This is a genomic window from Sorangium sp. So ce124 (genome assembly GCF_051525235.1).
GTDB classification, from domain to species: domain Bacteria; phylum Myxococcota_A; class Polyangia; order Polyangiales; family Polyangiaceae; genus Sorangium; species Sorangium atrum.
In genome coordinates this window covers 230,686-288,356 of the sequence record NZ_CP150312.1, presented here as the reverse complement: position 1 = coordinate 288,356, position 57,671 = coordinate 230,686, and the positions used below count along the sequence as shown (strand labels likewise).

Here is a 57,671-nt window from a genome sequence, read left to right as displayed (position 1 = left end):
TGCGCGCCGAGAGTCGTTGGAGCCGTGGCTTCGGAGCTTCGTCGCCGACAACGGGGGTATCGCTGGCACGGTGCACCTCGTCGAGGGCGATGCGCTCGCGCTGGCCGCCGCCGTGAACATCCCCGAGAAGGTGCAGGAGATCACGCGCCGCGTCCCGCGGGGCAAGGGGATGGCCGGGCTCGCCTGGGAGCGCGACCAGCCCGTGCAGACGTGCAACCTGCAGACGGACACGTCCGGCGACGTGCGGCCCGGGGCCAGGGCGGTCGCGGCGCAGGCGGCGGTGGCGCTGCCCGTGCGCGACGCCTCGGCGAGCGTGCGCGCCGTCGTGGGGATCGCGTTCGCCGGCGAGCGCGAGCTCGATCAGGACGAGCTCGATCGGCTCGCGCAGGGCGCCGGCGCGCTGCCGGCCTGACAAGAGCGCTCCCGCGCCGGGCCACCTCGCTGCCCGCCGCAGCGCCGCTGCATCGCCACGCCACCGCACCACAAGGCCCTTGTTTTTCGCGGCTGCGATGCTAGCGATGCCGGATCTCCCATGGAGACGAACGGACGCAGCGCCCCGAAAGCCGCGATCGACGCTCCGCTCGACGCGCGCGATCCGGACGCCCGCCCGCACGTCCGCGTGGAGGACCTCGTGCGCGGCGCCGCGAACGAGCCCGCGTGCGAGCGCGCCGCGGCCGGGCCTGGCGAGGGCGGCGCCACGGGCGAGCCCCTCACGGCGAAGCTCGCCCGCCGCACCGTGCCCGGCGCGCTCTACGAGCCCGGTCCCGAGGAGGGGTATCTCCGGTGCACCGCGTGCGCGCACCGCTGCGTCCTCGCGCCGGGGCGCGCGGGCGCGTGCGGGATCCGCTTCGAAAAGGACGGCGAGCTGCGCGTCCCTTTCGGCTACGTCGCGCGCCATTACGTGCGTTCGGTCGAGACGAACACGATCTTCCATGTGCGCCCCGGCGCGAGGTCCCTCACCTTCGGGATGTTCGGGTGCGACCTGCGCTGTCCTTATTGCCAGAACTGGAAGGTCTCCCAGGCCCTCCGCGAGCCGGAGGGCGACGGCGAGCCAATCGACATCAGCGCTGCGGATCTCGTCGAGGTGGCCGTCGCGGCGGGCTGCGGGGTCCTCGCGAGCGCCTACAACGAGCCGATGATCACCGCCGAGTGGGCGCGCGCCGTCTTCGCCGAGGCGCAGCGGCGGGGGCTCGTCACGGCGCTCATCTCGGATGGCAACACGACGCCCGAGGCGCTCGCGTACATGCGCCCGGTCGCCGACGTGTTCCGCGTCGACCTGAAGGGGTGGAGCGCGGATCAATACCGGACGCTCGGCGGCCGCGTCGAGCCGGTGCTCGCGGCGATCGGCGAGGCCCGGCGCCTCGGCTACTGGGTCGAGGTCGTGACGCTCGTCGTCCCCGGCTTCAACGACAAGGCGGCCGGACTCCGCGTCCTCGGCGCCGAGATCGCCGGCGTCGACCCCGACATCCCCTGGCACCTCAACGCCTTCTATCCGCGTTACAAGATGCGCGATCGCATGACGACCGACCCGGCGTTCCTCGTGGACGTGGCGGGCGTCGCCTATGCGCGGGGGATGAAGTACGTTTACGTCAGCAACGTGGCCGACCGCGTCCGTGAGCTCTCGCATACACGCTGCCCCGCCTGCCACGAGGTCGTCGTGCGGCGGTTCAACTACGAGACGCAGGAGGTCCTCCTCTCCGGCGGCGCGTGCCCATCCTGCGGGACGCGCGTGCCCGGGCTGTGGGGACCGGCAGCGCCGTAGCGCCGCACAGGCGGGCGCCCCGCTCCTGCCGAACCCGCGCGCGCGTCGCCGGCCGTGAGCCGACTGGGCCTGTTGTCGCGAGGTTTCTGTCTCATTTCACCAGACGCCCTGTCCGGTGCTCCTCGCATCCCGGAAGAGCCAACTTGCGTCCCGACCGAACTCCCCCGATCGCAGGAGCATCGCTGATACGCACCGCTGGGACGCACATGGGCTCACCACCCGTCGCTCGGGTGCGCGCGCCGGTGAGATGCGCGCGTCGCCATTCACTACTTGCCTCATGACGCGCCGCACCCCTGAAAAGGGTCATGATCGTGGGGCGGTGTACGATGCGCGCCGCGCGCATTTCAACATTGAAATATAAATACTCTTTCCTGGATCCCCAAAGAGCGTGTCCGTGTTAGTTGTTCAATGACCATCTGATCCCGGATCGCTGCCGAAGTCGCTTTCTCGAGGAGGTCCCATGAAGTCACCGTTCGCCCTGCGAAGGGTCGCTGGCGGTCTTTTGTCCGCCGCGACGTCCTCTCTTGTCCTCGCGGCCAGCGCCCCCGCCCTGGCCGAGTCGTCTTATACGCTCTTCGAGAGCGGGCAGGTGCGCCCGCTCGCGCTCTCTCCCAGCGGAAACCTGCTCTTCGCGCTCAACACGCCGGATGGCCGCCTCGAGGTCTTCCGCGTCCATCACGGCGCGCTGGTCCACCGGACCTCGATACCGGTCGGGCTGGATCCGGTCGCCGTGGCGGCGCGGAGCGACACCGAGGTGTGGGTCGTGAATCACCTGTCCGACAGCGTCAGCGTCGTCGAGCTGTCCCCTGGCGGATACGGCGGCCGCGTCGAGCGCACGCTGCTCGTGGGCGATGAGCCGAGAGACATCGTGTTTGCCGGCCCCGGGCGGCGCCGCGCCTTCATCACGGCGGCGCACCGCGGCCAGAACAACCCGAACGATCCGCAGCTCACCACGCCGGGCGTGGGCCGGGCCGACGTCTGGGTGTTCGACGCGAACCACCTGGGCTCATCGCTCGGCGGCGAGCCGCTCGCGATCCTCACCCTCTTCGCCGACACGCCGCGCGCCCTCGCCGCCACGCCCGACGGCGCGCGCGTCTACGCCGCCGGCTTCCACTCGGGCAACCGGAGCACCGTCGTCACCGAGCTGCTCGTGCCCGACGGCGGCGCGGCGAACGGCGGCTCGCCGGGCCCGATGACCAACGCCTTCGGCGACCCGGCGCCCGAGGTCAGCCTCATCGTGAAGTTCGACGGCGCGCACTGGGTCGACGAGCTCGGCCGCACCTGGGACGAGAAGGTGCGGCTCTCGCTGCCCGACAAGGACGTGTTCGCCATCAACGCGATGGCGAACCCCCCGAGGCCGATCGCCGGGCCCTCGGGCCATTTCGCCGGCGTCGGGACGATCCTCTTCAACATGGTCGTCAACCCGGTGAACGGGAAGGTCTACGTCTCCAACACCGACGCGCGGAACGAGCAGCGGTTCGAGGGCCCCGGCGCCTTCGCCGGGCAGAGCCTGCGGGGCCACCTCCACGAGAGCCGGATCACCGTGCTCCGCCCCGGCAACGCCCCCCCGCGCGTCGCGCCGCGGCACCTCAACAAGCACATCGACTACTCGGTCTGCTGCGCCCCGACGCCGAACGCCGAGAGCGAGGCGAGCCTGGCCCAGCCGGTCGACATGGCCGTCACGAGCGACGGCGCGACGCTCTACGTGGCCGCGCTCGGGTCGAGCAAGGTCGGCGTGCTCGGCACGGCCGCGCTCGAGGGCGACACGTTCGTGCCCGACGCGGCCGACCACATCGAGGTGAGCGGCGGCGGCCCGTCGGGGCTCGCGCTCGACGAGGCGCGAGGCCAGCTGTTCGTGCTGACCCGCTTCGACAACTCCATCTCGATCGTCGACACCGCGACCCGGGCCGAGACGGCGCACGTCGCGATGTACAGCCCCGAGCCGCCGAGCGTCACGCTCGGGCGGCGCTTCCTCTACGACGCGCGATCGAGCTCGGCGCACGGCGACTCCTCGTGCGCGAGCTGCCATATCTTCGGCGACTTCGACAGCCTCGGGTGGGATCTCGGCAATCCGGACGAGCCGGTCACGACCAACCCGGGCCCCTTCGTCGGACCGCTGCTCAACCTCTTCACGCAGCAGCCGATGCCCCGGCAGTTCCACCCGATGAAGGGCCCGACAACGACCCAGAGCCTGCGCGGCATGGCCAACCACGGCCCCATGCACTGGCGCGGCGATCGCACGGGCGGCAACGACGCGCCCACCGCGCAGCCGGACAGCGGCTCGTTCGACGAGCGCGCCGCGTTCATGAAGTTCCAGGCCGGCTTCACCGACCTCCTCGGCCGGAGCGGCCCGATCCCGGCCGCCTCCATGGAGGCGTTCGCGGACTTCATCCTGCAGGTGACCTATCCGCCCAACCCGATCCGCCGTCTCGACAACTCACTCACGCCGGATCAGCAGGCCGGGCGCGACACCTTCGTGAGCAGCAACCTGGACGGCACCGCCATCTGCAATGGCTGTCACGTCCTCGACCCGGAGGGCAATCCCGGCGTCGACAAGCCAGGCTTCTTTGGAACGAACGGCAACATGACGTTCGACTTCCAGCCGCAGCTCATCAAGACGCCGCACCTGCGCAACATGTACCAGAAGGTCGGGATGTTCGGGATGGCCGCCCCGCTGTTCGGCATCCTGCCCGGCGACAACGACCCCAAGGGAGACCAGGTGCGGGGGTTCGGCTTCCTGCACGACGGGAGCTTCGACACGCTGTTCCGGTTCTTCCGCGGAATGGGCTTCTCGCCGTTCACCGGCTTCACCAACCAGTTCGGCACCTTCCCTGACAACCCGAACGGCCTGCCGGACTCGCCGGCGGGCGACGCGGTCCGCCGACAGCTCGAGTCGTTCCTGCTCGCCTTCGACTCGAACGTCGCGCCGATCGTCGGTCAGCAGGTCACGCTCACGCCCGGCAACCAGGCCGCCGCCGCTCCGCGGATCGATCTCCTGATCGCCAGGGCGGACGCCGGCGAGTGTGATCTCGTGGCGAAGAGCCACCTGACCTCGCAGGAGATCGGCTTTCTTCACACCGGAGCAGGGCAGTTCATCGCCGACCGGACGGCGCTGCCGCCGATCCCGGACGCGGTGCTCCGCCAGATCGCCCTCGCGACGGGGCGACCCCTGACCTACACGTGTACGCCGCCGGGCTCGGGCTACCGCATCGGCGTCGATCGGGACGAGGACGGCTTCCTCGACGGCGACGAGCGCAGCGCCGGCAGCGACCCGGCGGATCCGGCCGACACGCCCTGAGCTCCGCCTCGCAGAGCGGCGCGCGGCCGGCGCCCGCTGGCATTCACCTGTCCCGTCATCGCACCTGCACGCCGGCGCGGAGCGCGCAGTCCGGGTCGGGCGGTGACACGCAGGCGAGGGCGCACACCCCATCTGCACCGCAGTGGAGGTCGGCGCAATCGGGGTCGACGATCTCGGGGCCTACATCACACGACGGCTCGCAGAGGCCGTCCGCGCGGCACGGGTTGTCCGCTTCGAACTCGTCGATCGTCGGCTGGATGAAGCGAACTATCTGGTCGAGATCGGTGCGCGCCTGCACCCCGTCCAGCGTGCAAGGGTCGTCGCCGAACGAGGTCACGCCGGCGTGGCGCTCGACGCCCCCGCGCACGAGGAACGCCGGACCTCCGGAGTCGCCGGCGCACGTGTTCATGTCGGGAACCTGGTAATAGAACTGAGTCGCGTCGATCGTCCCCGGCGTCCCGCCGACCTGGGCCGGGCCGACCGCCAGGATGGGGAACGTCACGGCGCGGCGCATGCCGAACCCCGTCCCCGCGACGCCGTCGGAAACACCGTAACCGACAAAGGTGTAGTCCGGCCCGACGTACCAGGTGGTATTTTCCATCGATTCGCGAAGGAGCGGCGCGGGCTGCACGGGCGCGTCGCTCTCCAGCTGGATGAGGGTAAGGTCGTTCTCGAGGGTTGCGGGATTGAAGGCGGGGTGCCTCCTCGACGCCTCGATCCGCGCGCTCTCCGACCGCCGGCCGAGGGTCGGGCCGAAGAAGACGCGCGTGAGCGCGCCGTGGCAGTGTCCCGCCGTGATCACGGTGCGCCGCGAGATCACGGTCCCGCTGCAGTACGCCCGGTTCCGATTGCCCACGCCCACGACATAGGCGTGCGTCGTGTCCACAGCGCCTCCAATGATGCGCTGTCGGGACGTGAGCAATGGCTGCTCGCCGTCGCCCCCGGGAGGTGCGTCCGCGCAGCCGAGCCCGCCGAGGCACAGGATCGCGATCGGGATGGCATTCTTCATACTGCAACCTTTCCGTCCAGAAATGGTGTCTAGAGCGGCGGATTGCGGAGGCGCCCGCGGTTCGGCGCCGCTCGGACCCGCGGGCGCGCGGGGGGCATAACAAGCGCAGTGCCAGCGCCATGCTCCGCGAGCGCGCGAGTCGGCCGCGGGGCGTGGCGGGGAGTCCTGGAATGGCGCGCGAGCGGGGGAATCTCGTCGGAGCGATCACCGCTGGAGGGACGGCGCGGACGTTCGCTCCGTTCCGGAGAGGGCATGGCGCCGCGGTCGCGGCCCTCGCACGCTCTCCCATGGAGACCCGCCGGCCCGGCGGCGTCTCAGGACGCCGGCGTCGCCCGGGCCGGCAAGGGCGAAGCGCTCTGCGGTGCTGTCGATGTAAGCGCGGTTGAGCTCGCGGCAGGCGGGCTCGTGGCATGGCGGTCCAGCAACGGGCGGAGAGGCTGCCCGGCCGCGGCATCGCACAGCATCACACGGCCAGTATAGCGGATGACCGCGGGCGTGGCAGCGGCCGTCGGGGAGCTCGCCCGCCGGTCGATCGGCGGCCGCCGCGCCGCCTTCGTCACGCGCCGGCTCGCCCAGGGGCGCCTCGCCGCCGCGCTCGCGATGCCGGCGCGTGACGAAGGCGGCGCGGCGGCGAGCGCCCACGCCCACGCCAGGACGAGCTACGTTGTACCCCGATCCGCGGCGGCGCCAGCGCTGGGCGCTTTCGCTCTCTCGAAAGGAGACCATGGAGACCGCCAGAGCAGAAGCCGCCCCCGCAGCGGGCGTGATCGATCTATCGACGCTGCCAGGACCGCGGAGGCTGCCGCTCCTCGGCAACCTTCTCGAGATCCGGCCGACCCAGTTCCACCTCACGCTCGAGGGCTGGAACCGCAAGTACGGTGACCTCTACACCTTCCGGCTCGGCCGCACGCCGGTCGTCGTCGTCGGCAGCGCCGAGCTCGTCCAGCGCATCCTGCGCGAGCGGCCGAAGGAGTTCCGTCGCTGGAGCCCGCTGCAGGAGCTCATCGACGAGATGGGCTTCGGCGGCGTCTTCTCGGCCGAGGGCGACCAGTGGACGCGGCAGCGGCGGCTCGTGATGAGCGCGTTCACCCCCGGGCAGCTGCGCGAGAGCCACGGCACGCTCTCCACGATCACCCGCCGGCTCCGGGAACGATGGCGCGCGTCGGCCGCGCGGGGCGCGCCGGTCGACGCGCGGCGAGACCTCGCCCGTTACACGGTGGATGTCACCACCGCCGTGGCGTTCGGCCTCGACATGAACCTCATCGAGCGCGGCACCGACCCCCTGTCGCACCAGCTCGAGACGGTCTTCGCGTCGCTCAACCGCCGCATCTTCGCGCCTTTTCCGTACTGGCGGCACGTCAAGCTGCCCGCGGATCGGGCGCTCGATCAGGCGCTCTCGGAGGTGCGCACGCGGATGCTGGACATCCTCCGGACGGCGCGCGCGGAGCTCGACAGGGATCCGGCGCGGGCCGCGGCGCCTCGCTCGCTGCTGGAGGCGTTGCTCGTCGCGCGCGACGCCGACGACCCGAAGGCGCGGCTGTCGGAGCAGGAGGTACTCGGCAACGTGCTCACGCTGCTGCTCGCCGGCGAGGACACGACGGCCGACACGATGGCCTGGATGCTCCACTTCATGGCCCTGCGCCCCGACGTGCAGGCGCGGATGCGGGCCGAGGTCGACGCCGAGCTGGGTGACGTGGACCTGCCCGAGAGCCCGGAGCACGCGCAGCGGCTGCGCACGATCGGCGCGGTCGTGCAGGAGACCCTGCGCCTGAAGTCCGCCGCGCCGATCCTGTTCATCGAGGCCTGTGCGGACACGGTGGTCGGCCCGCTGAGGCTCGCGGCGGGAGCGCGGATGATCCTGCTGACGCGGCAGATCGGCCTGAAGGAGGAGCACTTCCACGACGCGGCATCGTTCGTCCCTGAGCGTTGGCTGACCCCGCGGCCAGCGGGCGCCGGCAAGCACGACCCGCGCGCCGCCCTCGCCTTCGGCAGCGGCCCGCGGGTCTGCCCCGGGCGCGCGCTCTCGATGGTCGAGAGCGCGATGGTGGGCGCCATGGTCGCGCGCGACTTCGATGTATCGCTGGTCGACCCGGCGCGGCCCGTGAAGGAGCTCCTCGGGTTCACGATGAAGCCGGAAGGGCTGTTCGTCCGTTTCACTCCCCGCCGCCGCTGACGTCCCATCGAGCCTCGTTCCGGGGCAATGCTGGGGTGGATCCCACTGGCCGAGGCGCCCTGAGCCGATCCGGACAAGACGTGCATATCTCCTTCCAATCCGCAAGACTGCGCTACATCCTGGTCCTCGGCGTCGCCGTCGTCTCCTTTGCGCTCGGATGGTTCCTTAAGCCATCCGTCGGCGTCGCTGGCTTTCCGGAGATAGGGGAGCTGCAGCCGTTCACGAAGAGAGGCTGCACCAAGGTGGGAGTGCCATTGACGGAGCTCGGGGCGTTCTCGGAGGCCTCGCTCCGCTACTCGCCCGGCGACAGCGCGCGGCTCCAGGTGGTGGCCTTCCGCCGCGCAGGCCCGGATGCGGAGCTGCTGCAGCTCGACGCGGGCGAATACGATGACGAGTTCGACGCCAGCGGGGAGGTGTTCAACCTGCGCTGGGATGCCGCCAAGGGCTGGCAGGTCGGCGACTGTCACGTGAGCGTGAGGTACTGGCCTGGAAGGCCTTGAGCCGCGCGTCGCGCTCATCCCGCCCAGCCGAGCGGAAGTCCCACGCAACCTACAACGATTTGAACACGACTGGCTCTCCTTGCCGGTAAGCGCATGTCCTCTCCTGCTGCATTACGTGCACCGCTCTACTTTCGCAGCGCAAATCGTCGCCCTCCGATTCGCCCCTTCGCGCCGAACAAAGCTGGACATGCCGCGATGATGAATTAGAGTCGCGCGCCAATGCACAACCGCTCCGACCAGTTCACCAAGAGCTTGCTGCGGGACGGACTGAGCCTCGTCTCGGCGGCCGAGACCGAGGTCGAGGTGCTGGCGGCGACACAGAAGATCGATGTCTACAGCGTGCCTGATCCCGCGCGGGCGTCCGAGCGCGCCGCCATGGGCCTGCTCGGCGAGCTCTCGGCGGATCCGAGCCTGTTCGAGCCGTTCCACGGCACGCCGAGCCTTCGTCAGGTCCGGCAATGCCTGCGCAAGCAGCTCACGTGGCACCACGAGCTCGAGCGCCGCGCCCGCTCTGCAGCGCGCTCCGTCGCGCCGGACGAGGACACGGACACGCCACCGCAGCCGGCGGTCGCCTTCCCTGCGCTGGTCGTCATCGGCCCCGGGCGTCCTGAGACGGTGCTCGACGCCTACCGGTGCGAGCCGGTGCAAGCCGGCGTCTACCACGCCGTACCGGGCCTGGTGATGCGCGTGGTGGTGCTCGCGGAGCTGCCCCGGACGCGTACGACGCTGCTGCTGCGGCTGCTCGGCTCGGGCCGCCGCTTGCGCGAGGCGCTGACGGATCTGGCGGCACTGCCAGACGATACCTGGGAGAAGAGCGTCGCCACGCCGCTGCTGGTACACTTCCGGCACGGAATCCAGGAGCCGACGACCGACGAGGAGGACGATGTGAGCGCAGAGATCCGGGCGTGGTTCAAGGAGTACGAGCAGAAGCTCCGCGCCGAGGAGCGGAAGGAAGGTCGTGACGAGGGGCGCGCCCAGGGGCGCGCGGAGGAGGCGGCGCGTGCCGTGCTGACCGCGCTCCGGGTCCGCGGCATCGCCGTGCCGGACGCCGCGCGTGGGCGCATCCTGGCCGAGAAGGATCCTGAGATCCTGGAACGGTGGCATGAACGCGCCATCGTCGCGGCATCGATCGCCGATGTGCTCCCGGACCTGAGCTGAGCGATGGCAGCCGGCGGCAGACTGCCCAGCTGCTAGTCCCCCTTACCCCTTTCGGGGCCGTCCACCGAATCTCCATCGGCCTCCGCCGCCTCTCGAGCCATCCGTGCCCCACGCCGTCATCACCTCCCCCAGCGCCGCCGCCCGCCTCGATCGGGCCGTGGGCTGGCTGCGCCGCCGGCGCCCCGCCGAGCGCGTTCTCCTCGTCGGCGCCTCGGTCGAGGCCGTGAGCGAGCTCGCCCGCGCGTCGATCCGCGGTCGCCGCGCCACCTTCGGCTGGCACCGGCTCACCCTGGGGCGCCTCGCCGCCGCGCTCGCGATGCCGGCGCTCGCGGAGCGCGGCCTCGTCCCGGCCAGCGCGCTCGCCATCGAGGCCCTCTGCGCGCGCACCATCGACGGGCTCGCGCAGGACGGGTTGCTCGGCCGCTTCGCCCGCGTCGCGGATCGACCCGGGCTCCCGCGCGCCGTCGCGCGGACGCTCGAGGAGGTGCGGCTCTCCGGCGTCGCGGCGGACGCGCTCGCGCCGGCCGATCTCGACGGCATCGCCCACGCGTTCGACGCCGCCCTGGACGACGCGGGGCTCGCCGATCGCGCCATCGTCCTGCGACTCGCGACCGAGCGCGCTCGTGCCGCGGACGACGGCGACGCCCGCTCGCGCCACCCGCTGCTCGGGCTGCCGATGCTCCTGCTCGACCTGCCCGTGCGGTTCGCGCTGGAGCGCGAGCTCCTCGAGGCCGTCGCCGCGCGCTCGCCAGACGCGCTCGCCACCGTTCCGGCCGGCGACGCCGCGTCGCTGCGCCACCTGCAGGCGGCGCTCCGATCGCCGCCGCGGCGGGTCTCGCTGACCGCGGTCTCGGCAGCGCACGACGGCGCCGGCGCAGGCAATGGCGTGGACGACGGCGCCGACGACGGCGCGGGCGACGAGCTGCCGCCGGTGGCGCCAAGCACCTCGCTCGCGCGCCTGCAGGAGCACCTGTTCGATCCGCTGAACGACGAGGCCCCCGGGCTCGGTGACGAGGTCGAGATCCTCTCCGCGCCCGGCGAGAGCCGGGAGTGCGTGGAGCTCGCGCGCATCGCGCTGCGCGAGGCCGCCCGCGGCGTGCCGTTCGAGCGGATGGCGATCCTCCTGCGCGCGCCCGAGCAGTACCGCGCGCACCTCGTCGAGGCGCTGCGCCGGGCCGGGATCCCCGCGCATTTCGCGCAGGGCTCGGTGCAACCCGACCCGGCGGGCCGCGCATTGCTCGCGCTGCTCGCGTGCGCCGCCGAGCACCTGTCGGCGTCGCGCTTCGCCGAGTACCTCTCGCTCGGGCAGGTCCCCGACGCGACGCTCGCGGGCGAGCCGCCGCCCGCCGCGCCCGAGGCCGACCGCTGGGTGCCGCCTGACGACGACCTCTTCCCCGAGCTCCTGCGCGGCGGCTTCGACGATGCGCCTCCGGACGACGACATGGCGGGAGAAGATCTCGGGTTCGATCCGTCGGGAAAAAGCTTCAATCCGACGGCCCTCAACCCCGGTCCGACGGCCCTCAACCCCGGTCCGACCGCCCCCAACCCCGGTCCGACCGCCCCCAACCCCGGTCCGACCGCCCCCAACCCCGGTCCGACAGCCACAACCCCCGATCCGACAGCCCACCCCCCCGATCCGACAGCCCAGGGCCCCGACGCCCCCGTGCACGACGGCACCCTGCGCGCCCCGCGGCGCTGGGAGCGCATCCTCGTCGACGCGGCGGTGATCGGCGGGCTCGATCGGTGGGAGGCGCGGCTCTCCGGCTTCGAGCGAGAGCTCCGGCTGGAGCTCGCACGCGCCCCCGAGGATCGCGACGCCGCGCGCATCGCGCGGACGCTCGCGGACCTCTCGGCCCTCCGCGCCTTCGCGCTGCCGCTGCTCGCGGCGCTGCCCAGCCCGGGCGAGCGCGCGACCTTCGGCGAGTGGCAGCGCCGCCTCTCGGCCCTCGCGACGCGCGCGCTCCGGCGGCCCGAGCGCGTGCTCGCGGTGCTCGCCGAGCTCGCGCCGATGGCCCACGTCGGCCCGGTGGACCTCGGCGAGATCCGCCTCTGCCTCTCGCGCCGCCTCACCGACCTCGTGCTGCCACCGGCCGCCCGCCGCGACGGGCGCCTGTTCGTCTCGCCCATCGAGGGCGCCCGCGGGCGCTCGTTCGACGTGGTCTTCGTCCCCGGGCTCGCCGAGCGGATCTTCCCGCAGAAGGTCGTCGAGGACCCGATCCTCCGCGACGCCCTCCGACGGGCGATCGCCGGGGGCGACTCGGGCCTCGACACGAGCGACGACCGCGTGGCGCGCGAGCGCCTCGCGCTCCGGCTCGCGGTCGGCGCGGCCCGCCAGCGGCTCGTCGTGTCGTACCCGCGCGTGGACATGGATCAGTCCCGCCCTCGAGTGCCTTCGTTCTACGGCCTCGAGCTCCTGCGCGCGGCCGAGGGCAGGCTGCCCGGCTTCGGCGAGCTCGAGCGCCGCGCCGAGCAGGGCGGCGCCGCGCGCATCGGCTGGCCCGCGCCCGCGCGGCCCGAGGACGCCATCGACGCGGCCGAGCACGATCTCGCGCTGCTCGAGACGCTCTTCAGCCTGCCGGAGGCGCAGACGGTCGGCACCGCGCGCTACCTGCTCAACGCCAACCCCCACCTCGCGCGGGCGCTCCGGTTCCGCGCGCGGCGCTGGATCCCTGGCTGGACGACCGCCGACGGGCTGTTCAAGCCGATCGCGGAGGCGCGCGAGGCGCTCGCGAAGCACGCGTTCGAGCGCAGGTCGTTCTCGCCGACCGCCCTCCAGCACTTCGCCGCGTGCCCTTACCGCTTCTTCCTCTACGCCGTGCACAAGCTCGCCCCGCGCCCGGCGCCCGAGGCGATCGAGGAGCTCGACCCGCTCCAGCGCGGCCGGCTCGTGCACGACGTGCTGTACGAGGTGCTGGTCGCCCTGCGCGACGCGGGCAAGCTGCCGCTCGGCCTGCCCTCGCTCGACGAGGCGCGGGCCGAGCTCGATCGGGCGCTCGACCGCGTCGCCGCGCGCTACGCGGACGAGCTCGCGCCGGCGATCCGGCGCGTCTGGGACGACGGCATCGCGTCGGTGCGGGCCGACCTCCGGGAGTGGCTGCGGCGCGCCGCGGAGGACCGCGACTGGGAGCCGATCCATTTCGAGCTGTCGTTCGGGCTGCCGCGCCGCCTCGCCATCCGCGATCCGGGGAGCTCGGACGCGCCCGTGGAGCTCGACTGCGGCGTCCGGCTCCGTGGCTCGATCGACCTTGTCGAGCGGAGCGTGTGGGGCGCGATGCGGGCGACCGACTACAAGACGGGCAAGGCGCGGGCGCCGCGCGACGCGGTCGTGAGCGGCGGCGGCACGCTCCAGCCGGTCCTCTACGCGCTCGCGCTGGAGAAGCTCATGCCCCCGGGCACGCAGGTCGAGTCCGGGCGGCTCTATTACTGCACCTCCGCCGGCGGGTTCACGGAGGTGCCGATCTACCTGGACGCGCGGGCGCGCGACGCGGCCGCGCAGGTGGCAGGGATCATCGGGGACGCGATCGACAAGGCGGCCCTCCTGCCGATGCCGGCGGAGGGGGCATGCGCGCAGTGCGATTACCGGCCGGTGTGCGGGCCCTACGAGGAGCTCAGGACCGGGAAGATCAAGCGGCGCGACATCGAGCCGCGACGGCGTCTGGAGCAGCTCCGCCGGCTCGCGTGATCGCGCGTGTCGCACGGAAGCGTCGCCCCCAGGCGGCGGCCCCCGATCGCCGCGGGCGTCGCCGGGGATGTATACACTCCACCATGCACAGCAAGATCGCTTTGCCCTGCGCCCTGCTCGCGCTCGCGGCGGCGGGCACCGGTTGCAATCTCATTTTCGGCATCGAGCCTGGCACGGAGGGCGCGTCCTCCGCTTCCTCGACGACGAGCACCGGATCCGGGGACGGTGGCTCTGCCCAGACGACGTCGGGCGCCGGCGGTGACGGAGGTGATGGCACCGGCGGTGACGGCGGCGACGGCGCCGGCGGCAGCGCCGGGGGCACGCCCTCGTGTCCCCCGTCGAGCTGCGCCGTGGGGGAGTGCCCCGTGACGCGAATGCCAGGAGAGCTCGGCTCCAACGTGAAGGGGATGGCGGTCACGCGGGATCTCGTGCTCCTGGCCAACAACCAGGCCATCGTCGCCATCCCGAAGGACGGCGGGGCCGCGCGCACGCTCCCGGGCACCTACGGGTTCGGCGACACCGCCTGGGTCACCTACTCGGGCGGGCAGCTCTCGTGGATCAACTGGAGCAACGGAGACGTGCTGGGGATCTCCATCGAGCCGCCGAGCTCCAGCCCGATCCAGATCGCGCAGGTCCCCCTGCAGGAAGGCGAACCGGCGGCCACGGCCTTCGGCCGGATCGCCTCCTTCGGCGACAGCGTCTACTGGGCGACGCAGTCGCCCGCGGCCGTCTGGCGAGCCAAGGCCGACGGCAGCCAGGCTATCGCCGAGCTGGTCGCCTCCAGCGACCGCCCGATCGGCGTCGCCGTCGACGCGACGCACGTCTACTGGTCGGACTACCTGGCGCGCCAGATCCTGCGCAAGACGAAGGACCCGCTCGGCGCCGCCGCCGAGGTCTTCGCGGAGACGAACGGCAACCCGACCGAGCTGGTCCTCGCCAACGGCGTCGTGCACTGGGTGACCGACAACGCCGGCGCGATCCAGTCGAAGGCGACGGACGCGGCGCCGAGCGCCCCGCCCTTCACCACGACGGTCGACACGCAGGCCGTCGCCAAGTCGCTCACGGTGGATGACGAGTTCGTCTACTGGACCGTTTACATGAACAGCGAGGGGCAAGGCGAGGTGCGGAGGGCACACCTCGGCAAGGGCGACACGGTCACCCTCGCGACCGGGCAGCCGTACTTCTTCGAGATCGCCGTCGACTGCGGATCCATCTACTGGAACGTCAACGACCTAGAGGCCGAAGAGGAAGGCGTGGTGTTCCAGATGCCGAAGCCCTCGAACTGAGCACCTGGTCCCCCGCGTCTGCGAAGGATTGCACGCGTCCGAGCCGCCTGGCAGGCGCGGTGGCTACGCGGTGCCCTCCGCCTCTTCTTTTCTGGGCCACGTGAACCGGAACGTCGCGCCGCTCTTGCCGTCCGAGTCCACCCACGCCCGACCGCCGCGGCTCTCCACGATCTTTCGCACGATGGCGAGGCCGATCCCCGTGCTCTCCACCTTGTCCCTCGCCTGCAGCGTCTGGAACATCCCCCACACCTTCTCCTGGAACGCAGGCGCGATACCAGGCCCGTTGTCGGTCACAGAGACCTCGACCCTGTCGCCCTGCTCCCGGGCGGACACGGAGACCGCCGCGTCCTCGCGGCCCGCGTGCTTGAGGCCGTTGGTGATCAGGTTCATGAGCACCTGTTGCAAGGGCACCCTGTAGGTCCGCAGGGTCGCCGGCGGCACGTCGAGCGTCACCCGCGCGGGCGGCCTCGGGGCGATGAGCTCGACCACCTCCCTCGCCAGCCGCTCGAGGTCGACGCTCTCCGGCTTCTCGCGGAACCTCGTGGCGCGGGAGTAGGCCAGGATCCCCTCGATCAAGGCCTCCATGCGCCGCACGCGCCCGCGCAGGAGCTCCATCTGATGGCGCGTGTCCTCGGTGAGCTTGTCCGAGAGGTCCTCCTCGATCCACTGGGCGAGGCTCGCGATGCCCCGGAGCGGCGCCTTCAGATCGTGGCTCGTCACGTACGCGAACTGGTCGAGCTCGGCGTTGGTCCGCTCCAGCGCGCGGATGAGCGATTGCGCCTCCTGGAACCGCCTCGCGTTGTCGATCAGCAGGGCGACCCGGTTGGCGAGCTCCTCGGCGAGCGCGACGTCCGCCTCGCTGAAGCGACGTCCCGACTCCGCGTGGACCAGCGTCAGCGCGCCGATGGTCCGGTCGCGCCCCCGGAGCGGGACGACGACATACGACCTCAGCCCGAGCGACCGGATCAGGCGCAGGTGCTCGGGGCTCTGCGCGGCGGACTCGATGGCGGCGTCGGGGATGTCGGCCATCCACTCGGAGCGGCCGGCGCGGATCACCGCGGGCACGCCCGCCGGGGCGTCGGGCCGGGGCGGGTCCATCGCCCGGAGGCGCTCGGCGAGCTCGATCTTCGCGGGATCGCAGTGGTGGACGGCCACGCGCTCGATGGAATCGCCGTTCAGCATGTCGACCGCGCACCAGTCGGCCAGGGTGGGGACCGCCAGGTGGGTCAGCTGCGTGAGCCGCGACGCCACGTCGAGCGAGCCGGAGAGCGCGGCGCCCGCCTCGCTCAGGAGGCGGAGCGTCGCCTGCTGCCGCTCGAGCTCCGCCGCGAGCATCTCCGCGCGCGCCCGGGCCTCGCGCTCCCGCTCGAGGAGGCGCGCCCTGTCCAGCGCCGACGCGCACTGCGCCGCCACGCTGAGCAGGAACTCGCGCTCTTCGGGGCTCCACGCCCGCTCGTTCGCGAACGAGAACGCGAGCCCGCCCAGCAGCGCCGCGTGGGCGACGATCGGCAGGACGGCGAGCGCCTTCACGTCGTCGCGGACAGGCCGCAGGGCCGCGAGCTCGGGGTACGCGGCGTGCAGGCTTTGCGTCGTGTCCACCCAGATGGGGCGGCGCTCCCGGAGCGCCTCCGAGAGCGGCAGTCGGGCGTCGAGGTGCACCCGCGCGTAAGGGCTCGTGCGCTGCTCCTCGAGCCCCGAGTGGCCGACGAGCGTGGCGACGCCTGCCGCCTCGTCCGCCGTGTACATCATCGACGTCGAGGCGCCGAGCACCCGGTGGATGTCGCTCACGACGGCGGCGGACACCTGCTCGACCGTCACGACGCCGCTCAGCGCGGTGCTGACCGCGAGCAGCGCCTGGGTGAGCCGGGCGCGGCGATCGAGCTCCTCGACCCGCCTCGTGAGCTGCGCGGCGAGCTCGCCGCGCTCGGCCTCGACCTGCTTGAGGCGCGAGATGTCGGCGAACACCGAGATCCCGCCCTCGAGCTCGCCGTCAGGCCCGATGATGGGCGCGGCGCTCCCGAGGACCATGCCATACGTGCCGTCGAAGCGCTGAATCCGGGTCTCCTCGCTCTCGATGACCTGCCGTGCGGACATCGCGCGGGCCATGGCCCAGTCCTTTGCCTCGTACGGGCGGCCGTCCTCGTGGAAGGCGCGATAAAGCGTCCAGTCGTTGATCGATTCGGTCGAGGCGCTGCCGGCCCAGATGCGCTCCGCCGCCCGGTTGTGCAGGACGAGCTTCCCGGAGGCGTCGCAGAGGATGACGCCGTGCGGGCTGTGCTCGAGCACGGCGTCGAGCCACCCGCGATCCCGGGACCCCACGGCGCGGAGCCGCTCGAGCTCACGCTTGAGGGCCTCGAGGTCCGTCGTATCGACGCGGGCGGCGGGCCCGGGGGACGGGCCGGTGTGCGCGGAGGTTCTCATAAGATGATGGCCACCGGCGCCTCGCGGAAGGCCGAGGCGCCGGGCGGGCGGACGTCGCTTGGAGCTTACGCGCATCGATGGCGCGGCGGAAGGCGGCGCGACCCGGCCGAGCGGGTTCCTCAGCGCGCGGCGCGCGTGCGCGGCTCGGCGCACGCGCGCCGCGCACGAGATGTCCGGCTTCCTGGCGGCGTATCCGGGCGCCTGGCGGCTTGTCCGGCTCAGCACAGGCGCGGGCGGACGGCGGCCGACTGCGTCACGCCCTCGCGCGGGCGGGTGCCCGAGCTGGTCCTTGGGATCATGGTCGATCGCCGGGCCGGCCGCTGCGCATCGGCCGGGGTCGACGCGGAGCGGGACTGCGACTCTCGCGGCGATCCCGCGAGGGGCGCAGGAGCTCTCGGGGAAATGACGATGCAGGCTTAGGGCTCCACCTCGCTCACCATCCTCGCTTCCCGAACCCAGATGTTCGGGGCCGATAACCGGCAGGTGAGCGCGACAGCGCGCCGGTGTCGGGCTAAGGAGCAAGCAATGATAGGCAATCGTTCAGGTCGCCTCATGGCGATCATGTTCGCTGGAAGCTTTGTGCTCGCGGGGGCCGGCGGCTGCATCGGCAGCAGCGATGACGCCGAGGCGGATCGCGATGGAACGGCTGGGCACGAGAGGACCGGCACGGGCCCCGACGGCAGGAGCCACGGACAGACGGGCCGAGACGGCGCGCGAGGCGCCGGCGGGAGGGGCGGTCGAGCGCAGGCCGGCGGCAGGCAGGGAGGCCGCGAGCAGCCCGGCCATCAAGGCGGCAGGCAGGGCGGCGAACGGGCCGGCGGCCAGCGCGCGGGCGACAGGCAGATGTGCGGCGAGCAGGCCGGCTATCAAGGCGGCAGGCAAGGAGGCCGCGGACAGAGCGGCAGTCAGGGCGGCAGGGAGGGAGGCCGCGGACAGAGCGGCGCGAAGCAGCAGCTGTCGGACGCGGAGCTCACGATGCTGATCTCGTTCATCCACCAGAAGGAGGTGGATCTGTCGCAGATCGCCTTGGACAAGGCCGAGTCGCCGGATGTGAAGCGCTACGCTGAGCAGCTCATCGAGGAGCAGTCCCAGTCCGAGCAGATCGGCGCGGGCTCGAGGGGTTCACGTATCGAGATGGAGTCGTGCCCGCGCTGCCGAGAGCTCGACAAGAGCTCGACCGAGGTGAGCGGAGCGCTGGAAGAGGAGGAAGGCGCCGAGTTCGACAGGGCCTTCGTCTGGTCTCAGATTTCCTTCCATCGCCGCGCCCTCGAGCTCCTCGACACGCCGCGCGTCGCGAACGCGGAGAACGCCGAGATACGATCGCGCGTGGAGGCGATGCGAGCGGACGTCGAGCAGCGCCTGACAGAGGCCGAGCAACTGTTCTGCTTGCTGCTCAACGAACAGCGGGCAGGCGGCCAGCAGCAACGCACTCAGCAGGAAAGCAGCGAGCCCGGCCAGCAGCAACGCGGCCAGTTCGGCTGGGCGCAAACCGGGCAGCAGCAGGGCATCCAGACTGGCCAGCAGCAGGGCACCCAGCTCGGCCAGCAGCAGCAACGCGGCCAGCAGCAACGCGGCCAGGTCAGCCAGATGCAGCCTGGCCAGCGGCAGGGTACCCAGCTCGGCCAGCAGCAGCAGCAACGCGGCCAGCAGCAACGCGGCCAGGTCAGCCAGGTGCAGCCCGGACAGCGGCAGGGCACCCAGCTTGGCCAGCAGCAACGCGGCCAGGTGAGCCAGGTGCAGCCCGGCCAGCAGCAAGGCAGCCAGCTGCAAGGCCCCCAGGCTTACGCGCAGCGGCAAGGGGAATCGCAGAAGTCCCAGTAACAGGGCTTCATGTCCCGCAGGGCGGCGGCGACGGCGCCTGCTCGCGGCCTCCGCGAGCGCCAAGCTCCCCGAGCGCGACCCCGCCTACCCGATCCAATAACAGCGTCCATGGCCTCGTGACCGCGATGGCGGGCGAGTAGGCCCCTGCCCGGGGTCGCTCAGGCGAGCCGCGCGCGTCAAGGGTCGATCCACGTCCACGGGAAGTCGACCTCCACAAGCGTGTCGGCGCCGTCGAGCACGTCGACGCTCTCGACGCGCACGATATCGCTCATCGGATCTCCGTCGAAATCCACGAGCCAGACGTCGACGTCATAGTACCCCTCGGAGAGGCCGTCGATGGTGAGGCCGAGATCATCGCAGTCTCCCACCGCGTCGACGACGAGGAAGCCCGCCTCGTCCTCGACGCTGACCGCGACCCCGCTCACGTCGTGATCGAAGCACTCCCACGGGTCGTCGCTGCCGTCGATGGTCAGGGCGACGGTGAGCGAGCCGCGCGTGAGGTGATCGTGGTCATCGTCATGATCGACGACGATGCACCCCGTGAGCGAGGCAGTGGCGAGGACGCAGCCAGCGAGACCGGTGAGCACCTTCGAAAGTTTCATGGGGGTCGTCTTCCTTTATCCAAGTCTGGCGCTGTCGCGCCGATGCGCGGCACGGCAGCAAGCGCTATACCAGCGAGCGGCGCGCTGCGATGCGCCGGCGGCGCTCCGCCTTCGCCGGGTGGCACCGCAGTTGCTCTTGTGACCCCCCATGGAGATGAACGTGCCAGTCCTCGATATTTCCTCCCCCAGAGCTGCGGCGCGCGCTCAGCAGCGCAGCAGCAGGCTCGCCGTGCTGGCCGCGCTCGTTGCGCTCGCGCTCCTCGGCGCGACCGGGTGCGTGGCAGAAGTCCACACCAGGGCCGCAGCGCCGGCGCATGCGACCGTCACGTACCAGGAGTTCGCGGTGTACGAGGAGCCGGTCGTTCACATCGCAGCGGCGCCGGTCCACGTCGAGACCTACCCGCGCGTGTACTACCGCGGGACCTACGTCTACTATGTGGACGGCCGCTGGTACTACCCGTCGCACCACGGCTGGGTCTACTACCGCGACGAGCCGCGCGCCCTGGTCCGCTATCGCGTCGACTTCGAGCGACACGGCCATCATCACCATCACCACGTGCACCGCACAACCACGGTCAGGCCGGCAGCGACGGTCCGGGCGGGGGCCTCGGTCCGAGCAGGCGCCTCGGTCAGGCCGGCAACCTCGGTCAGGCCGGCAACCTCGGTCAGGGCGGGGGCGACGGTGACGGCAGGAGCCACAGTCAGGCCGGCGCCTCCGGCGAAGCCAGCGAAGAAGCATCGCGTGGAGCGTCGACGGCACCACGTGGAGGAGAGGCACCCCGAGCGCTGACGGCCGTCTCATCGTTGGCACAAACGTTGCGCATGCACCAGCGACGCGGGGCGTCGCATGACCGCGCTCCCCTCGGGGGCGTCTCGGCCCGCGCGCGGGTCCAGCCTCCCCGGATCCCCTAGCCCGCCCTTCCGCTACCCACCCTTCGCGGCGTCGGCAAAGGCCTTCCAGGTCGCCTCGGCCGCGCCCACGCAGGCGCGCGTCCCGTCGCGCACAATGGGCGTGCGGAGCAGGAGCGGATCGTCGACGAGGAGCTCCGCGATCCGCGCCTCGCTCGGGCCGAGGTGCTGGAGGCCCCGCTCCTTCACCCGCGCGCTCTCCGCGTCGTAAAGCGCGCGCACGCCGCCCACCGCGCGCGCCACGCTCGCGAGCTCCCCCTTGGAGAGGCCCTTCTCGCGCAGATCGACGAGTTGCACCTTGATGCCCCGGTCGGCGAAGAACCGCTGCGCCGCCCGCGTCGCCTTGCACTTGGCCGTGCCGAAGATCTGGATCATGCGCGTCGCTCCTCGGTGAAATGGCTACCTCCGCGCTCCGGAGGGCAGCGCGGGCGCGGAGCATAGCAACCGTTGACCGGACGGCGCAGAGCCAGCGGCGCGCAGGACGCTCCGCGCCGTTCCCGAAACGCTTCACCTCGAAGCGCCCCCGAAACGCTTCGCCCCGAAGCGCCCCCGAAACGCTTCGCCCCGAAGCGCAGCTCAGCAGCGCCGCCGCGCGCACGGGTCGATTCTTCCGACCTGCGGTGCCGTCCGCTGCCGTCTTGGATCGATCCGCCCCGTCGCGGCCGCTCCACCAGGTGGCGACCTCGCTCCGCCCCCTACGAGGCCGCCCGCTCCGGTCTCGCCCCCTCCCCCGCCGGACGGTCCCGGCATGCCGCGACCTCGCCGTGTCCCCCTCCGAGGCCGCCCGTGTCGGTTCGAGGGCGACCCCCTCGCGAGGCCCTCCGCCGTTTCGTCACGTCGCGCCCTCCGGCCCCCCTCCCCGCGCGATCGAGCGTGACGCGTCCGCTCGCCCGGCAATGTATGCTCGTCCGGCAACGCCCACGCGCGCGCCGCCATCCCAGGACAACGAGAACGCGCCGCGCCGAGCGGGGCAACAACACCGAAAAACGTCGGTAAAATGCGCCATGTCGGCGGTCGATTCGTTTTCCTATTTACGTCCTCGGCGGTTAGGATATCGAGGCGCATCGATGATCGTGCCCCCTCACACCCTTCGCGGTCGGGTACGACGCAGCGGCAACACTGGAGCGCATTGAATGAGGTTCCGTCCCTCGCTCTCGACGAGCGAGTCCGAATCGAGTCATCCCGTTTCCATCGCTTCCGCGGGCGGACGCGCGGGCGAGCGCGCGCCGGCTCGGCGTGCGAAGGCCGCCAGCGCGCAAGCCACGCTCGGAGCGACCGAGCTCTACTTCCGGTCGCTCGCCGGCAGCCAGCCGCTGACGCGCGAGGGCGAGGTCGCGATAGGCCGTCGTATCGAGGCGGGCACGCTCGCCTGCTTCGAGGCGTGGGTCCGGTCGCCCGTCGCCCTGCGCGAGCTCGCCTCGACGGCGGAGGACGTCCACGTCGGGGCGCTGAGCCTCCGCGATCTGCTGTGCGAGGCCGACGCGGGTGATCCCGAGGCGGACGCCTCCGCGAAGCGGCTCGCGGAGCTGCTCGGGCTCGCCCGCTCGCTGCTCGGCCGGCAGATCGCCGAAGACGGCGTGGAGACCGCCCTCGCGGGCCTCGCCGCGGGCCTCGCCGAGCTGCGCCTCGATCCGACCTTCGAGGAGCGCATCGAGCGGAGCCTTCGTGCAGCAGCGGCCGAGGCCGACAAGGCCGAGCGCGCCACGATCGAGGCCACGCTCGCGGCGATCGCCCGGGGGCGCCGCGCCGTCGCCCAGGCGAAGTCCGAGCTCGTCCAGGCGAACCTCCGGCTCGCGGTCGCCATCGCGCGGGAGCACCAGCGCTTCGGCGTCCCGTTGCTCGACCTCGTGCAGGAGGGGAACCTCGGCCTGATCCGCGCCGCCGACAAGTTCGAGTACCGCCGCGGCCACCGCTTCGGCACCTACGCCGCGTGGTGGATCAAGCAGGCCATCAAGCGGACGATCCTCAACCAGGGAAAGCCCGTTCGGATGCCGGTCCACCTCACCGCGATCCGGAGCCAGGTGGTGCGCGCCCGGCGAGATCTGGTGCAGGAGCGGGGGCGCGAGCCTTCCGTCGAGGAGATCGCGGAGCGCAGCGGCCTCACCGTGGAGAAGGTGCGGGTGATCAGCGAGCTCGCGCTCGAGCCGCTCAGCCTCGACGCCCCCGTCGGCGAGGAGGGAGATACCCGGTACGGCGATCTGCTGGCCAACGACGAGCCCACGCCCGCGGACATGCTGGCCCGGCGCCGCCTGATCGAGCAGACGCGCGAGCTGCTCGACTCGCTGCAGCCACGCGAGCGCGAGCTCCTGCGGCGCCGCTTCGGCCTCGACGGCAACGAGGACGAGACGCTCGAGGAGATCGGGCAGTCGTTCTCGCTGACGCGGGAGCGCATCCGTCAGATCGAGGCGAAGCTGCTCGAGAAGCTCCGGACGCGCTCGCGGCAACGAGAGCTCGGCTCCTATCTCGAGGGGTGAGGGCGCGGGCAGCGCCGGCGCGCTTCAGAAGCTGTACCCGACCGCCCCGCCCAGCCGGTGAGACGAGCCGGCCACGCGACCTCGACGTGGTTGGGCACAAGGGCGACCTCGACGTGGTTGGGCACAAGGAAGAGCAGGGCGTCGACGAGGAGGCACTCGTTCTTGCCTTCGCACAGCCAGTCGTCCCGGCTCCCGAAAATTATGCGCCACTGCACGGGCAGGCCGGGCCGAGGGCCACGCGCGCGCCGAACGCGCCGCCGGCCTCGGGGAGCCTGTCGCTCAACGTCCCGGCGAAGAAGTAGACCGGCGCGACGGCCAGATAGAAGTAGTGGTTCATCGTGCCGCTCTCGCCAGCAAAGCCGACGCGAAGCTCGGGACTGAGCGCGTAGCGCGCGACGCGCATCTCGCCGTCGAAGCCACGACGATCGTCAACGTCGGTCGAGCCGGCGCTCGCCGAGAGCCCCGCGGAGAGGTACGGGACCTACGACGCGCTGTCGGGGCCGGTAGACCCGCACCAGCCGAGGAACAGCCCGCCCTCGAGGACCCGCACTCCGCTGCCCGCGCGCGCACCGAAGGCGAGATCCATCTGAAAAGGCCGCATCGGATCGGCGAGGGCAGCGCCCGGGGCGAGGGCGCCGGCCATCCCTGACACGGCCGCGAGCTGCCACGCGGCGCGCGTCACTGTCGCCCGGTCCCGATCTGACTTTGGCCGTCGCTGCCCCAGCAGAACACCCCGCCCTCCTCGTCCAGCGCGCAGGTGCGCTCCCGCCCGGCGGCGAGGGGGGACCGCGCGCATGTCGAGCGCCGCCCGCACCGGCGCGGAGACCAGGTTGGTCTCCTAGGAGCCGAGCTGGCCGCTCAGGTTGGAGCCCCAGCACACGACGCTGCCGTCGTCGAGCAGCGCGCAGCTGTGGCGCCTGCCGGTGACGACGGCCCTCGCACCGGCAACGCTCTCGACGAGGGTGACGCCGACGACCTCGACGACCTCGTCGGCGCTGTCGAAGATGGGCCCGCCGCCGCTCTGGCCGTTGAGGTTCCACCCCCAGCACGCCACCTGTCCCGTGCCGCAGCTGTGGCGGCCGCCCGCCGCCCGCTGCAACGTCGGTCGCGCCGCGCACCCCCTCGTTGCGGGCGGCTCCGGCGGCACCGTCTCCCCAGCACCACACGTCGCCCTGCGCGTCGAGGGCGCACGCCGTGCGCCTCGCCGGCGGCGACGCGCGTCACGCCGCCCAGCGGGAACCCACCCAGGTTGAGAACGAACGCGGACTCGCTCCTCACAGTGCTCTCGGGATCGGAGCCGAGCAGGTGGCTCGGGTTGTCACCCCAGCAGACCACGGTGACGGCGGCGCGCACGGCGCACGTGAACCCGAGCGACGGGTCGTCCGCCTCCACGAGCCCGCCGGCCGCGAGCTCAACCACGTCCTCCAGGACCCGGCACGCCGCGCGGTGGCACCGGACAACGCCCTCTTCCACGGCGTCCACGCCCCCGGAAGTGCCTGCGCAGCTCGCCGGCACGACGGCGAGGGAGCCGCCCACGTCATCCCCCCAGCACATACCCCCCGGGTCGAACAGCGCGCACGTGTGCCGCGGACCAGCGGTGACACGCACGGGCTCCGCGGCGAGCGAGACCCACCTTGGGGAGGTACTCAGCGAGCCGATGGAAACACCGCCAAGCTGGCCTGCGTCGTTGTCGCCCCAGCACGCAGTATTACCGTTCCTGAGAATCGCGCAGGTATGGTAGGCACCGGCGACGACCTGCGCCGCGGGTTCGAGCGCCCTCATGCGCACCGGCGTGAAGTGGTAGTCCTCCGAGCAGCCGCCGGCGAGGGGCGCCGTGATGAGCAGCGAGGCGGCCGCCCCTCGTCGGGAGATGAGACATCTTCGTCCGATCATCATTCGCCTCGCGCCCGTGCCTGGGTGCATCTTACCGTGTTCCCGCGGCTTTTATCGCGCGCTCTGGCTCGGCCACGCCAGCCGACGATCCGATCCGGTGCACGACAACCGGGTAAAAACGCCCGTTCCAACAGCACCTGACACGGATTGAGCAGGCAAACGACCCTACCCAAGCGACCCGGGTTGCATCACGCCCCGCCCCAAAACGACAAACGACTGACCTACGTTGCATCGCGACCAGGTTGCGTTGCGGCCGCGGCCGGGGGTACGGCCGCGGCTACCGGCCCCGGAATGACTATCCCATGGGTTCGCCTTCCGATAGGAAATCATCCCGCTCGGCCAATCATAGCGTACAGCTCGCTGCCTCTGACGCCGCTTCCTGCGCGTTCGGCACCGCCTGCAGCCGTACGAAAGGGTATACCGCCGCACGCCGCTTCGGCCGTCCGCACCGCCGGCCCCAGACGGACGCGCCCCACGAAAAGGCGCTGATGCCCTTGCCCGTCCCGCCCGCCTCCCAGCCGCGCCGCTGCTAAGGCTCTACACCGTGAGCACAACGTCGGCCACGCTGGCGCCGTGAAGCGTGCGCATCCACCACGTCCCCGCGGGGAATACAGCGCTGCGCACGCCGGCACGCCATCGCTCGAGTGCCGCACGGTACGACGCTCGAAACGCACGCACAGCGGCACCTGCGATTCGCCACGCGTCCCCCTGATTGCGACCAACCGCAAACGTCGGATTGCCGTCGCGCAGCGGCTCGAAGCTCGTCACGCGCTCGTAAGGGGACACCCTGCTGGCTCTCTCGGCGCCCAAGAAGCGAAGTCCTCGCCGCTGCACCTCCGCGCGGGCCCGCGCTTCCTGTCGCTCGAGCTCGGCAGAGACGTCCTGGCGAAAGCCCTCCGCGCTTTCCTGCTCAATGGCCGGCGGCAGCGCGAGTGAGACCGTCACCTCCTCGGGCCACTGGGGGTTTTCCGGGTCGAGATACACCGAAGGCCGTGCCGCGCGCAGCACGCCGCGACCGAGCTCGTCTACATCCACCTTGGCGCCCGGCCACTCGCGAGCATGCTGCACCAAGCCAGCGGCGACGGGATTCGCCATGACATAAGCAATCTTCTCCACCACCGCCGCGCGCGTGAGCAGCCGCACCACGCTCGTGGCCTCGTGGTCCCACACGGGGCCTTCCCACCCGCGTAGCACCTTCGTGCCAAGCGCGACGATGCGATGGAAGAATTGCAAGAACCGCGGCAGGACGCCCCTCGAGTCGGTCACGACCAGGTGCAGATGCGTTGACATGGCGCAGAGCGCATGGACCTCGATGCCGTAACGGCGGGTCGACACCGCGAGGACGTAGACCAGGAGCCGGGTGATTGCCGCATCCGGGCGGAAGAGCAGGTGCCGGCGCAGGACGCGACGGGTGATGAGGTACGTGGCTCCGGCAGCGATCTCGCGGGGCTGGCTCATGACAGGTGCACCATGACAAGCTTTGTGCCACGGGTTTTCGTCAATCATTTCGCTGCTCGACCAAGCTTCGTGGGTGGCGGCCGCCTGGCGGTCCGCCACCTGAGCTGGAGCCGTCGCCTACTCCAGCCTGACCTGGGTTGCAGTTAGTCCGACCCAGGTCGGGACGCCAACCTGGTCGTGGTCGGGATGCCGCGAACCTGGCCGACCGCCAACCTGGGTCGGACCCGATGCCAACCTTCGGTCCGCCGGGTCCGCCGTGCCAACCTGGGTGGGGTCCGAACCTGGGAACCGCAACGCTCACACTGTAACTCACATTTTCTCTTGCGCATCTACGGCGCCCAGCCGTATGGCATCGTCGGGCCGCGAAGACGCTTCTGAACGGGGGGAGGATGAAAGCCACCTGGAACCTCGCCGCGCAAACGCCGGGGGGCTTCCTGCATGGCGTGAATCGTGAGGTGCGCCTCTGCGCACGCCGCGAGGAAGCGCCGCCGTCGGCACGATGGTTCACCGGAATTCCCCTGTCCGGGTGGGATTGGCCATCACGCAGCCAGAGCCCGCGCACTTGTGCGGCGCAACCGAGATATGCCACCTCTGCACGCCTGGGTGCGCCCGGCGGCGTTCGACCCCTACAGCGACGATGGGAGGTTGCCGTCAGTATACAAATCGCCCACGCACTTCGAGAGGTACGGGAGCGCTTGACCTTCGCCACAAGGGAGCGACGCCGCCCAGTAGCCGCCTCCCAGCGCGCTGGCCGTTGCGTATTTCCTCGCCGGGGTCCTCCTCGGCTGGCGCGGGCGCCGCAGAGCCGCCGCCGGCCTGCGCCGGCCCGGGCTGTGGACGGCCGCGTGAACCAGGTTGCGGCGCGACGACGAAGCCTCCGCGCGAAGGCTCCGCGTGAACCAGGTTGCGGCGCGGAGGCTCGTGATAGTCTCGCTTCGCGCTCACCAGCATCCGGGTAGAAGGCGCAAGGGGCGGATTGAACAGCGACGACAGAGGGCGCGGTGCCGAACGGGGTGGACCGTCCAGGGAACGACGCCGCGAGGATCCGTCGGCGCCGGACGACACGCTGGCACGCGCCGTGGCCGACGCGTCGATGGCCCTCTCGCGCGCCGGCGATGACGGTCCGCAGCAAGCGATCGTGGCGGCGGCGGCGCGCGTCCTCCACGCCGACATCGCCTGCCTCTACGATGTCGCGCAGGCGCCGCACCCGCTCGGGCTCGTCGCCTGCACAGGCGGCAGCGCGGACTCGCTGGACCCCCTCCGGCGCCTGCCGCTCGACGCCCCGAGCCTCGCCGGCGCCGCCGCCCGCACGGGCATCGTGCAGGTCGCGCCCGAGGACGAGAGCGCCGACGCGCTCCTGGACGCCGGCCATCTGCGCCGACGCTGCGGCTGTACCCACGCGTTCGCGATCCCCATCGCCTTCGCCGGCACCCTGCGCGCGGTGCTGCTCTGCGCCGCGGCGGAGCCCGCCCTCCCGCAGGCCGAGCTGCTCGAGATCGCGGGCGCCTTATCGAGCCTCTTCGGGATGGCGCTCACCGCCGCCGAGCTGCACGCCCAGCGCGCACGGATCGAGCAGCTCGAGCGGGAGAACCACGAGCTCGAGCGCTCGCGCGAGCAGCTCCACGCGACGATCGCGGAAGCCAGGCAGACGGAGGCAGCGCTCCGGCTGAGCGAGGACAGCCTCGCCCGCGCGCAGAGGTTGGCGAAGCTGGGCAACTGGGACTGGCACATTCCAAGCAACGAGCTGCTCTGGTCCGACGAGTGTTATCGAATGCTGGGCGTGTCCCGCGACGCCGGCGCGATCACCTACGAGCGGTTCATCGACCGCATCCACCCGGAGGACCGAGAGGGTGTGATACGCTCCGTCGACCTCGCGCTCCAGGGCACCCTGCCCTATTGTGTCGATTACCGGATCGTCCGCCCGAACGGCGAAGAGCGCTTCCTCCACACCGAGGCGGACGTGCTCCGCGCCGAGGACGGCTCTCCGCTGCGGATGATCGGCACGGCCCTCGACGTCACCGAGCAGCGGCGCGCCGATCGAGCCTTGCGGCTGAGCGAGGAGCGCCTGCGGATGATCGCGGAGCACGCGAGCGACGTCATCTTCCATATACGGCTCGGCCCGGAAGGGGGCTACGAGTACATCAACCCCGCCGTCCTCGATCACACCGGCTATCCGCCCGAGGCCTGGTACGAGGACCCTGAGCTGTTCGTCACCCTGATCCATCCCGAGGACGTCGGGCGCTATCATGCGTTCGTCGAGCACATGGCCGCGTCCGGCGGCCGGCTCACCTTCCGGATCATCGACAGGAGCCGCCGGACCCGCTGGGTCTCGACCCACATCACGATCCAGCGCGACGAGCACGGAAACCCGATCGCCGGGATCGGCATCTCGCGCGACGTCACCTCGGAGAAGCTCGCTGACGAGGAGCGCGAGCAGCTCCTCGGACAGCTCGCGGCCGAGCGGCGCTGGCTCCACGCGGTCATCGAGCGCTCGCCGGTCGGCATCCTCCTCCTCGACCGGGCCGGCGCGCAGATCGCCCGGAATCGCCGCGCCCAGGAGCTCGCCGGGACAGACTCGCCGCCCGGGCTGCCGGGCGCATGGTGGCTGTGCCTGCCCGACGGGCAGCCCCTCACGGACGAGGAGCAGCCGTCGGCGGGCGCGCTGCGTGGCGAGGTCACGAGCTCGAGGGAGCTGTCGCTCCGACGCGCCGACGGCACCATGCTGGCGGTGCTCGCGAGCGCTGGCCCCATCGTCGACGGGAACGGCAAGCTGCTCGGCGCGGTCGTCGTGTTCGACGACATCACCCGGCTCAAGGAGCTCGAGCGGCTCAAGGAAGAGTGGACGTCGGTCGTCGCGCACGACCTGAAGCAGCCCGTGACGACGATCATCGGCTATGCGACCCAGCTCGAACGGAAGCCCCAGGTCGCGACCGCGGTGAAGACGAGGGCGGGACACATCCTGGCGAGCGCCAAGCGGCTCGGGCGGATGGTCTCCGATCTCACGGACATCTCCCAGATCGAGTCGCGTCGACTCGCGATCGAGCGCGCTCCCCTCGACCTGCGCGCCCTCGTGGAGGCGGTCGTTGAGCGGATGGAGAGCGAGACCGAGGGGCGCGCCGTCGACGTCGAGAGCCGCGGCGAGATCCCGATCGTGCGCGCGGACGCCGGGCGCGTCGAGCAGGTGCTCAGCAACCTCATCTCCAATGCCGTGAAATACGGTGATCCAGAGACCCCGATACAGGTGGCGCTGGAGCGGCGCGACGACGCGGTTCAGATCTCCATCCGGAACAGCGGCCGTGGGATCCCGGCCGAGGATCTCCCGCTCCTGTTCGAGCGCTTCTTCCGGGGAAAGGCGAAGGAGGAGCGCGTGGTCGGCCTCGGCCTCGGCCTGTACATCGCGAAGCGGCTCGTCGAGGCCCACGACGGCAGCATCTGGGTCGAGAGCCCCGAGGGGGGTCACACGACGTTCCATTTCACGCTTCCGGTGGCGGCGGCGCCGCGCCGGGATGCGATGTGATCACGAGCCGCCCTGGCCTGCTGTGCCCGGTCAGCGCGCACCCGCGACCGAAGCGGGGATCCACAGCGGTGGCTCGGGCACGCCCCTCCCCGCTCCGGCCGGCACAGCATGGCTTCGCCCGGTGATGCGCTCGAACTCCACGACGTCATGAGAGCACACGAGCCTTACCTCGTGGCCGCGCTCCTCGCGCAGCGCGCGCAGCCGTCGCTGGTTCTCGAGCCGCGCGCCGCGGTCCTTCTCCATCATGAACTGATAGAGACGCAGACCCGGCGTGCACGCCGGCCGAACCGGGTCCATCTCTCGGTGATAGAAGTAGGCGTCGCCGGCGAGGAGCAGCCAGCCGCCGTCGCTCCGGACAGCCACGCCAGCGTGGCCCAGCGTGTGACCGATGAGCGGGACGAAGAGCACCTCGTCCTTCAAACCACCCACCGGCCGCGCGCCCTCGAAGCCAAACCAGCGCTCGCCGCCGCCCGAGGGGTAGGCGATCCAGTTCGGCTGCGTCGACCACTGAGCCGGCCGGTAGCGCATCCGGTCGAGGAGCGTCCGCCGAGCGATCGCGGCGTCACGCTCGTCGGCCAGCAGATGGACCTGCGCTCCAGGAAAATCGTCGAGGCCTCCGGCGTGGTCGAAATCGAGGTGGGTGAGCACGATATGGCGGACCTCCTCGGGTCGAAGGCCCAGGCGCTCGATCTGCCGGCGCGCGGTCATCTCGGCGCGAAACTCCGGTCGCAGGAGGAAGAGGAAGAACCGGCTGAGCCGCTTCCTCGCCATCGAGACGTCCAGCAGCCCAAGCCCGGTGTCCACGAGGACCAGGCCGCTGTCCGTCTCGAGGAGCAAGCAATGGCACGTCAGCCTCCCGCGGAGCCCCAGGGTCCGCCCGTCCATCAGCGCGCCGCCGACCGGGCAAGTCGAGATGCAGTTGAGATGATGGATTCGCACGGACGCATCCCCCTTCGCGGCTACCCTGCTCCCGCGACGACCGCTCGACGAGCCGGCGCCGACGCGGGCCCACGGCGCGGTGTGCGCTCGAACTGCTCATCGCGACCCGCTCGCCGGAGATCCCACGACCAGAGCCTGGGCTCACCGGAGCGCATGAGGCACCGTGGTTACAGTGGTTGCACGGGGTATGCCGAGCTCCTCGAGGAGGTCGATCGCACTGCGCGCCCGGGCCCACGCCACGAGATCCCAGCTCCGGGGCGCGGCGCGGGAGCACCCCGGTTCAGGCCGCCCTGAACGGGAGGCGCCCTGGATGGGCGGCCTTGACTTTCGTACCCCGCCTGGACACTTCCTGACCCCGAGCGCCCCATGTCCTTCGCCCGCGCCACCGCGCGCCACCCCGAGTTCCGCCGCGGCGCGCGCGACATGCTGCACGTGTCGCCCGGCATCGCCGCCTGGGGCCTTGTGACCGGCGTCGCGATGGTCAAGAGCGGGCTCACGGCGCCGCTCGCGGCGCTCATGTCGCTCGTGGTCTTCGCCGGCAGCGCGCAGCTCGCCACGATGCCGCTGCTCGCGTCCGGCGCGCCGCTCTGGGTCGTCTGGGCCACCGCCGCCTGCGTGAACCTGCGCTTCGTGATCTTCAGCGCGATGTGGCGGCCCTACTTCGCGCGGCTCCCCAGGTGGCGACGGTGCCTGTGCGGCTATTTCAGCGGCGACCTGAACTACGTGATCTTCAGGGAGCGCTTCCCCGCGATCGAGCCGGCGCCCGAGCAGGAGCCCTACTTCTGGGGCGGCGTTGCGATGAACTGGTCTGCATGGCAAGGCGCATCGCTGAGCGGCATCGCGCTGGCCAACGTGATCCCGGTCGAATGGGGCCTGGGCTTCGCCGGCGTGCTCGCGCTGCTGGGCATCACCTGCTCGCTGCTCCAGGACAGGGCCACCTGGCTGGCCGCCGGCACCGCCGCCAGCGCCGCGGTGGCCGCCTACGCGCTGCCGCTGAAGCTCAACATCCTCGTCGCGATCGCCGCCGCGGTCGCGGTGGGCCTGGGCCTCGAGGCGGCCGAGGAGGCGCAACGACGCGCGCGCAAGGTGACCGAAGAGGCCGGACGATGAGCGCCTGGGAGACCCTCGTGGCCATCGTCGGCCTCTCGCTGATCACCGCGTTCACCCGCGCCTTCTTCCTGTACCCCGACCGGGATCTGCCGATGCCAGGTTGGCTCAGGCGCGGGCTGCGCTACGCGCCGCTGGCAGCCCTGGCGGCCGTGATCGTGCCCGAGGTAGTGATGACCCAGGGACACCTCATCGCGACCTTCCAGGACGCGCGGCTGCCCGCGAGCATCGCGGCCAGCGCCTATTACTTTTCCCGCCGCGGCATCCTCGGAACCATCGTGATCGGGATGGCTGTGTTCTTGCCGCTGCGCATCGGGCTGGGCTGGTAGTGCGCGGGCGCGCAGGTTCTCCTGAGGCGCCAAGGCTGGTACGCTGGGCGACATGTCGGATGAGAGTGCCCGCCGTCCGCACCAGCCCACAAAGGCATCCGCTCGCGGGAGCGACTCGACCGGGGCCAGGAGCGTTGGCCCGGGGGATGTCGTCGGCCAGCACTTTCGGATCGACGAGCTCCTGAAGAAGGGAGGCATGGGGCGGGTCTACCGGGCAACCGATCTTCGCCTCGGCGAGCCGGTCGCGCTCAAGCTGATGGATCCGGCGATCGTCGGCACGGAGAGGGCGCGCGCCCGCTTCTTCCGCGAGGCGCAGACAGCGGCGAGGCTGCGGAGCAAGAACGTCGTGCAGCTCCTCGACTTCAACGTCGATGCAGCCACGCAGGTGCCCTACATCGCCATGGAGCTCCTTCGCGGCGAGGACCTGGCCCAGCGGATCGCCCGCGGGCCGCTCTCCTATGAAGAGACGACGGCGATCCTCGGCGATGTCTGCAGCGCTATCGCCAAGGCCCACCGCATGGAGATCATCCATCGCGACATCAAGCCGGCCAACGTCTTCCTCGTCGAGGACGACGATGGCCCTCTCTGCAAGGTCCTCGACTTCGGGATCGTCAAGCTGGGTGACCTCGGGCTCGACCCCCAAGGCTCCCCGCAGACGGACGCCGGCGCCACCCTGGGCACGGTGAGCTACATGAGCCCGGAGCAGATCGCCGACGCCCGTGGGGTCGACCTCCGCGCGGACCTGTGGTCGATCGGCGTGATCGCCTACGAGTGCATGACCGGGCAACGGCCCTTCCGCGGCGAGTCGCTCTTCGAGCTCGTCCACAAGATCTGCTTCGATGTCCCGGTGCCGCCGTCGCGGCTGGTGGACGTCCCGAGCGGCTTTGACGCCTGGTTCGCCCGCGCGACCCACCGCGACCTCGACCGCCGGTTCACCTCCGCCCGCGAGCTCCTCGAGGCGCTCCGGGCGCTCGCCGGGCGCCCGCCGGATCCGCCCCCGCCCCGGCCCTCCGGCGGGCCGCCCGAGCCCCCCGTCAACCAGAGCTGGGCCTCGGACGCCAACCAGATCGACATCGGCGCCCTCAAGGACCTGACCTTCAAGAACGCCGTGGTCCGCGAGTTCCTCGACAGCGCCAACAAGCACTTTGTCTCGGGGAGCAAGGGGCTCGGCAAGACCCTCCTCCTCACGTACAAGCGCTCGGTCCTCAGCGAGATCTACCTGGCGGCGACCGGCCGCGAGCGGCGCCACGCCGCCGTGCAGTTCATCCCGGAGGGGCGGCCGTACCTCGATCTGATGGGCGATCTGCCCAGCGTCGATCAGACCCGGACCCACCTCATGTCGGGTCTCCACGAGTGCAAGCGGCTCTGGAGCTTCAGCTTCCGCATGTCGATCGTCTCCTACCAGTCCGCGGCCGCCGGCGCCGCCGATCCCGCGGATCTGGCGCCGCTCCCCCGGAGCCTGCGCGGGCTCCTGGAGGGCCGGCCGGTCGAGCCGACCATGGTGCTGAAGGAGCTGCTCTCGCTGACCGTTCGCCAGATCAACCAGGTGGTCGACGCGATGGAGCGCCCGCTCGAGCGGCGGCTCCGCTCGCTCCACAGCGGCGTCTTCATCTTCATCGACAAGCTCGATCAGGCGCTCCGGCGGCTCCCGCGGGCCGCGTGGATCCACATGCAAGCGGGGATGATCGAGGCCGCGTGGGATCTGATGAACGCCAACCGGCACGTCAAGATCTTCGCCACCATCCGCGAGGAGGCGTTCTCCGCCTACGAGTCCGACATCAAGACCAACCTCTACGGGGCGACGTCGACGCTCCGCTACGCCAAGCACGAGCTCTTCGAGCTGCTCGAGAAGCTCACATATTATTACGAGCGGCTGCCGCTCCGCGAGTTCATCCACCTCGACGTGGTGAGCGCGGGGCGCTCGGCCCGCGGCGAGTCGACCTTCGACTTCCTCCACCGCCACACCCTCGGGCGGCCGCGCGACCTCGTGATCCTCGCCTCGGAGATCTCGCGCAACCGAACGGCCCTCGACGAGCGGACCTTCACGCAGATCGTGCAGAGCACCAGCGCCGGTCTGCTCGTGGCCAACATCTTCGACGAGATGCGGGTCTTCCTCGAGGTGCTCTGTCACCGCGACAAGCGGGCTCGCTTCCTCGGCCTCCTCCCCTGCGACGTCCTCACCCACGACGAGGTGATCGAGGTCTGGTGCAAGTTTCATGAGGTCGATCGCGCGTACTACGACGCCCACGGCCGGGACGCCGACGACGTCTACCACCCGTTCCGCGAGCTCTTCGAGTGCGGCCTCCTCGGGGTGCTCGGCGCCGATCCGAGGACCGAGCGCCAGGTCCAGCGCTTTCGCCAGCCGCACGACGCCGTGGTCGGCTCGCGCCACGAGCTGCCACGCTCGCGGTATTACCTGATCCACCCTTCCCTGCGCGCGTTGATCGAGCCGCTCCCCGGCGGCGGCAGGTTCCACGCGATCCGCCATGTCGTCATCGGCCACGGAGAGCCCTGGCCGCGCCACTGGGACCTCGTTGTCGACGTCCAGCGCGAGCTCTTCCGGCGCCCGGACGCGGACGAGGAGATCGCCGGGGCGGTGTTCTCCCTCCTCGACCGCCTCTCGACAGAGGTCGCCGACGGCGAGGGCCCTGACGCCGCGCGGCGGGCGATCGCCGCCTCCCCCACCTTCGCCCGCCTCAGCGCGCACCTCGAGCGGATCCACTGGGACGATCTCCACCTCACGCTCCTCGAGCTCTTCCCCGACGAGCGGCGGGAGGAAACGGAGCCGACCGACCGGGTGGAGGTGGCGATGCTGCTCATCGACATCGTCCGGTCGACCCACATGATCCGCAGCATCGGCGACACCGGCTTCGTCGACCACCTTCACCGGCTCCGCGGCTCCCTCCGAGGGGCGACGAATCCGCGCCTGCTGAAGGGGACAGGCGATGGGTACCTCGCGGTCTATCCCACGGTGGCCCGCGCCGTCGACGCGGCCCGCATGCTCCGTCGCACCATCGACGACCCTGCCCAGCTGCGCCTCGTCGTCCACTGGGGCTGGGTGCGGATGAGCGATCACGACGTCATCGGCAGGGAGGTCCACCGGCTCTTCCGGATCGAGGCGGTCACCGAGGAAGATCGCACGGACGAGCCGAGCTCCGGGATCGGCCTGCCGCGCCCCGGCCGCGTGACGCTCTCGCGCTCCGCGGCCGCCGCGCTCCCCGACCCGTCGCGCGCGGACTTCCGCCGAGCGGGCGCGTTCCGGCTCAAGGGGTTCGACGATCCCGAGTCGATCTGGGTGGAGATCGACGAGGTCGACGCCTGCCCGTGAGATCGCTCGCGGTGAGCCGAAGGGCCCACCGGCGCGCCGCGTCCTCCGCCCGCAAGCGCTCGGCCGGAGGCGCGCGCCAGTGTGGTAGTCTGCCGGCGACATGACCGAGCTACTTGGCCTCGTTTTCTCCCCGTGGACCGAGAAGGCCCGCTGGGCCCTCGACGTCCGGCGCGTCCCCTACACCTTCCGCCACTACCAGCCGCTCGTCGGTGAGCCCGCGCTCCGGGTGAAGCTCCGCCGGCTCACAGGCCGTGTCTCGGTGCCTGTGCTCACCACCGACGACGGGCGCGTGCTCGGGGACTCGGCCGACATCGCGCGCTGGGCGGACGGGCGCGGCGCGGGACCGACCCTGTTCCCTGTCGAGCACGAGGCCGACATCGCGCGGCTCATCGATCTATCGGAGCGCGGCCTCGCCGCCGGGCGCGCCCGCGCGCTGAGGCGCATGCTGGCCGACGACGAGGCGCTCGCCGAGATGGCGCCGAGGCCGATCCGCCGCGCACTCCGCCCCCTCGCCTCGCGGCTGGGAGCGCTGGGGGTCGCCCGCACCCTCCGCAAGTACGAAGGCGACAAAGCCGACGGCGAGGCGCACAGGCAAACGCAGGTCGCCGTGCTGGAGGAGATCCGCGAGACGCTCGCGCGGGCGGCGCCGTCCGGAGACGCGCCGCGGACGCTCCTCGGCCGCTTCACATTCGCGGATATCGCGATGAGCCAGGTCCTCGTGAACGTCGCGCCGCCCGCCCAGCTGAAGCTCGGCGCCGCCAGCCGCCGGTGCTTCTCCGACCCCGACCTGCGCGATCGCTACGACGACCTGATCGCGTGGCGCGACCAGCTCTACAGCGCCTTCCGCGCGAGCTGACCGGCCGCGTCGGGCGAGCGCGGCATCTCGAGCGCCGTGAAGTCCGGGGAAACCAGCATGGCAATCTGCTTCATCAAGGGGCTCTCTCCTTCAGCGTCGAGTGAGGCTGACCGGGAGCGCGGTCGCCCAGCGCGCTCCCTCCGACCGTTGGCAGGCTCGTCCGCAGCGCTGGGCCTCGCGTCGCGCCAGAGGCTCGATCGTGGACGCCGGATCTGATAGCGGTGGAATTTACCATGAAACAAGCGTGGCAAACGGACGAGCTGGGCCGCTTTTTCGAGATGTCCGTGGATCTGATCGGCACCGCCGGTTTTGACGGGCATTTCAAGCGGGTTGGCCAGGCGTGGGAGCGCACGCTCGGGTTCTCGCGCGAAGAGCTCTTGTCGACGCCGTTCATCGACTTCGTGCACCCCGACGATCGAGAGCGCACGCTGGCCGAGTCGGCGCAGGTGTTCGGCGGCAGCGGCAGCGTGACGTTCACGAACCGCTACCGGTGTCGCGACGGCTCTTACCGATGGATCGAGTGGAACTCGTCGGTTCACCCGGAGGAGGAGCTCGTCTATTTCGTCGCTCGTGATATCACCGATCGCAAGCGCGCGGAGGAGTCGCTGATCGAGGCCGAGTCCCGGTTCCGGGCGGCGGTCGAAGGGAGCCTGGACGCCTTCTTCGTGCTCCGGAGCGCGCTCGACGAGGCCGGGACACTCGTGGATTTCGTGATCACCGACGCCAACCAGAGGGCCCTCGCGGGGATGTCGATGCCCCGCGAGGAGATCGTCGGCAAGCGGCTCAGCGAGCTCTCGCCCGCCGCGCGCCAGCAGCTGGACAAGTACGCGCGCGTCGCTCGGACCGGCGAGCGGCTCCTCGAGGAGGAGCTGAGCGACAGTCCATCGCACAAGGATCGGTGGTTCCAGCATCAGGTCATCCCGCTGAGCGACGGTGTCGCGATCACGATCAGGGACATCACGCCCTTCAAGCAGCTGGAGGCCGAGCTCAGGGAGGCGCTCCAGCGCCGGGCGATCCACGCGGAGGAGCTCGAGGAGAAGAACCGCCTGCTCGCGGCGGAGAACGCCGAGCGCGAGCGCGCCGAGGCGCTGATGCGACAGCAGCAGGAGACGATGCGCGCCATGTCCACGCCCATCATCCAGGCGTGGGAAGGGGTCCTCGTGCTGCCGATCATCGGGACCGTGGAGACCGGGCGGGCGAACGACATCATGGAGCGGCTGCTCACCGAGATCGTGCGGACGAGCGCGCGCTTCGCCATCCTCGACCTGACCGGCGTGAGCGCGGTGGACGCCGCGACCGTGGCTCACCTCCTCGCCGTGGTGCGCGCGGCGAACCTCCTCGGCAGCAGCTGCCTCGTCTCCGGGATCTCGCCCGAGATCGCGCGGACGATGACGGAGCTCGGCGCGGCGGATGGCGGGTTCAAGACCTTCAGCGTGCTCCAGAGCGCCTTGCGTTACGCGCTCTCCCACTGCGGCGCCAAGGGCCCGCGGTGAGCCGACCGGGCGCGCGCATCGACGCGCGCTTGAGCTGATGAGCTGACGGGACGTGGCGGGGAGCGCCTCTGCGCCGCTCGACGGCTGTCGCGCCGCTCACCCGCGGCTGCGCGCCCGCTTGCCGTCCGCGGGCACGAGCCATCGATCGAGCTCGTCCGAGACGAGGTGAAAGTCGAACGCTTCGGAGTCGATCCCGAGCTGGGTCATGGCGCCGATGATGAACGACGTGACCACGCGGGCCGCGGAGCGAGGATCCAGATCGGAGCGCAGCTGTCCGCCGCGCACGCCTTGCCGCACGAGGTGCTCGACAGCGAGGTTCCACTCCTTGTGGACGGCGCGGAGCGCCGCCTGCGCCGCCGGGTCGCGCTGCGCGCGCACGGAGAGCTCTTGCAGCACGGCCGCGAGGTGCGGATTGTCCTGGAAGGTGCGCCATGCGCTCTCGAGGTGCGCTCTCAGGATCGCGCGCGCGTCCGCCGGGCCCGCGGCGCCCTGGCCTGCCGGGCGGCGCTGCGCCTCCACGAATTTGTCCGTCACGTGCGTGACGATGGCCGCGAGGAGCTCGTCCTTCGTCCCGAAATAGTAGTGCAGCGTCGAGATATTGACCCCTGCGCCCGCCGCGATGTCGCGCGTCCGCAGCCCCTCGAGGCCCTTCTCGGCGATGAGCGTATACGCCGCCTCGAGCAGGTCGCGCCGCCGCGCTGCACCGAGCTCCGTGGACGAGGTCTTGCCGCCCGCGGCGGCGCTTCTCATCTTCGCCAAGCCCGCGCAAAGCTACAGATTTCCTCCGGTCCCAGCAAGCGCCCGCGGCGCGCGCCTTGACCGTCCGGCCGCCGTCGCGTATTGTCAATCAACTGATTGATTGACTCCCATCGCATGGAGGAAATGCATGATGTCCTTGGAGCTCACCGCCGCGCCGCTCGCCGCCCGGGTCCAGCGAAAGGCGATAGGCGTGGGGATGCGTCTGTTCTTCGCCTGGTCGCACCTTGCGTATCGCCTGCTTCCGCCGTGGGGCGGCAAGCTGCGCGCTGTCGATCACCTCACCGTGCCGTGCTCGGATCTCCGGGTGGCGGAGCGGTTCTATGTCGGGCTGCTCGGCGCGCGCCTGATGATGCGCGTCGACGTCCCGTTCCTCGAGCGGATGGGGCGGCCTGCGGACGAGATCGCGCGGGGGGTCCACCTCTCCGTGGTATTCGCTGGGGGGCCGCGGCTCGACCTCTTCGAGTCGCCGATCGGGCAGCCGCCCCGCAAGGCGGATCATCCGCACTGCGCGCTCTGGGTCGCGCCCGGGAAGCTGCTTGCGTGGAAGGAGCGCTTGAACGCGGCTTCGGTGCCGACGTACGGCCCCACGCGGCTCGGACCGCCGGGCCAGGCGTCGCTCTATTTCAACGATCCATTCGGCAACCGCCTCGAGCTCGTCACGCTCGGCTTCACCGGGGAGATACCGGTCGGGGCGCCCGACCTCTCCGCGCTGGACTACACCTGGGCTGGTCCGTGAGCCGCCAGCGGACTGCAAGCCGATTACAAGCGGATGACGCCGCGCGGTCGATGCCTGGCGTGATTTCCGGGTAGCGTCTCCTCCCGCGGTTGCCCGGGAGGAAAGTGGGCACTATGGGAGCGTACCCGAACGGCGCTGTCCGGTCGGGCCGTGCCCGGCGGGAACGATCTGCCCGTGACCGGGCCCATCGCCACGAAAGGAACGCTCCGATGCCTGTTGACGTGAAGTACACGACGCAAGCCACGGCCCATGGCGGCCGCGATGGCCACGCTGCCACTGCCGACGGTGCTCTCAAGGTCAAGCTCTCGACGCCGAAGGAGCTCGGCGGCGCCGGCGGCGAGGGGAACAACCCGGAGCAGCTGTTCGCGGCGGGTTACGCGGCTTGCTTCCTGGGCGCCCTCAAGTTCGTGGCCGCTCAGGAGAAGGCCCGGATCCCGGCCGAGGCCACCGTGACGGCGAGCGTCGGCATCGGCCCGCGCTCCGAGGGCGGGTTTGGCCTCGACATCGGCCTTCGGATCGCGCTGCCGGGCCTGGAGCGGTCGCAAGCCGAGCAGCTGGTCGAGAAGGCGCACCAGGTTTGCCCCTACTCGAACGCCACCCGCAACAACGTCCCCGTCCGTCTAGAGGTCGCCTGACCGTCTGACGCCGCGTGCCCCCTCCACGGGGGCCGGCCCCTCCTGGATGAGCTCCCGGTGGAGCGCCGCAAACGCGCCTCCCCGCGCGAGCAGCTCGGCGTGCGTCCCCTGCTCGACGACCCGCCCGTGGTCGAGCACGACGACGCGATCGGCATGCCGGATCGTGCTCAGCCGGTGGGCCACCACGAAGCTCGTTCGCCCTCTCAAGAGCCTCCCGAGCGCCGCCTGCAGCCGGGCCTCGGTGAGCGCGTCCACGGCGCTCGTCGCCTCGTCGAGCAGCACGATGCGCGGATTGGCGACCATGGCGCGCAGGAAGCACACGATCTGCCGCTGCCCGAGCGACAGCGCCGTCCCGCGCTCGCCGACCTCGGTGCGCAGGCCGTCCGGCAGCGCGTCGAGCATGTCGAGCACGTCGAGGCCCCGCGCCGCGTCGCGGATCTCGGCGTCCGTCGCGGCGGGGTTGCCGAGGCGCACGTTGTCGAGCACCGTCCCGCTGAAGAGGAAGTTGCTCTGCAGCACCAGCCCGAGCTGCGCCCGCAGCGAGGCGGACGAGGTCGCCGCGAGATCGTGGCCGTCGACGGTGACCGACCCCGCCGTCGGCAGGTAGAGCTTCGCGAGCAGGTTCAGGATCGACGTCTTGCCGCTGCCCGTGTGCCCGACCAGCGCGATCATCTGCCCCGGCTCGGCGACGAGATCGACGCCGTGGAGCACCGGCTTGCCCGGATCGTAGGCGAAGTGGACCCCCTCGAACACGACCCGGCCGCGCACCGGGGGCAGCGCCGGGAGGCCGCGCTCGTCGGGCCAGTCGGGCGCCGTGTCGAGCACGCGGAAGAGCCGTTCGGCCCCCGCCATCGCCGTGAGGGCCTGGTTGTACTGGTTGCCCAGGACGGGGATCGGGTTGAACAGGAGGTTCGCGAGGAAGAAGAACTCCACGAGCACGCGCAGCTCGATCGCGCCGTGGAGGGCCTGATAGCCGCCGACGACCACGAGGACGGCCAGGAACAGCTGCCCGTTGAACTCGAGGAGCGGAAGGAACGCCGCCGAGTGGCGCGCCGCATCCATGTTGTAGCGGGAGTGATCGAAGATCAGCGCGCGGAACAGCCCGCCGTTGATGTCCTGCCGCACGAAGCCCTGCGTCACGCGCACCCCCGTGACCGACTCGGCGAGCGTCGCGGTCACGCGGGTGAAGCTCTCCTGCGCGCGCTGGTGGGCTGCCCCGAGGCGCTTGTGGAAATAGACGATCAGCCCCCAGAAGACGGGGACCATCGCGACCACCACGAGGAAGAGCTGCCAGTGCGCGTGGGCCATCAGCGCCATCGCGACCGCCATGGTGCCGAGGTTCACCGTGCTCACGAACACGACGTCCTGCACCGCCACCCGGATCGCGTCGATGTCGGACGTCATGCGGCCGATGAGGCGCCCCACCTTCGTCTTCACGAAGAAGCGCATCGGCATGCGCAGGAGGTGGCTCTCCAGCCGATCGCGCATGTCGAACACCACCGCCTCGCCGAGCTCGAGCGCGAGCCGCGCGCGGTAGTGGAAGACGATCTCGGTGAAGAGGACGAGCGCCGCAAAGCCGAGGACGGCGAGCAGCGTCGCGCGCGCGTCGCGCCGGGCCACGGGGCCGCTGATGATGGCGCCGACCGCCCACGTCAGGATCGGGAGCTGGATCGATCTCACCACCACGAGGGCGAAGAGCGCGTTCCGCTTGCGCGCGTACGGGCGGGTGAAGGCGAACACCCGCCGCACGAGCCCGAGATCGAGCGTGCGGTGGTGCTGGTCCCGCTCGTCGTCGAGCGCCACGCGCGTGAGGCCGAGGCGCACGTCGATCGGCGCAGCCTCGGCCGCGGAGCGGGCCGCCCCCGACGTCGTCGCGGGGCGGCTCGGCGCGTCGACTCCGCGGCTCACGCCGGGTCCTCGGCGGGGCGCGCGCCCGCGGCGGCGCGGCGCGAGGGGGTGTCGTCCGCCCGCGCCCCGGAGGCGTGGGCGTCGTGCAGCGCGAGGGCGCTCGCGTAGTGGCCGCGCCGCCGGAGCAGCTCCTCGTGGGTCCCCCGCTCGGCGATGCGGCCCCGGTCGAGCACGATCACCTGGTGCGCGCGGCGGAGCAGGTGCGCCCTGTGCGTCGCCATGATCGTCGTCCGCCCCCGCGTCGCGCTGAGGATCGCATCGAGGATCTCGCGCTCGGTGCTCGCGTCCACCGCCGCGGTCGGGTCGTCGAGCAGGAGCAGCGGCGGGTCGAGCAGCACGGCGCGCGCGATGGCCAGCCGCTGCCGCTGGCCGCCCGAGAGGTTGGCCGCCGCCTCGCCGAGCTCGGTGTCGTAGCCCTCGGGCAGCTCCCGGATGAACTCGTCGGCGCAGGCGATGACGGCGGCGCGCTCGATCTGCTCGCGCGTCGCGTGCGGGGCGCCGAACGCGATGTTCGCCGCCACCGTGTTGCTGAAGAGGAAGTTGTCCTGAAAGACGACCCCCATGCGCCGGCGGATGTGGTCGAGGTCGTGGCGCCGGAGGTCGATGCCGTCGAGGAGGACGCGCCCCGACGTCGGATCGTAGAAGCGCGGGATCAGGCTGAGCAGCGTGCTCTTGCCCGCGCCGGTCGGGCCGATCACGGCGACGAACTGCCCCGGCGCGACGTCGAGGTGGACGTCGTGGAGGACGGGCCGCTCGGGATCGTACCCGAACGTGACGCGCTCGAACACGAGGCGCCCCTCCACCCGGGCAGGGCGCGCCGGCGCCTCGGGGCTCGTGATCTCGACGGGGGTGTCGAGCACCTCGAAGACGCGCTTCGCCCCGATGAGGCTCTGCTGCGCTGTGTTGACGATCGTCGCCATGCTCGCAATCTGCCCCGAGAACTGCTGCAGGATGCCGGCGAACACCACGAGCTGCCCGAGCGTCATCCGGTCGCGCGTGACGAGCAGCCCGCCCATGCCGAGCAGGATGACGAGGTTGATCTGCCCGAGCAGATCGATGGTCGGGCTGAGGACGCTGACCGTCCGGAAGGTCTCCTGCTGCTGCTCGCGCACCTCGCGGCTGCGCTCGTCGAAGCGGCGATGGGCCTCGCGCTCTCGCCCGAGCCCCTTGATGACCTGGATGCCCTGCAGCCCCTCCGTGAAGCTCAGGACCATGCGGTCCACGAGCTCCCGGTTGCGCAGGTAGGCGGGCTGCGCCCACCGGGCGAAGAGCGTGCTCGTGATCCAGAGGAGCGGCGTCGGGGCGAGGCACGCGAGCGTGAGGAGGGCGTGCGCGCGGAGCATGTACGCGACGTACACGCCGAGCGACAGGACCATGATGACGCTCGGGAGCAGCACCCCGTCCACGAAGGAGCGCACGAGCTGCACGTCGCCGGTGACGCGGTTGATGAGCGAGCCGCTCTTGTTGGCGTCGAAGAACCGGAAGCTCAGCCGCTGGAGCTTGTCGTACACCCGCGCCCGGAGATCCGGGACGATCTCCATGTGGACGAGGTGGCCCACCGAGAGCGCGTAACCGTAGTTGATCACCGCGCGCGCGGCCGCCATGGCGAGGATAGCAGCGCCGATCGAGAGGACCGCGCGCATGGGCTCACGCTCGGCGTCAACCAGCCGGCCGAGGCCGGCCGGCAGATCGGGGAGGCGGTTCGACGGATCGAGCCGATGGCGGAGGATATCGATGGCGAGCCCGGTCAGGCCGAGCCCGGCGAGCCCCAGCGAGAGCAGGACGATCTGGTAGCCGAGGACACGGAGGACGCGCCCCCGGTACGCCCAGCTCAGCCCGAGGAGCCGCAGCAGGAGAGAGCCGCCCTCGCGGGAGCGCCCTGTTTCAGGCGAAGCGAGGGAACCGACATCAGGACGTGAACCGGACAACATCAGCGCAGGGCACCTGGCATACCGGCCATGCCGGGGCCCGTAAGCTACCGATTTGTGCGGCGTTCGCCAGCGGCGGGGACACGAACCCCGGGGCGCGGCCCGCCTGTTGTCCGGACCGCTGGGCCAGCGCCCTGACAGGGCTCCTGGCGCTCCGCTAGTACATCAGGTTGCCCTTGCCGAGCTGGAAGTTGATGTTCGATCCGAACTGATCGCGCGCGTTCTGGACGCGCGAGATCGCGTTCGAGATCCGGCCCTGGCGCTGCGACCAGGTCGCCGCCGAGAGGCCCGCCGCGATCTCGGTCTTCGCCAGCTGGAGGCGATCCGTGGAGACGGGGTGCAGCGGCGTGCCGCCGGCGTCGAGGACCTCCAGCGCGTCGTCGATCTCGGCCTCGGCCAGCTCCATCAGGCGCCGCTGGACGTCGGCGCGCGTGTCGTGGAACTGCTGGACGAGCACCTGGGCGGCGTTCAGGCGCTGCTTCGCGATGTCGAGGTTGAACGCCGCGTTCAGCACGCGGAGGAACCGCCCGATCTTGTTGATGTCGGTGTCGGGGAACTGGATGGGGCTGCCGAACCGCGCCTCGAGCTCCAGGCCGGCCGGCGAGTCCTTGAAGAAGTTCGACAGGTAGAACGCCACCGCGCCCTCGATCTGGTTCCCGAAGGCGTTCGTGTGGAAGAACGGCGGCGTGTCCACGGCCTCGATGAGGGGCGGGGTGCTGAACGTGCCGTCGCCGAACCCGTTGAGAAAGCCGATGTCCAGGACATCGATGTTGGGCGAGGCCAGCCCGCTGCCGCCGAAGCCGCCGTCGAACGCGCCGATCGTGCCGGTCGCGGGGGCCTTCCGGGTGCCCGTGTCCAGGTTGCGGTTGCGCCCCGTGTCCAGGTGGTTCGCGCCCGCGTTCGCGTGGCACACGTTGCAGCGGCCCCGCGCCGGGTCGAGGAACGCCTGCCGCCCCTCGTTCGCCTCGGGATCGGCGAGGTTCACCTGCGTGAGGTTGAGCTCGTTCGTCCGGCCCAGGCTCATCTGGAAGGCGAGCGTCAGATCGAGCTCCTGCGCCGTCGGGAGCCGGAAGGCCACCCCCGGCACGCGGCCGAGATCCGTCGGGTAGTGCTGCGTGATCGCCCCGGTGAGGAACTCGCGCAGCGAGCCGGTGCCCGGGGCGCCGTCGCCCGACCAGCCCGTGCGATGGACCGGCGGGCTCCCTATCCCGTCCACCGGATCCGGCGTGATGCTCGTCGCCAGCGAGAGCGTGTGGGGGACCGCGCGCATCGAGAACTTGTTGTCGAGATCGTCGAAGCCATCGATGTTCTCGCGGATCAGGCCGAGCGTCTTCAGCTCGGGCGTCTCGAGATCGGTCAGATCCGGGTCCTGCTCGAAGACGAACAGCGGGTCGAGGGGGTTCTCCTCGAGCAGAGCGTCGATGAAGGGGATGTCAATCGTGAAGTTGTTTCCGACAGGATGGCACGTCCCGCAGGAGCGGCCGTTGCCCTCGAAGGTCTCGCGAAAGAAGATATCGGCGCCCGCGCAGATCTCCCTCGTGACGAGCCCGGCGATCACGCGAGGATCCTGGTCGCAAGCCGCGAGCCGCTGCTGAGCCGTGAGCGCGCTCGACGCGGCGCCGACGGTCTCCACCTCGCCCTCGCCCTCCGGCGCGGAGGGCGCGCACGAGGCGAGGAGGGAAACAGAGACGATGGGAGCGAGGATCAAGGAACTCAATCTCGGACTTGGCATGACGCGCTCTCTTCCTGTTACTGTTGTTCGACACCGATTCCGAACCACGGCGTTCATGGATGCGGCGCGCCGTCCGGCGGCAGCGCCGTGGAAACACAGGTGAAACCGACCTGGCGATACGCCGACGGCCGGCGGCCGACGAGGCGCCGGCGCTGCGGGCGAGATGGCCGATCCAGGCCATCCGCGCGGCGTTGGAGGCACGCCGGAGGCTCGAGGCCCGGTCCTCGCGCGCTCCATGCGACAAGCGCGCTCGGGCCGCTCCGCCTCGATACGACCCCCTACGGGGATCGCGCCACAGGCGATCTCAGGCGGCGATTACTTAGCGGACCGGACCAGACATGGCAACGTTCACAAACGTTCGCAGCACAAATCTGACTTCTTAACGAACCTTTACAAGCAGGATCACGAGACGACATTCTCCGGCTGATCGGCCTGCGGCATCGCCGGGTATCGCCATGACGGCGGGCGGAGCGGGCGCGAGGAGGAGCCGTGTGCCCGGCTCCGCGGGCGCTCGGGAGATCGAAGCGGACATGGGTGCGAAGACCGGCGGCATCCCCTCACCTCTCTCGGTGAGATCAGTGACCGTGCCGGTTCAATGGCCAACGTTTAGGTCGGCCGATGGCGCGCTTCCAACTCATTAGTAGCATGGGCCCCATGCATCCCGTGCATCTTGCTTCGATCGACCTGAACCTGCTCGTCGTCCTCGACGCCCTGCTGGCGGAGGGGAGCGTCACGCGCGCGGCGGCGCGCGTCGGGCTGAGCCAGTCGGCGATGAGCCACGCCCTCGGTCGCCTCCGCGTGTTGATCGACGATCCCGTCCTGGTGCGCACGCCGCGGGGGATGATCCCGACGCCGCGCGCGCAGGAGCTCATCGGCCCCATCCGCGAGGCGCTCGCCAAGATCGAGGCGACGGTCGCGCGCAGCCCTCGCTTCGAGCCCGCGACGGCGCGCCGCTCGTTCACCGTCGCCACGGTCGATTACGTGGAGCTCATCCTGCTGCCGCGGCTCGTGCAGAAGCTCGTCTCCGAGGCGCCCTTCATCGACCTCGTCGCGCGCCCCTACGACAGCGAGATGTGGAGCTCCATGGAGACCGGCAAGGTCGATCTCGCGATCGGCCTGCTCCCCACCTTGCCCGCGGGGTTTTACCGGCAAAGGCTCATCGAGGAGCGCTACATGTGCGTCGTGCGGAGGAGCCACCCCGCGGTGCGGGGCAAGCTCACGCTCAAGACGTACACGAGCTTGCCGCACGCGCTCATCAGCCCGCGCGGCGAGGGCGGAGGCCGGGTCGACGAGGTCCTCGCCGAACGAGGGCTCTCGCGCCGCGTGGCGCTGCAGATCCCGCACTTCCTGGTGGCGGCCCACATCGTGGCCCAGACCGACCTCGTGCTGACCGTGCCGGCGCGCATCGCGCGCGTGTTCGCGGAGATGGAGGAGCTGCACGTCATGAAGCCGCCCGTGGAGCTCGGCGGGTTCTCCGTGGATCAGGTGTGGCACGAGCGGCACGCGAAGGACCCGGCGCACATCTGGCTGCGCGGCGTCTTCGCGGAGGTCGCCCGCGACAGCTGACGCGCTCTCCCGCGCGGCGACCAGGTCTCGCGGGAGCGGGGGCGAGCCGACGTGCCGAGTGACGAATGGATGAACCGGTTAACTCGCGCCGCCGTTCAACCCGGGCCGCCGGGCGCGGCGATGAACGGGGTGCCCTCGGTCTCGGCGAGCTGCCGGTGGAGCGAGGTCAGGCGGGCCGTGACGGGGCCGCGCTCGCCGCGGCCGATGGTGCGCCCGTCGAGGCTCCGGATGGCGATCACGCCGGCGCCGGTGCCCGTCAGGAACGCCTCGTCGGCGGCGAAGACGTCGAGCCGCCCGATCGAGCGCTCCACGACCGTGAGCCCGATGTCGCGCGCGAGATCCATGACGGCCGCGCGGTTGATGCCCTCGAGGCAGCCGTCGGTGGCCGGCGGCGTCGCGAGCACGTCGCCGCGGAGCGCGAACACGTTGGCCACGGAGGCCTCGGCGATGTGGCCCCGCGCGTTCAGGAGCAGCGCGTCGTCGGCGCCGCGCTGCCTCGCCTCGAGCTTCGCGAGCGCGGAGCCGAGGTAGTTCAGGCTCTTGATCCGCATGTCGAGCGCGTCCGCGTTGGGCCTCCTGTGGCTCGACGTGATGAGCTCGAGGCCGCGCCGCCGCTGCTCGTCGTCGAAGAGGCGGATGGCCCCCACGATGCAGAACAGCCCCGGCCGCTCGCAGGTCGTCGGGTCGACGCCGAGCGGGCCCACGCCGCGCGTCACCACGAGGCGCACGTAGGCCTCGGGCTGGCCGTGCGCGCGCGCGGTCTCCTCGACGATGGCGCGGAGCCCGTCGAGCGAGCGCGGGAGCGCGATGCCGAGCGCCCTCGCGCCGATCTCGAGCCGCGCGAGGTGGCGCTCGATCCGGAAGACGCGCCCCGCAGCGACGCGCATGCCCTCGAACACGCCGTCGCCGTAGAGCAACCCGTGATCGGTCACGTTCACGGTCGCGTCCGCAGCGTCGACGATCCGTCCATCGATCCATGTCTTCATGCCGTTCACCTCCTGCCCTCGCCCTGGAGGGCGCGCGCGACCCGCTCGGCGGCGTCGCGTGTGTGACTCACCGCGGCGTCACGACGATCGCCGCGCAGGCTCTGGGCGGCCGCGGCGCAGGCGACGCAGCCGTGCAGGCCGCCTCGCGCGAGCACCGGGGCCGCGATGACGGTCAGCCCGTCGATCCACTCCCCCTCGTTGACGTCGTAGCCGCGCTTCGCCGCGCGCCGCGCGGCGCGGAGCACGGCGGGGTCCGCGCCCGAGGCGCCCACGAGCTCCGGCGCGTGCGCGAGGTAGAGCCGCCCGCTCGCGGTGACGTCGACCGGCACCTCGGCCCCGACGGTGGGCGCCGCGCGAAGGAGCCCCGTGCCCTCCGCCTTGTCGAGCACGACGAGCCTGCCGGCGCGCGCGGCGACGAGGAAGAACGTCTCGCCGAAGGCGCGCGCCGCCTGCTCCAGCTCGGGCCTCGCGACGCGCGCGACCGCGTCGAGCCCCTGCGCCCCGAGCCCGAGCCGGATGAGGCCGACGCCGAGCCGGTAACGCCCCTCCCCGTCCTGCTCCACCAGCGCGTGCACGGCGAGCGACGCGAGCAGCCGGTGCAGGGTCGCCTTCGGCATGCGGAGCCGCTCCGCGAGCTCCGAGAGCGAAGCGCTGCCGCCCCCCTCGCGCAGCGCCTCGAGGGCGCGCACCGCCTTGTCGACCGTCCCGGATCGCTCCATACACGTTCCACTATTCGGAATGACGTTCCGATTAATGGTATACATCCATCCCGCGCCGCGGTCGAGGGCGCGCCTCGGGTGCGGCGCGGCGCCGCGGGATTCCCGCGGCATGGCGGGCTTCGGCGCGCGGGGGCCGGAGGAGGCGCTGGGGCAGCGGGCTCAGCGCTGGGCGCGACGCGCGCTGGTGTCGCTCGAGGGGGTCGGATAGCGTCCTTCGGTCCCGCCGTGAGCTGCGGAGGAGAGGAGCACATGCGGAAGATCTCATCGGTCGTACTCGTCCACGGCGCCTGGCACGGCCCGTCCTGCTGGTCCCAGGTCGCGTGCCGTCTGCTCGCCGGCGGGCTCGACGTCCGGGTGCCAGAGCTGCCGAGCGTCGGGCCCGCCGCCGGCGAGCCGGGGAGCCTCGCGGCGGACGCGGAGGCGGTGCGGGCGGCGCTGGCCGAGGCGCCAGGCGAGGCCGTCGTGGTCGCGCACTCCTACGGGGGATTGCCGGTCACGGAGGTGGCGGCCCGCGCGGGCAACGTCGCCCACCTCGTCTACCTGTGCGCGTTCATGCTCGGCCCGGGGGAATCCCTGCTCTCGGCGATCGGAGGCCAGGAGCCGCCGTGGTGGATCACCTCCACGGATGGCCGGACGATGATGCCCGACCGCGCGCGCGACATCTTCTACAACGACTGCAGCGACGAGGTCGCAGCCGCCGCGGCAACGGCGCTGCGGCCCCAGTCCAGGGCGTCCTTCACGGAGCCGCTGGGGGCCGCGGCCTGGCAGGAGCTGCCCTCCACGTACGTGATCTGCGAGCGCGACAACGCCATCCCGCTGTTCGCGCAGGAGGCGATGTCGCGGCGCGCGAGGGACGTGCGGCGCCTCGACGCGGGCCACTCTCCGTTCCTGTCGCAGCCGGACGAGCTGGTTGCGCTCGTGCGCGACATCGTCGCGGCCGCGGGCGGCTGAGCCGACGTCGGCGCGCGGCGCGACGACATCGGATCGGGGCGGCATCGCCCGCGTATGGCTCCCGGAACCCCATCGACATTTCTGATCGGTCAGCGAAACGGCGGCGGAGGGCTGCCGTATCCAGCGAGCAGGGCGGCCTGTCGCGACGGCCTGTCGCGATGGGCAGACCCGCGCCCGACGCTGCCGTGGAGGATCAAGCCATGACTGTCCTGAACATCGCCTCGATCGAGAAGCTCAGCCTGCCCGGGCTCGCCCACCAGACCCTCGCCGGCCCTCGCGACGGCCTCCGGACGCTCGAGGTGTGGATGCAGACCGTTGCGCCGGGCGCGCAAACTCCGCGTCACCGGCACGCATGTGAGGAGGTGATCGTCGTCCTCCGCGGCTCCGGGACATGCGAGATCGATGGAGTGGCGCTCACGTTCGGCCCGGGTTCGACGCTCATCGTACCGGCGGGCGTCCCGCACCAGATCGTGAACACGGGTGAGGAAGAGATGCACGTCGTCGCCGCGCTCGGCGCAGCGCCGGTCACCGTGGAGACGCCTGCCGGCGAACGCATCGAGCTGCCGTGGGATCAGCACCGCTTCGCTCGCAAAAAGTGCGAAGTCTGACATCGATGCCAGTAGGCTGAGCCAGGCCGCCTGTCGCTTTTTGGCGAGGTCGCCTTCGCGAGCAGCCGGGCGGGCGTGCAGCCTTGTTCTGCCCGGCCGCAGGACGCTGCCTGCACCGGAGCCACGTGCGGCGCCCTGGCTCGTGGCACACGGGTTGCCGTCTGGTGCTGGCATGAAACCGAACACGCTCTTCAAGGTCCTTGCGCTGATCGCTAGCTTCCCGTTCGCCGCCGGCTGCGCTCTCGGCTCCGAGGAGGAGCCGGCACCGGGGCAACAGTCGCTCGGCGCTTCGCCCGACGCCGAGGGGATCTGGCTCTCCACGAAATACTCCTTCGGGCTCTGCTCCGGCGAGTGCATCACGACGATCTCCCGCGACGGCGCCGAGCTCTCGCTCAAGGCCTGCACGCACAACCAGGGCTGTCCCCGCTCGAACCTGGCGACGCTGACGGACGAAGGCGCGCGAAAGCTCGACGAGATCGAGGATGCGCTCTCGGGCGTCGCCCTCGACGACCGCTACGGCTGCCCTGACTGCGCCGACGGCGGCGCAACGTCGGTGCACCTGCGCCGCGACGGTCTCGAGACGTCGCACCTCTACGGGTACGCCGAGGCGCCGGCGCCCCTTCTGGCGCTCGATCACCTGGTGGCCGACCTCCGGCTCGGCCTGGACTCCTGCACACCGGGACCGCTCCTGACGCTCTCGCTGGGGTGCACGCCCAAGTGAACGCGCTCGACCGGAGGCTCCGGGCCGGATCGTCCGGGTGAGACCGCCGCCGCCGGAGCCCCGCCCGGCCAGCGCCGCCCGCCGGAGCAGGCGCTACCCGTCGTCCGGCAGGTAGAGCTTCACGTCGTCGAACTCGGCGGTGCCCTCGTAATAGTTGATGTGCGGATCACCAAAGAAGAAGTGATCCGGGTAGGCCGACCCCGCCGGCCAGGTCTCGAAGGTCTCGCCGAAATCGACCGTCTCGTTGTGGCGCTCCGCCTCGATCTCGTCGGGGCGCTGGTTGTAGTGCCACGTCACCGGCGGCTCGCGGAAGTCCCTCCGCGCGGCGTACGTCGTGCTGCCGCCGTGGTGGAACCTGCCCGCCGCGGACATCGCATAGCCCCGGCCGTCCCGCTCGACGGTGAATACATAAGCCTCCCTCTCGAGGTACTTGTCCACGAAGATGGGGCCGTCCTTCCACCCGGCCGCGGTGTACGACGTGAACCCATTTCCGGTCCACGGGCTCCCGAACGCATCGCCGCGGAGCCAGATCATGCTCACATAGCGTGATCCATCCTGCTCGGCCCGGCCGGTCGAGGGGTTCCAGACCGCCGACCAGGGGCCGTCCTCTCCGAAGTTGCTGTCGGTGTCCATCACGACCTTCCGGTGGTGATGGATGAAGACGTTGTTGTGAGGGGCCGGCCGCGGATAATCGGTGATGCAGAGAAAGTAAACACCATTATCGAATGTCGCCGACCGCGGCGCGGTGCTGCGATCGCTGAACCGCCACGGGTCGGCCAGCTCGTCCCCGTCGTAGCCGTTGGTCTTGCCCCCGTGCGTCCAGCTGCCCTCGCGCAGGCCGCCGAAGTCGATGTTCGAGACCGTCACCTCCACGCGGTACCGCGCTGGCAGCGGCGCGGTAGAGCGGAGGATCGCGCCGTCGTAATGGCGGGTGGAGACGAGCCTCGCCTTGCCGCCCACCGCCTCGAAGCGGCCGCCCGTCTCGGGGACGCCATCGCGGTCGCTGTCGCGGCCATACAGCTCGACCGTGAGCCAGCCGCCCTCGCCGTACGTGAAGGACTTCCGGAACGATCGGAACCTCCGCAGCCCTTCCCGGAACACCTCGCCGCCCCGCGCGGAGAAGAACTCACCATCTTCGTCGAAGACGTCGACGTGATAGGGGCTCTCGTCGCCATACCGATCCTCGGTCCACGCCGCGGGCTCCTGGAACGGCGCATCGAAGGTCTCGTGGTGGACGAGCTTCCAGCCGGCGCCGGCGGCGCGCGCCGCCGGCTTCGGCCCGCCGCCGCTCGCCCCGAGCGCCTCCGGCGCGGGCGCGCGCGAACACGCCGCCGGCAGCACCAGGGCGAGCGCGGCGAGGCGCCGCGTGGACGCGTCGACGCCTCGCCGCGCTCGGGCGGCGCCACGCAGCATCAGCGGTTGGGCTGCGGGGTGAGGCGCAGGTACGGGCGGACGGCGTTGTAGCCCTTGGGGAACTTCTGCGCGAGGACCGCGGGGTCCTGGAGCGAGGGGACGATCACCACCTCATCGCCGTCCTTCCAGTTCGCGGGCGTCGCCACGGAGTGGCTGTCCGTGAGCTGGAGCGAGTCGATGAGGCGCAGGATCTCGTCGAAGTTGCGCCCCGTGCTCGCCGGGTACGTGAACGTCGCGCGGATCTTCTTGTTCGGATCGATGACGAACACCGAGCGCACCGTGAGCGTGTCGCTCGCCTGCGGGTGGATCATGCCGTAAAGGCCCGACACCTTCCGGTCCACGTCGGCGAGGATCGGGTAGTTCAGCTTCGTGCGCTGTGTCTCCTCGATATCCACGGACCAGCGCTTGTGCGAGTCGACGTCGTCGACGCTGAGCGCGATGGGCTTCACGCCGCGCTTGTCGAACTCCGCCTTGAGGTTGGCGACCGCGCCGAGCTCGGTCGTGCAGACCGGGGTGAAATCCTTCGGGTGCGAGAACAGGATCACCCACGAACTCCCGGCCCACTCGTGGAATCGGATGGTCCCGTGCGTGGACTCTTGCTCGAAATCAGGCGCGATGCTTCCGAGTTGCAGGCTCATGACATTCCCTCCTGGCCGCGGCCCAGTCTCCGCTATGGCGGAGGAATCTCCGTCAAGCCGCTCAGCGTGTCAAGCCGGGAGCGGCGGTGTTTCGCGCCGGGGCGCCGCCGGCGCGTTCGACCGCACCGCGCCGCGCTTGGCCGGCGCGGCCGCGCGTCAGAGCGCGCCGACCTCGCGCCGGAGGCCGCGCCACGGGATCTCCCGCGGCGGCGAGGCGCGGCGCTCGCCCGCCCCGTCCGGCTGCGCCGCGGTCGAGCACTCGCCGTGCTCCAGCAGGTGCAGGGCCTCGGCGAGGCACGTCTCGCCCGCGTCGCCGAGCTCTGCGCTGAGCGTGTCGTCGGCGGCGCAGTCGGGGGGGAAGCCATCGTAGAAGTCGCCCTCTTCCTTCGCGTTGAGCACCCGGAACGCGATCGGGTGCACGACCATGTCGCAGTTGTCCCAGCCGTACATTCCGACGGGTTTGCCGTGCGTGGTCGAGCCGACGATCTTCACGTCCATGTAGGCGCGCAGGCTGTTGATCAGCGTCTCGCTCGCGGAGGCCGTCCCGCCGGACGTGATGACGACCAGCCGGGACAGGGGGAGCGGCGGCTGGTCGAGGTCCTCGAACGTCTCCCGCTTGTCCCAGTCGACGTGCCTGTCGTTGTGCGCGGTGATGTCGAGCAGCGCGCCGGCCTCCGCCGGCCGGTGGATCAGGCTCGCGAGGTGCCTCTCGACGGAGAGGCGCCCACCTCCGTTGTAGCGCAGGTCGAGCACGAGCTCGTCGACCTGGCTCTCCCTGAACAGCGCGAAGGCGCTGTCGAGCTCGCTCACCGAAGGCTCGATGAAGGTGGTGAGCATGAGATATCCGACGGTCGCGGACCCTGCCTGCACGACACGCGGGCTCACGACCGTGGTGATGCCATACCACGCTTTCTGGAGCGCGACCGTGAAGGGCTCGGCGTCCGCGCGCTCGATCGTGAGCGACATCTCGTATCCTTCCTCGTCGGGGCCTGCGAGCTCCTCCCAGAGGTCGTCGCTCACGACCTGCTCGACGTCGATCCCGTTGATCGCCACCACCGCGTCGCCCCGCCGGAGGCCGGCCTCTCCGGCAGGCGAGCCCGGCTGGATCATCGCGAGCCGGAGGCTGTTCTCCTGGTCGAAGCTCCACCGCATGCCGAACCCGAGGGTCTGTCCTTCCCGGAAAAACGCGTCGTCGACGCTCTTGCTCGAGATGTAGCTCCAGCGGTCTCGCGGCTCGGTGACGAGATCCACGAGCAGCGCCTCGGGCGAGGGGTACGCCCGGTAGTCCACGTCGGGTACGGTGTCGTACCAGAGATAGGCGTCCTTCATCAGCTCGAACAGGAACTGGTTCTGTCCCTGCGGTGAGCAGTCTGCCTTTTGCTCCGGATCACCGTCCGAGGCGGTACAGCCTCCCATCGCGGCGGCGGCCAGCGCGAGGGTGCATGTGGAGAGGACCGCGACGAGCTTCGAGGCGACCATGCGTCTCAGCACACCACGAAACGGAAAGGGCGAGCAACGGGGTTGGGTTGGCGGTTCGACCCGACCGGGGTTGGGTTAGCCGGCATCCCCGATCCCCGACCGGGGTTGAGCTCAGCGTAATCCACCTCACTACGCCACCGACCAGATCCCGACCGGGGTTGAGGTTCAGATCCGGACTGGGGTTGAGGTTCAGCCGCTCTCCGACCGGGGTTGCGGCTCAACCACCAACGTAATTCATCTCACTTAGCCGCCGACCAGATCCCGACCGGGGTTGAGGTTCGCCCGCTCCCTGAGCGGAATTGTGGCTCACCGGGGTTGCAGCTCCCCCAGCTCACCCCAACCGTGGTTGAGGCCAAATGCAATCCATCTCACTCTGCCGCCGCGACCAGATCCCGACCGGGGTTGAGGTTGGCCGGCCTCGGCAGCCCATAGTTGTCCCGCAACGTCTGCCCCGCATATTCCGTCCGGAACAGCCCGCGCTTTTGCAGGATCGGGACCACGTGCTCGACGAACGCCTCGAGCCCGGACGGCAACACCGGCGGCATCACGTTGAAGCCGTCGGCCGCCCCCTGCTCCCACCAGTGCTGGATCGCGTCCGCCACCTGCTCGGGCGCGCCGGCGAACGTCCGGTGGCCGCGGCCGCCGCCCAGCCGCCCGATGAGCTGGCGCACCGTCAGCCGCTCCCGCCGCGCCAGGCTCACGATCAGCGTGTAACGGCTTTTCGCCCCCTCGATCTGATCCTCGCTCGGAAGATCCCGCGGCAGCTCCGCGTCGAGGTCGAGATCCTCCGGCTTCACCCGCAGCGTCTGCGCGAGCTGGCGCTTGGCGTACTCCGGCTTGATGAGCCGATCGAGCTCGGCGTCGAGCGCGTGCGCCTCCGCCTCGGTGGCGCCGATGACCGGCACGATCCCCGGCAAGATCTTGATCGACCCCGGATCGCGCCCCAGCGCGCGCGCACGCCCCTTCAGATCGACATAGAACCGCTGCGCGTCCTCCAGCGTCTGCTGCGCCGTGAACACCGCCTCCGCGTAACGCGCCGCCAGCTCCTTGCCGTCATCCGAAGAGCCGGCCTGCACGAGCAGCGGATACCCCTGCGGCGACCGCGGCACGTTGAGCGCCCCCTCGACCTTGAAGTACCGCCCAACATGCCGCGGCGGATAGATCTTGCGGTCATCACCCCAGACGCCGTTCTCCTTGTCGCCGAGCGGCGCGTCGTCACCCCAGCTGTCCCACAGCTTCAGCGACACATCGATGAACTCCGCCGCCCGTGCGTACCGGTCGCTGTGCGCCGGCAGCTCGTCCAGGTTGAAGTTGCGCGCCGCGTCCACGCCCGCCGTCGTGACGATGTTCCAGCCCGCCCGACCCCCGCTGAGGTGGTCCAGCGAGGCGAACCTCCGGGCCAGGTTGAACGGCTCGTTGTACGTCGTCGAGGCGGTCGCGATCAGCCCGATGTGCTCGGTCACCCCGGCGAGCGCCGCGAGGAGCACCGTCGGCTCGAGCGTCCCGGCCGGCCTCCGGCCCACGTTGTTCCACAGCACCGGGCTGTCGGCGAGGAACACCGAGTCGAGCTTCCCCCGCTCCGCGATGCGGGCCAGGTTCTTGAAGTGCGCGACGCTCGTGTTCGCGAACGGATCGCTCTCCGGCAAGCGCCACGAGGCCTCGTGGTGGCCGACGCTCATGAGAAACGCGTTGAGATGCAGCTGTCCGGGTCGTTGGGTCACGGGGAACTCCGTTCCAGTTCAGGGTTCGAGTCAGGATCTCCGGCAGCGGCGCCCGGCGCGACGCCCAGCGCCGAGAGCAGCGACTCGCGGTGGGCGAGGAACCGCGGATCGCGCAGCGGGCGCGGCGCCGGCAGATCGATCCGCCGCTCCTCGGCGATGCGGCCGCCTTCGAGCACCAGCACCCGATCGGCGAGCGCGATCGCCTCGTCGACGTCGTGGGTGACCAGCAGCACGGCCGGCCGGTGCCGCGCGCACAGCTCGCGCAGGAGGTCGTGCATGCGCCCGCGGGTCAGCGCGTCGAGCGCGCCGAACGGCTCGTCGGCCAGCACGAGCTCCGGATCGCGCACCAGCGACCGCGCCAGCGCCACCCGCTGCTGCTCGCCGCCGGACAGCTCGACCGGCCACGCGCGCTCCCGCCCGGCGAGCCCCACCTCCGCGAGCGCGTCCAGGCCGCGCTCCCGGGCCTGCGGCACATCGAGCCCCAGGATCACGTTGTCGAGCACCCGCGCCCACGGCAGGAGCCGCGTGTCCTGGAACACGACCGCCCGGTTGTCCGGCACGTGCAGCTCGCCCGAGCCAGTCACCTCGTCGTCCAGCTCGGCGATCGCCCGCAGCAGCGTGCTCTTGCCCGATCCGCTGCGGCCGAGCAGCGCCACGAACTCGCCCCGCTCGATCGTGAGGTCGATCCCGTCGAGCACCACGCGGGCGCCGAAGCGGCGGACCAGGCCGCGGATCCGCACCGTGGGCGGTGCCGCCGTCAGCCGGCCAGGATGCGGCGCCATGACAGGGCCTTTCGCTCGATGAGCCGCACGGCCGAGTCGGAGGCCAGGCCGAACAGCCCGTACACGACGAGGCCGAGGAGGATGATCTCCGTCTGCCCGTACGAGCGCGCCAGCGACATCATGTAGCCGATGCCGCTCGTGGCGTTGATCTGCTCGACAACGACGAGCGCCAGCCACGCGCCGGTCACCGCCAGCCGGAGGCCCATCAGAAAGCCCGGCAGCGCCCCCGGCAACGCCACCTTCCGGATGAACTGCCACCTCGTCAGGCGGACCGTCTCGGCCAGCTCCACGTAGCGCGCGTCGATGGTGCGCAGCGCCGCGTGGGTGTGGACGTAGACAGGGATGACGACGCCCAGGGCGATGGTGAGCACCTT

44 protein-coding genes and 3 pseudogenes (2 of these 47 only partly in view) are annotated in these 57,671 nt (G+C 71.1%); 23 read left to right on the top strand and 24 right to left on the bottom strand.

Annotated elements, in window-relative coordinates; translation table 11 throughout:
* The 3 genes from WMF19_RS01120 to WMF19_RS01110 form a co-directional block, all read left to right on the top strand.
* Positions 1-412: the 3' portion of a GAF domain-containing protein gene (locus WMF19_RS01120; RefSeq protein WP_437897372.1), read on the top strand. 5 nt of this gene lie to the left of the window's left edge; the window shows 412 of its 417 coding nt (coding positions 6-417); its start codon lies off the left edge, out of view; its stop codon occupies positions 410-412.
* Positions 413-532: 120 nt separating this feature from the next.
* A complete protein-coding gene (locus WMF19_RS01115) occupies positions 533-1,762 on the top strand; it encodes a radical SAM protein (protein WP_437897371.1) in 1,230 nt (409 codons plus the stop codon).
* A gap of 460 nt (positions 1,763-2,222) precedes the next feature.
* Positions 2,223-5,060, top strand: a complete 2,838-nt coding sequence (locus WMF19_RS01110; RefSeq protein WP_437897369.1) for a hypothetical protein — start codon at positions 2,223-2,225, stop codon at positions 5,058-5,060.
* A gap of 55 nt (positions 5,061-5,115) precedes the next feature.
* On the opposite strand, the gene WMF19_RS01105 is transcribed toward WMF19_RS01110, so the two are convergent.
* Positions 5,116-6,069 carry a S1 family peptidase gene (locus tag WMF19_RS01105; protein ID WP_437897368.1) on the bottom strand — a complete coding sequence of 318 codons (954 nt, stop codon included), beginning with the start codon at positions 6,067-6,069 and terminating at the stop codon, positions 5,116-5,118.
* 724 nt (positions 6,070-6,793) lie between these two features.
* Between WMF19_RS01105 and WMF19_RS01100 the strand changes: the two genes are divergently transcribed.
* From WMF19_RS01100 to WMF19_RS01080, 5 genes are all read left to right on the top strand, one after another.
* Positions 6,794-8,242 (top strand): cytochrome P450, encoded by a 1,449-nt coding sequence (locus WMF19_RS01100; RefSeq protein WP_437897367.1) that lies wholly within the window; start codon positions 6,794-6,796, stop codon positions 8,240-8,242.
* Positions 8,243-8,496: 254 nt separating this feature from the next.
* Positions 8,497-8,742 (top strand): hypothetical protein, encoded by a 246-nt coding sequence (locus WMF19_RS01095; RefSeq protein WP_437897366.1) that lies wholly within the window; start codon positions 8,497-8,499, stop codon positions 8,740-8,742.
* A gap of 219 nt (positions 8,743-8,961) precedes the next feature.
* Entirely contained in the window at positions 8,962-9,900 is a 939-nt protein-coding gene (locus tag WMF19_RS01090; protein WP_437897365.1) for a hypothetical protein, read from the top strand.
* Positions 9,901-10,003: 103 nt separating this feature from the next.
* Positions 10,004-13,582, top strand: coding sequence for a PD-(D/E)XK nuclease family protein (locus WMF19_RS01085; protein WP_437897364.1), 3,579 nt, complete (start codon positions 10,004-10,006; stop codon positions 13,580-13,582).
* A gap of 83 nt (positions 13,583-13,665) precedes the next feature.
* The gene (locus WMF19_RS01080; RefSeq protein WP_437897363.1) at positions 13,666-14,868 is read left to right on the top strand and encodes an ABC transporter permease; all 1,203 of its coding nucleotides are present in this window, start codon (positions 13,666-13,668) and stop codon (positions 14,866-14,868) included.
* Between the two features lie 63 nt (positions 14,869-14,931).
* Here WMF19_RS01080 and WMF19_RS01075 read toward each other — a convergent pair whose 3' ends face one another.
* Both WMF19_RS01075 and WMF19_RS01070 read right to left on the bottom strand, forming a co-directional pair.
* Positions 14,932-17,289 carry a GAF domain-containing protein gene (locus WMF19_RS01075; protein WP_437327041.1) on the bottom strand — a complete coding sequence of 786 codons (2,358 nt, stop codon included), beginning with the start codon at positions 17,287-17,289 and terminating at the stop codon, positions 14,932-14,934.
* A gap of 540 nt (positions 17,290-17,829) precedes the next feature.
* Positions 17,830-18,159 carry a hypothetical protein gene (locus WMF19_RS01070; protein WP_437901798.1) on the bottom strand — a complete coding sequence of 110 codons (330 nt, stop codon included), beginning with the start codon at positions 18,157-18,159 and terminating at the stop codon, positions 17,830-17,832.
* Here WMF19_RS01070 and WMF19_RS01065 point away from each other — a divergent pair.
* On the top strand, positions 18,133-19,110 hold the full coding sequence (locus WMF19_RS01065) for a DUF4142 domain-containing protein (RefSeq protein WP_437901779.1): 978 nt from the start codon (positions 18,133-18,135) through the stop codon (positions 19,108-19,110). The genes WMF19_RS01070 and WMF19_RS01065 overlap by 27 nt on opposite strands.
* A gap of 176 nt (positions 19,111-19,286) precedes the next feature.
* Here the strand turns inward: WMF19_RS01065 and WMF19_RS01060 are convergent, their stop codons facing one another.
* Complete coding sequence (locus WMF19_RS01060; protein WP_437327039.1) at positions 19,287-19,712, bottom strand: hypothetical protein; 426 nt, start codon at positions 19,710-19,712, stop codon at positions 19,287-19,289.
* Between the two features lie 160 nt (positions 19,713-19,872).
* Here WMF19_RS01060 and WMF19_RS01055 point away from each other — a divergent pair, with 160 nt between their 5' ends.
* Positions 19,873-20,502, top strand: coding sequence for a hypothetical protein (locus WMF19_RS01055; RefSeq protein WP_437897362.1), 630 nt, complete (start codon positions 19,873-19,875; stop codon positions 20,500-20,502).
* 134 nt (positions 20,503-20,636) lie between these two features.
* Here WMF19_RS01055 and WMF19_RS01050 read toward each other — a convergent pair whose 3' ends face one another.
* Positions 20,637-20,996, bottom strand: coding sequence for an arsenate reductase family protein (locus WMF19_RS01050; protein WP_272097255.1), 360 nt, complete (start codon positions 20,994-20,996; stop codon positions 20,637-20,639).
* Between the two features lie 758 nt (positions 20,997-21,754).
* Here WMF19_RS01050 and WMF19_RS01045 point away from each other — a divergent pair.
* Entirely contained in the window at positions 21,755-23,095 is a 1,341-nt protein-coding gene (locus WMF19_RS01045) for a sigma-70 family RNA polymerase sigma factor (RefSeq protein WP_437897361.1), read from the top strand.
* A gap of 199 nt (positions 23,096-23,294) precedes the next feature.
* Here the strand turns inward: WMF19_RS01045 and WMF19_RS01040 are convergent, their stop codons facing one another.
* The 6 genes and pseudogenes from WMF19_RS01040 to WMF19_RS01015 all read right to left on the bottom strand — a co-directional run bounded on the left by WMF19_RS01040 (position 23,295) and on the right by WMF19_RS01015 (position 26,446).
* On the bottom strand, positions 23,295-23,432 hold the full coding sequence (locus WMF19_RS01040) for a hypothetical protein (protein ID WP_437897360.1): 138 nt from the start codon (positions 23,430-23,432) through the stop codon (positions 23,295-23,297).
* 341 nt (positions 23,433-23,773) lie between these two features.
* Positions 23,774-23,860, bottom strand: a pseudogene (locus tag WMF19_RS01035) (hypothetical protein); the annotation flags it as partial.
* 73 nt (positions 23,861-23,933) lie between these two features.
* Positions 23,934-24,194, bottom strand: coding sequence for a hypothetical protein (locus tag WMF19_RS01030; protein ID WP_437897359.1), 261 nt, complete (start codon positions 24,192-24,194; stop codon positions 23,934-23,936).
* Between the two features lie 40 nt (positions 24,195-24,234).
* A pseudogene (locus WMF19_RS01025) lies at positions 24,235-24,291 on the bottom strand (hypothetical protein); the annotation flags it as partial.
* A 490-nt stretch (positions 24,292-24,781) separates the two neighbouring features.
* Positions 24,782-24,877, bottom strand: a pseudogene (locus WMF19_RS01020) (hypothetical protein); the annotation flags it as partial.
* A gap of 648 nt (positions 24,878-25,525) precedes the next feature.
* Positions 25,526-26,446, bottom strand: a complete 921-nt coding sequence (locus tag WMF19_RS01015; protein WP_437897358.1) for a transposase — start codon at positions 26,444-26,446, stop codon at positions 25,526-25,528.
* Between the two features lie 1,078 nt (positions 26,447-27,524).
* On the opposite strand from WMF19_RS01015, the gene WMF19_RS01010 reads away from it, so the two are divergent.
* Positions 27,525-29,963, top strand: a complete 2,439-nt coding sequence (locus WMF19_RS01010; protein WP_437897357.1) for a PAS domain-containing protein — start codon at positions 27,525-27,527, stop codon at positions 29,961-29,963.
* A 30-nt stretch (positions 29,964-29,993) separates the two neighbouring features.
* Here the strand turns inward: WMF19_RS01010 and WMF19_RS01005 are convergent, their stop codons facing one another.
* Positions 29,994-30,902, bottom strand: a complete 909-nt coding sequence (locus WMF19_RS01005; protein ID WP_437897356.1) for an MBL fold metallo-hydrolase — start codon at positions 30,900-30,902, stop codon at positions 29,994-29,996.
* Between the two features lie 366 nt (positions 30,903-31,268).
* On the opposite strand from WMF19_RS01005, the gene WMF19_RS01000 reads away from it, so the two are divergent.
* The 5 genes from WMF19_RS01000 (at position 31,269) to WMF19_RS00980 (ending at position 38,015) form a co-directional block, all read left to right on the top strand.
* The gene (locus WMF19_RS01000) at positions 31,269-32,012 is read left to right on the top strand and encodes an AzlC family ABC transporter permease (protein WP_437897355.1); all 744 of its coding nucleotides are present in this window, start codon (positions 31,269-31,271) and stop codon (positions 32,010-32,012) included.
* A complete protein-coding gene (locus tag WMF19_RS00995; protein ID WP_437897354.1) occupies positions 32,009-32,338 on the top strand; it encodes an AzlD domain-containing protein in 330 nt (109 codons plus the stop codon). Before WMF19_RS01000 ends, WMF19_RS00995 begins: the two co-directional genes overlap by 4 nt.
* A 52-nt stretch (positions 32,339-32,390) precedes the next feature.
* Positions 32,391-35,666, top strand: coding sequence for a P-loop ATPase, Sll1717 family (locus tag WMF19_RS00990; protein ID WP_437897353.1), 3,276 nt, complete (start codon positions 32,391-32,393; stop codon positions 35,664-35,666).
* 100 nt (positions 35,667-35,766) lie between these two features.
* Positions 35,767-36,522, top strand: a complete 756-nt coding sequence (locus tag WMF19_RS00985; RefSeq protein WP_437897352.1) for a glutathione S-transferase N-terminal domain-containing protein — start codon at positions 35,767-35,769, stop codon at positions 36,520-36,522.
* A gap of 233 nt (positions 36,523-36,755) precedes the next feature.
* Complete coding sequence (locus WMF19_RS00980; RefSeq protein WP_437897351.1) at positions 36,756-38,015, top strand: PAS domain S-box protein; 1,260 nt, start codon at positions 36,756-36,758, stop codon at positions 38,013-38,015.
* A gap of 96 nt (positions 38,016-38,111) precedes the next feature.
* On the opposite strand, the gene WMF19_RS00975 is transcribed toward WMF19_RS00980, so the two are convergent.
* The gene (locus WMF19_RS00975; RefSeq protein WP_437901778.1) at positions 38,112-38,765 is read right to left on the bottom strand and encodes a TetR/AcrR family transcriptional regulator; all 654 of its coding nucleotides are present in this window, start codon (positions 38,763-38,765) and stop codon (positions 38,112-38,114) included.
* A gap of 136 nt (positions 38,766-38,901) precedes the next feature.
* Here WMF19_RS00975 and WMF19_RS00970 point away from each other — a divergent pair, with 136 nt between their 5' ends.
* A complete protein-coding gene (locus WMF19_RS00970) occupies positions 38,902-39,510 on the top strand; it encodes a VOC family protein (protein WP_437897350.1) in 609 nt (202 codons plus the stop codon).
* Between the two features lie 209 nt (positions 39,511-39,719).
* On the top strand, positions 39,720-40,145 hold the full coding sequence (locus WMF19_RS00965) for an organic hydroperoxide resistance protein (RefSeq protein ID WP_272097241.1): 426 nt from the start codon (positions 39,720-39,722) through the stop codon (positions 40,143-40,145).
* On the opposite strand, the gene WMF19_RS00960 is transcribed toward WMF19_RS00965, so the two are convergent.
* The 3 genes from WMF19_RS00960 to WMF19_RS00950 form a co-directional block, all read right to left on the bottom strand.
* Positions 40,131-42,053 carry an ABC transporter ATP-binding protein gene (locus WMF19_RS00960; protein ID WP_437897349.1) on the bottom strand — a complete coding sequence of 641 codons (1,923 nt, stop codon included), beginning with the start codon at positions 42,051-42,053 and terminating at the stop codon, positions 40,131-40,133. The two genes, WMF19_RS00965 and WMF19_RS00960, sit on opposite strands and share 15 nt — an antisense overlap.
* Complete coding sequence (locus tag WMF19_RS00955; protein WP_437897348.1) at positions 42,050-43,984, bottom strand: ABC transporter ATP-binding protein; 1,935 nt, start codon at positions 43,982-43,984, stop codon at positions 42,050-42,052. Before WMF19_RS00955 ends, WMF19_RS00960 begins: the two co-directional genes overlap by 4 nt.
* Positions 43,985-44,138: 154 nt before the next feature.
* Entirely contained in the window at positions 44,139-45,689 is a 1,551-nt protein-coding gene (locus WMF19_RS00950) for a hypothetical protein (RefSeq protein ID WP_437897347.1), read from the bottom strand.
* Positions 45,690-46,367: 678 nt separating this feature from the next.
* On the opposite strand from WMF19_RS00950, the gene WMF19_RS00945 reads away from it, so the two are divergent.
* Positions 46,368-47,279: a LysR family transcriptional regulator gene (locus WMF19_RS00945; protein ID WP_437897346.1), complete on the top strand. Its 912-nt coding sequence runs from the start codon at positions 46,368-46,370 to the stop codon at positions 47,277-47,279.
* Positions 47,280-47,374: 95 nt separating this feature from the next.
* Here the strand turns inward: WMF19_RS00945 and ilvE are convergent, their stop codons facing one another.
* Positions 47,375-48,265, bottom strand: a complete 891-nt coding sequence (gene ilvE, locus WMF19_RS00940) for a branched-chain-amino-acid transaminase (RefSeq protein ID WP_437327021.1) — start codon at positions 48,263-48,265, stop codon at positions 47,375-47,377.
* Between the two features lie 5 nt (positions 48,266-48,270).
* Positions 48,271-48,984, bottom strand: coding sequence for an IclR family transcriptional regulator (locus tag WMF19_RS00935; protein ID WP_437897345.1), 714 nt, complete (start codon positions 48,982-48,984; stop codon positions 48,271-48,273).
* Between the two features lie 249 nt (positions 48,985-49,233).
* Between WMF19_RS00935 and WMF19_RS00930 the strand changes: the two genes are divergently transcribed.
* The 3 genes from WMF19_RS00930 to WMF19_RS00920 all read left to right on the top strand — a co-directional run bounded on the left by WMF19_RS00930 (position 49,234) and on the right by WMF19_RS00920 (position 51,264).
* Positions 49,234-49,935 (top strand): alpha/beta hydrolase, encoded by a 702-nt coding sequence (locus WMF19_RS00930; protein WP_437897344.1) that lies wholly within the window; start codon positions 49,234-49,236, stop codon positions 49,933-49,935.
* 200 nt (positions 49,936-50,135) lie between these two features.
* Complete coding sequence (locus WMF19_RS00925) at positions 50,136-50,543, top strand: cupin domain-containing protein (RefSeq protein WP_437897343.1); 408 nt, start codon at positions 50,136-50,138, stop codon at positions 50,541-50,543.
* A gap of 172 nt (positions 50,544-50,715) precedes the next feature.
* Complete coding sequence (locus WMF19_RS00920; RefSeq protein ID WP_437897342.1) at positions 50,716-51,264, top strand: hypothetical protein; 549 nt, start codon at positions 50,716-50,718, stop codon at positions 51,262-51,264.
* A 93-nt stretch (positions 51,265-51,357) separates the two neighbouring features.
* Here the strand turns inward: WMF19_RS00920 and WMF19_RS00915 are convergent, their stop codons facing one another.
* From WMF19_RS00915 to WMF19_RS00890, 6 genes are all read right to left on the bottom strand, one after another.
* Positions 51,358-52,677: a hypothetical protein gene (locus WMF19_RS00915; RefSeq protein ID WP_437897340.1), complete on the bottom strand. Its 1,320-nt coding sequence runs from the start codon at positions 52,675-52,677 to the stop codon at positions 51,358-51,360.
* Positions 52,677-53,315 carry a peroxiredoxin gene (locus tag WMF19_RS00910; RefSeq protein WP_272097229.1) on the bottom strand — a complete coding sequence of 213 codons (639 nt, stop codon included), beginning with the start codon at positions 53,313-53,315 and terminating at the stop codon, positions 52,677-52,679. Before WMF19_RS00910 ends, WMF19_RS00915 begins: the two co-directional genes overlap by 1 nt.
* 156 nt (positions 53,316-53,471) lie before the next feature.
* Positions 53,472-54,794: a S41 family peptidase gene (locus WMF19_RS00905; RefSeq protein WP_437897338.1), complete on the bottom strand. Its 1,323-nt coding sequence runs from the start codon at positions 54,792-54,794 to the stop codon at positions 53,472-53,474.
* A gap of 368 nt (positions 54,795-55,162) precedes the next feature.
* The gene (locus tag WMF19_RS00900) at positions 55,163-56,515 is read right to left on the bottom strand and encodes an LLM class flavin-dependent oxidoreductase (RefSeq protein WP_437897337.1); all 1,353 of its coding nucleotides are present in this window, start codon (positions 56,513-56,515) and stop codon (positions 55,163-55,165) included.
* On the bottom strand, positions 56,512-57,297 hold the full coding sequence (locus tag WMF19_RS00895; protein ID WP_437897336.1) for an ABC transporter ATP-binding protein: 786 nt from the start codon (positions 57,295-57,297) through the stop codon (positions 56,512-56,514). The genes WMF19_RS00900 and WMF19_RS00895 overlap by 4 nt, the downstream gene beginning before the upstream one ends.
* Positions 57,273-57,671, bottom strand: the final stretch of a protein-coding gene (locus WMF19_RS00890; protein ID WP_437897335.1) for an ABC transporter permease. The gene runs 510 nt beyond the window's last position; 399 of the gene's 909 nt are visible here — the last part of the coding sequence; its start codon lies beyond the right edge, outside the window; it ends in the stop codon at positions 57,273-57,275. The genes WMF19_RS00895 and WMF19_RS00890 overlap by 25 nt, the downstream gene beginning before the upstream one ends.

Coding starts and splice junctions, on each gene's coding strand:
- WMF19_RS01115 (WP_437897371.1), top strand. CDS start 533: ATGGAGACGAACGGACGCAGCGCCCCGAAAGCCGCGATCGACGCTCCG.
- WMF19_RS01110 (WP_437897369.1), top strand. CDS start 2,223: ATGAAGTCACCGTTCGCCCTGCGAAGGGTCGCTGGCGGTCTTTTGTCC.
- WMF19_RS01105 (WP_437897368.1), bottom strand. CDS start 6,069: ATGAAGAATGCCATCCCGATCGCGATCCTGTGCCTCGGCGGGCTCGGC.
- WMF19_RS01100 (WP_437897367.1), top strand. CDS start 6,794: ATGGAGACCGCCAGAGCAGAAGCCGCCCCCGCAGCGGGCGTGATCGAT.
- WMF19_RS01090 (WP_437897365.1), top strand. CDS start 8,962: ATGCACAACCGCTCCGACCAGTTCACCAAGAGCTTGCTGCGGGACGGA.
- WMF19_RS01080 (WP_437897363.1), top strand. CDS start 13,666: ATGCACAGCAAGATCGCTTTGCCCTGCGCCCTGCTCGCGCTCGCGGCG.
- WMF19_RS01075 (WP_437327041.1), bottom strand. CDS start 17,289: ATGAGAACCTCCGCGCACACCGGCCCGTCCCCCGGGCCCGCCGCCCGC.
- WMF19_RS01065 (WP_437901779.1), top strand. CDS start 18,133: ATGTGCGGCGAGCAGGCCGGCTATCAAGGCGGCAGGCAAGGAGGCCGC.
- WMF19_RS01060 (WP_437327039.1), bottom strand. CDS start 19,712: ATGAAACTTTCGAAGGTGCTCACCGGTCTCGCTGGCTGCGTCCTCGCC.
- WMF19_RS01050 (WP_272097255.1), bottom strand. CDS start 20,996: ATGATCCAGATCTTCGGCACGGCCAAGTGCAAGGCGACGCGGGCGGCG.
- WMF19_RS01045 (WP_437897361.1), top strand. CDS start 21,755: ATGAGGTTCCGTCCCTCGCTCTCGACGAGCGAGTCCGAATCGAGTCAT.
- WMF19_RS01040 (WP_437897360.1), bottom strand. CDS start 23,432: ATGAACCACTACTTCTATCTGGCCGTCGCGCCGGTCTACTTCTTCGCC.
- WMF19_RS01015 (WP_437897358.1), bottom strand. CDS start 26,446: ATGAGCCAGCCCCGCGAGATCGCTGCCGGAGCCACGTACCTCATCACC.
- WMF19_RS01000 (WP_437897355.1), top strand. CDS start 31,269: ATGTCCTTCGCCCGCGCCACCGCGCGCCACCCCGAGTTCCGCCGCGGC.
- WMF19_RS00995 (WP_437897354.1), top strand. CDS start 32,009: ATGAGCGCCTGGGAGACCCTCGTGGCCATCGTCGGCCTCTCGCTGATC.
- WMF19_RS00990 (WP_437897353.1), top strand. CDS start 32,391: ATGTCGGATGAGAGTGCCCGCCGTCCGCACCAGCCCACAAAGGCATCC.
- WMF19_RS00985 (WP_437897352.1), top strand. CDS start 35,767: ATGACCGAGCTACTTGGCCTCGTTTTCTCCCCGTGGACCGAGAAGGCC.
- WMF19_RS00980 (WP_437897351.1), top strand. CDS start 36,756: ATGAAACAAGCGTGGCAAACGGACGAGCTGGGCCGCTTTTTCGAGATG.
- WMF19_RS00975 (WP_437901778.1), bottom strand. CDS start 38,765: ATGAGAAGCGCCGCCGCGGGCGGCAAGACCTCGTCCACGGAGCTCGGT.
- WMF19_RS00970 (WP_437897350.1), top strand. CDS start 38,902: ATGATGTCCTTGGAGCTCACCGCCGCGCCGCTCGCCGCCCGGGTCCAG.
- WMF19_RS00965 (WP_272097241.1), top strand. CDS start 39,720: ATGCCTGTTGACGTGAAGTACACGACGCAAGCCACGGCCCATGGCGGC.
- WMF19_RS00955 (WP_437897348.1), bottom strand. CDS start 43,984: ATGTTGTCCGGTTCACGTCCTGATGTCGGTTCCCTCGCTTCGCCTGAA.
- WMF19_RS00945 (WP_437897346.1), top strand. CDS start 46,368: ATGCATCCCGTGCATCTTGCTTCGATCGACCTGAACCTGCTCGTCGTC.
- ilvE (WP_437327021.1), bottom strand. CDS start 48,265: ATGAAGACATGGATCGATGGACGGATCGTCGACGCTGCGGACGCGACC.
- WMF19_RS00935 (WP_437897345.1), bottom strand. CDS start 48,984: ATGGAGCGATCCGGGACGGTCGACAAGGCGGTGCGCGCCCTCGAGGCG.
- WMF19_RS00930 (WP_437897344.1), top strand. CDS start 49,234: ATGCGGAAGATCTCATCGGTCGTACTCGTCCACGGCGCCTGGCACGGC.
- WMF19_RS00925 (WP_437897343.1), top strand. CDS start 50,136: ATGACTGTCCTGAACATCGCCTCGATCGAGAAGCTCAGCCTGCCCGGG.
- WMF19_RS00920 (WP_437897342.1), top strand. CDS start 50,716: ATGAAACCGAACACGCTCTTCAAGGTCCTTGCGCTGATCGCTAGCTTC.
- WMF19_RS00915 (WP_437897340.1), bottom strand. CDS start 52,677: ATGCTGCGTGGCGCCGCCCGAGCGCGGCGAGGCGTCGACGCGTCCACG.
- WMF19_RS00910 (WP_272097229.1), bottom strand. CDS start 53,315: ATGAGCCTGCAACTCGGAAGCATCGCGCCTGATTTCGAGCAAGAGTCC.
- WMF19_RS00905 (WP_437897338.1), bottom strand. CDS start 54,794: ATGGTCGCCTCGAAGCTCGTCGCGGTCCTCTCCACATGCACCCTCGCG.
- WMF19_RS00895 (WP_437897336.1), bottom strand. CDS start 57,297: ATGGCGCCGCATCCTGGCCGGCTGACGGCGGCACCGCCCACGGTGCGG.